This is a genomic window from Pseudophaeobacter sp. TrK17, from assembly GCF_042192375.1.
Taxonomy (GTDB): Bacteria; Pseudomonadota; Alphaproteobacteria; order Rhodobacterales; family Rhodobacteraceae; genus Pseudophaeobacter.
This window is the reverse complement of sequence record NZ_CP071700.1, coordinates 2,850,345-2,905,869: the sequence shown is the minus strand read 5'-3', so window position 1 is coordinate 2,905,869 and position 55,525 is coordinate 2,850,345. Positions and strand designations below refer to the sequence as shown.

At 58.7% G+C, this 55,525-nt stretch carries 53 protein-coding genes and 2 pseudogenes (1 of these 55 running past the window's edge); 30 read left to right on the top strand and 25 right to left on the bottom strand.

Annotated features, from left to right (window positions below):
• Positions 1–146: the beginning of an Lrp/AsnC family transcriptional regulator gene (locus JZI28_RS13735; RefSeq protein WP_297340932.1), read on the bottom strand. 316 nt of this gene lie to the left of the window's left edge; the window shows 146 of its 462 coding nt (coding positions 1–146); the start codon lies at positions 144–146; the stop codon falls past the left edge of the window.
• A gap of 107 nt (positions 147–253) precedes the next feature.
• Here JZI28_RS13735 and JZI28_RS13730 point away from each other — a divergent pair, with 107 nt between their 5' ends.
• The 5 genes from JZI28_RS13730 (at position 254) to JZI28_RS13710 (ending at position 6,577) form a co-directional block, all read left to right on the top strand.
• A complete protein-coding gene (locus JZI28_RS13730; RefSeq protein ID WP_375697955.1) occupies positions 254–1,696 on the top strand; it encodes an aminotransferase class V-fold PLP-dependent enzyme in 1,443 nt (480 codons plus the stop codon).
• A 95-nt stretch (positions 1,697–1,791) separates the two neighbouring features.
• Positions 1,792–3,441 carry a peptidoglycan-binding protein gene (locus JZI28_RS13725; RefSeq protein WP_353397149.1) on the top strand — a complete coding sequence of 550 codons (1,650 nt, stop codon included), beginning with the start codon at positions 1,792–1,794 and terminating at the stop codon, positions 3,439–3,441.
• Between the two features lie 156 nt (positions 3,442–3,597).
• Complete coding sequence (gene hisC, locus JZI28_RS13720; RefSeq protein ID WP_375697954.1) at positions 3,598–4,689, top strand: histidinol-phosphate transaminase; 1,092 nt, start codon at positions 3,598–3,600, stop codon at positions 4,687–4,689.
• A complete protein-coding gene (locus tag JZI28_RS13715; RefSeq protein ID WP_348157602.1) occupies positions 4,686–5,606 on the top strand; it encodes a prephenate/arogenate dehydrogenase family protein in 921 nt (306 codons plus the stop codon). Before hisC ends, JZI28_RS13715 begins: the two co-directional genes overlap by 4 nt.
• A gap of 62 nt (positions 5,607–5,668) precedes the next feature.
• Complete coding sequence (locus JZI28_RS13710; RefSeq protein WP_375697953.1) at positions 5,669–6,577, top strand: extensin family protein; 909 nt, start codon at positions 5,669–5,671, stop codon at positions 6,575–6,577.
• Between the two features lie 286 nt (positions 6,578–6,863).
• Here the strand turns inward: JZI28_RS13710 and JZI28_RS13705 are convergent, their stop codons facing one another.
• Positions 6,864–7,874, bottom strand: coding sequence for a DUF2125 domain-containing protein (locus tag JZI28_RS13705; protein WP_375697952.1), 1,011 nt, complete (start codon positions 7,872–7,874; stop codon positions 6,864–6,866).
• Positions 7,875–7,945: 71 nt separating this feature from the next.
• Here JZI28_RS13705 and JZI28_RS13700 point away from each other — a divergent pair, with 71 nt between their 5' ends.
• The 3 genes from JZI28_RS13700 (at position 7,946) to JZI28_RS13690 (ending at position 12,147) form a co-directional block, all read left to right on the top strand.
• Entirely contained in the window at positions 7,946–8,476 is a 531-nt protein-coding gene (locus JZI28_RS13700) for a gamma-glutamylcyclotransferase (protein ID WP_375697951.1), read from the top strand.
• Positions 8,477–8,553: 77 nt separating this feature from the next.
• Positions 8,554–9,768, top strand: coding sequence for a biopolymer transporter ExbB (locus JZI28_RS13695; protein ID WP_348157595.1), 1,215 nt, complete (start codon positions 8,554–8,556; stop codon positions 9,766–9,768).
• Positions 9,769–9,771: 3 nt separating this feature from the next.
• Positions 9,772–12,147 (top strand): peptidoglycan -binding protein, encoded by a 2,376-nt coding sequence (locus tag JZI28_RS13690; protein WP_375697950.1) that lies wholly within the window; start codon positions 9,772–9,774, stop codon positions 12,145–12,147.
• Between the two features lie 77 nt (positions 12,148–12,224).
• On the opposite strand, the gene JZI28_RS13685 is transcribed toward JZI28_RS13690, so the two are convergent.
• The 3 genes from JZI28_RS13685 to gloB form a co-directional block, all read right to left on the bottom strand.
• Positions 12,225–13,232, bottom strand: coding sequence for a M23 family metallopeptidase (locus tag JZI28_RS13685; RefSeq protein ID WP_375697949.1), 1,008 nt, complete (start codon positions 13,230–13,232; stop codon positions 12,225–12,227).
• 2 nt (positions 13,233–13,234) lie between these two features.
• Entirely contained in the window at positions 13,235–15,565 is a 2,331-nt protein-coding gene (gene clpA, locus JZI28_RS13680; RefSeq protein WP_297340487.1) for an ATP-dependent Clp protease ATP-binding subunit ClpA, read from the bottom strand.
• A gap of 201 nt (positions 15,566–15,766) precedes the next feature.
• Complete coding sequence (gloB, locus tag JZI28_RS13675; RefSeq protein WP_375697948.1) at positions 15,767–16,534, bottom strand: hydroxyacylglutathione hydrolase; 768 nt, start codon at positions 16,532–16,534, stop codon at positions 15,767–15,769.
• A gap of 61 nt (positions 16,535–16,595) precedes the next feature.
• Between gloB and JZI28_RS13670 the strand changes: the two genes are divergently transcribed.
• From JZI28_RS13670 to JZI28_RS13635, 8 genes are all read left to right on the top strand, one after another.
• Positions 16,596–17,342: a methyltransferase domain-containing protein gene (locus JZI28_RS13670; protein WP_295451588.1), complete on the top strand. Its 747-nt coding sequence runs from the start codon at positions 16,596–16,598 to the stop codon at positions 17,340–17,342.
• A gap of 478 nt (positions 17,343–17,820) precedes the next feature.
• Entirely contained in the window at positions 17,821–18,381 is a 561-nt protein-coding gene (locus tag JZI28_RS13665; protein WP_295451585.1) for a F0F1 ATP synthase subunit delta, read from the top strand.
• Positions 18,382–19,920 (top strand): F0F1 ATP synthase subunit alpha, encoded by a 1,539-nt coding sequence (gene atpA / locus JZI28_RS13660; RefSeq protein ID WP_295451583.1) that lies wholly within the window; start codon positions 18,382–18,384, stop codon positions 19,918–19,920. It abuts the gene before it with no gap.
• A 12-nt stretch (positions 19,921–19,932) separates the two neighbouring features.
• A complete protein-coding gene (locus tag JZI28_RS13655) occupies positions 19,933–20,811 on the top strand; it encodes a F0F1 ATP synthase subunit gamma (protein WP_295451581.1) in 879 nt (292 codons plus the stop codon).
• A gap of 21 nt (positions 20,812–20,832) precedes the next feature.
• The gene (gene atpD / locus JZI28_RS13650) at positions 20,833–22,257 is read left to right on the top strand and encodes a F0F1 ATP synthase subunit beta (protein ID WP_375697947.1); all 1,425 of its coding nucleotides are present in this window, start codon (positions 20,833–20,835) and stop codon (positions 22,255–22,257) included.
• 11 nt (positions 22,258–22,268) lie between these two features.
• Positions 22,269–22,682 (top strand): F0F1 ATP synthase subunit epsilon, encoded by a 414-nt coding sequence (locus JZI28_RS13645; protein ID WP_295451576.1) that lies wholly within the window; start codon positions 22,269–22,271, stop codon positions 22,680–22,682.
• Between the two features lie 155 nt (positions 22,683–22,837).
• Positions 22,838–23,191, top strand: coding sequence for an H-type lectin domain-containing protein (locus JZI28_RS13640; RefSeq protein ID WP_375697946.1), 354 nt, complete (start codon positions 22,838–22,840; stop codon positions 23,189–23,191).
• Positions 23,192–23,295: 104 nt separating this feature from the next.
• Positions 23,296–24,456 carry an IS30 family transposase gene (locus tag JZI28_RS13635; protein ID WP_375697945.1) on the top strand — a complete coding sequence of 387 codons (1,161 nt, stop codon included), beginning with the start codon at positions 23,296–23,298 and terminating at the stop codon, positions 24,454–24,456.
• Positions 24,457–24,636: 180 nt separating this feature from the next.
• On the opposite strand, the gene JZI28_RS13630 is transcribed toward JZI28_RS13635, so the two are convergent.
• The 4 genes from JZI28_RS13630 to JZI28_RS13615 all read right to left on the bottom strand — a co-directional run bounded on the left by JZI28_RS13630 (position 24,637) and on the right by JZI28_RS13615 (position 30,406).
• Positions 24,637–26,052 (bottom strand): L-serine ammonia-lyase, encoded by a 1,416-nt coding sequence (locus JZI28_RS13630; RefSeq protein ID WP_375697944.1) that lies wholly within the window; start codon positions 26,050–26,052, stop codon positions 24,637–24,639.
• Positions 26,053–26,129: 77 nt separating this feature from the next.
• On the bottom strand, positions 26,130–27,440 hold the full coding sequence (locus JZI28_RS13625) for a purine-cytosine permease family protein (protein WP_375697943.1): 1,311 nt from the start codon (positions 27,438–27,440) through the stop codon (positions 26,130–26,132).
• A complete protein-coding gene (locus JZI28_RS13620) occupies positions 27,437–28,648 on the bottom strand; it encodes a DUF917 domain-containing protein (RefSeq protein WP_375697942.1) in 1,212 nt (403 codons plus the stop codon). The genes JZI28_RS13625 and JZI28_RS13620 overlap by 4 nt, the downstream gene beginning before the upstream one ends.
• Positions 28,649–28,756: 108 nt before the next feature.
• Positions 28,757–30,406 (bottom strand): LuxR C-terminal-related transcriptional regulator, encoded by a 1,650-nt coding sequence (locus JZI28_RS13615; RefSeq protein ID WP_375697941.1) that lies wholly within the window; start codon positions 30,404–30,406, stop codon positions 28,757–28,759.
• A gap of 566 nt (positions 30,407–30,972) precedes the next feature.
• Here JZI28_RS13615 and JZI28_RS13610 point away from each other — a divergent pair.
• The 3 genes and pseudogenes from JZI28_RS13610 to JZI28_RS13600 form a co-directional block, all read left to right on the top strand.
• Positions 30,973–31,464, top strand: a pseudogene (locus JZI28_RS13610) (transposase); the annotation flags it as partial.
• A 102-nt stretch (positions 31,465–31,566) separates the two neighbouring features.
• Positions 31,567–32,654, top strand: a protein-coding gene (locus JZI28_RS13605; RefSeq protein ID WP_375697739.1) for an IS3 family transposase whose coding sequence is annotated in 2 segments (ribosomal slippage) — positions 31,567–31,828 and positions 31,828–32,654 — 1,089 coding nt in all. Because the reading frame shifts where the segments join, the coding sequence is not laid out codon by codon here.
• 42 nt (positions 32,655–32,696) lie between these two features.
• Positions 32,697–33,356: pseudogene (locus JZI28_RS13600) on the top strand (transposase); the annotation flags it as partial.
• Between the two features lie 247 nt (positions 33,357–33,603).
• Here JZI28_RS13600 and JZI28_RS13595 read toward each other — a convergent pair.
• The 3 genes from JZI28_RS13595 to JZI28_RS13585 form a co-directional block, all read right to left on the bottom strand.
• Complete coding sequence (locus tag JZI28_RS13595) at positions 33,604–34,308, bottom strand: helix-turn-helix transcriptional regulator (protein WP_375697940.1); 705 nt, start codon at positions 34,306–34,308, stop codon at positions 33,604–33,606.
• A 9-nt stretch (positions 34,309–34,317) separates the two neighbouring features.
• A complete protein-coding gene (locus tag JZI28_RS13590; RefSeq protein WP_349376719.1) occupies positions 34,318–34,623 on the bottom strand; it encodes an antibiotic biosynthesis monooxygenase in 306 nt (101 codons plus the stop codon).
• A gap of 272 nt (positions 34,624–34,895) precedes the next feature.
• On the bottom strand, positions 34,896–35,918 hold the full coding sequence (locus JZI28_RS13585) for a ribose-phosphate pyrophosphokinase (RefSeq protein WP_375697939.1): 1,023 nt from the start codon (positions 35,916–35,918) through the stop codon (positions 34,896–34,898).
• Positions 35,919–36,024: 106 nt separating this feature from the next.
• Between JZI28_RS13585 and JZI28_RS13580 the strand changes: the two genes are divergently transcribed.
• Both JZI28_RS13580 and JZI28_RS13575 read left to right on the top strand, forming a co-directional pair.
• A complete protein-coding gene (locus JZI28_RS13580) occupies positions 36,025–36,618 on the top strand; it encodes a 2-hydroxychromene-2-carboxylate isomerase (protein ID WP_375697938.1) in 594 nt (197 codons plus the stop codon).
• A gap of 106 nt (positions 36,619–36,724) precedes the next feature.
• On the top strand, positions 36,725–37,525 hold the full coding sequence (locus JZI28_RS13575; RefSeq protein ID WP_375697937.1) for an alpha/beta fold hydrolase: 801 nt from the start codon (positions 36,725–36,727) through the stop codon (positions 37,523–37,525).
• Positions 37,526–37,586: 61 nt separating this feature from the next.
• Here JZI28_RS13575 and JZI28_RS13570 read toward each other — a convergent pair whose 3' ends face one another.
• The 10 genes from JZI28_RS13570 to JZI28_RS13525 all read right to left on the bottom strand — a co-directional run bounded on the left by JZI28_RS13570 (position 37,587) and on the right by JZI28_RS13525 (position 45,649).
• Positions 37,587–38,645: a threonine aldolase family protein gene (locus tag JZI28_RS13570; protein ID WP_375697936.1), complete on the bottom strand. Its 1,059-nt coding sequence runs from the start codon at positions 38,643–38,645 to the stop codon at positions 37,587–37,589.
• Entirely contained in the window at positions 38,645–39,115 is a 471-nt protein-coding gene (locus JZI28_RS13565) for a YcgN family cysteine cluster protein (RefSeq protein WP_297341763.1), read from the bottom strand. Before JZI28_RS13565 ends, JZI28_RS13570 begins: the two co-directional genes overlap by 1 nt.
• Positions 39,112–40,059: a bifunctional riboflavin kinase/FAD synthetase gene (locus JZI28_RS13560; protein WP_375697935.1), complete on the bottom strand. Its 948-nt coding sequence runs from the start codon at positions 40,057–40,059 to the stop codon at positions 39,112–39,114. Before JZI28_RS13560 ends, JZI28_RS13565 begins: the two co-directional genes overlap by 4 nt.
• Before the next feature lie 97 nt (positions 40,060–40,156).
• Positions 40,157–40,600 carry a MaoC family dehydratase gene (locus tag JZI28_RS13555; RefSeq protein WP_375700103.1) on the bottom strand — a complete coding sequence of 148 codons (444 nt, stop codon included), beginning with the start codon at positions 40,598–40,600 and terminating at the stop codon, positions 40,157–40,159.
• A 235-nt stretch (positions 40,601–40,835) separates the two neighbouring features.
• Positions 40,836–41,711: a TIGR01459 family HAD-type hydrolase gene (locus tag JZI28_RS13550; protein ID WP_375697934.1), complete on the bottom strand. Its 876-nt coding sequence runs from the start codon at positions 41,709–41,711 to the stop codon at positions 40,836–40,838.
• A gap of 231 nt (positions 41,712–41,942) precedes the next feature.
• On the bottom strand, positions 41,943–42,077 hold the full coding sequence (locus JZI28_RS13545; protein ID WP_278923058.1) for a hypothetical protein: 135 nt from the start codon (positions 42,075–42,077) through the stop codon (positions 41,943–41,945).
• A 16-nt stretch (positions 42,078–42,093) separates the two neighbouring features.
• Complete coding sequence (locus JZI28_RS13540) at positions 42,094–42,279, bottom strand: hypothetical protein (protein ID WP_295451556.1); 186 nt, start codon at positions 42,277–42,279, stop codon at positions 42,094–42,096.
• A gap of 216 nt (positions 42,280–42,495) precedes the next feature.
• Positions 42,496–43,416, bottom strand: a complete 921-nt coding sequence (locus tag JZI28_RS13535; RefSeq protein WP_375697933.1) for a manganese-dependent inorganic pyrophosphatase — start codon at positions 43,414–43,416, stop codon at positions 42,496–42,498.
• A 181-nt stretch (positions 43,417–43,597) separates the two neighbouring features.
• The gene (locus tag JZI28_RS13530; protein WP_375697932.1) at positions 43,598–44,590 is read right to left on the bottom strand and encodes a TraB/GumN family protein; all 993 of its coding nucleotides are present in this window, start codon (positions 44,588–44,590) and stop codon (positions 43,598–43,600) included.
• A gap of 69 nt (positions 44,591–44,659) precedes the next feature.
• A complete protein-coding gene (locus JZI28_RS13525; RefSeq protein WP_375697931.1) occupies positions 44,660–45,649 on the bottom strand; it encodes a TraB/GumN family protein in 990 nt (329 codons plus the stop codon).
• Positions 45,650–45,799: 150 nt separating this feature from the next.
• On the opposite strand from JZI28_RS13525, the gene JZI28_RS13520 reads away from it, so the two are divergent.
• The 7 genes from JZI28_RS13520 to JZI28_RS13490 all read left to right on the top strand — a co-directional run bounded on the left by JZI28_RS13520 (position 45,800) and on the right by JZI28_RS13490 (position 52,429).
• Positions 45,800–46,522: a DUF2161 domain-containing phosphodiesterase gene (locus JZI28_RS13520; protein ID WP_375697930.1), complete on the top strand. Its 723-nt coding sequence runs from the start codon at positions 45,800–45,802 to the stop codon at positions 46,520–46,522.
• A gap of 192 nt (positions 46,523–46,714) precedes the next feature.
• Positions 46,715–47,002, top strand: coding sequence for a co-chaperone GroES (groES, locus tag JZI28_RS13515; protein WP_295451546.1), 288 nt, complete (start codon positions 46,715–46,717; stop codon positions 47,000–47,002).
• A gap of 66 nt (positions 47,003–47,068) precedes the next feature.
• Complete coding sequence (groL, locus tag JZI28_RS13510) at positions 47,069–48,721, top strand: chaperonin GroEL (RefSeq protein ID WP_295451544.1); 1,653 nt, start codon at positions 47,069–47,071, stop codon at positions 48,719–48,721.
• Positions 48,722–48,855: 134 nt separating this feature from the next.
• Complete coding sequence (locus tag JZI28_RS13505) at positions 48,856–49,437, top strand: GNAT family N-acetyltransferase (protein WP_375697929.1); 582 nt, start codon at positions 48,856–48,858, stop codon at positions 49,435–49,437.
• 116 nt (positions 49,438–49,553) lie between these two features.
• Positions 49,554–50,408 (top strand): DMT family transporter, encoded by an 855-nt coding sequence (locus tag JZI28_RS13500; RefSeq protein WP_375697928.1) that lies wholly within the window; start codon positions 49,554–49,556, stop codon positions 50,406–50,408.
• Between the two features lie 57 nt (positions 50,409–50,465).
• A complete protein-coding gene (locus JZI28_RS13495; RefSeq protein WP_375697927.1) occupies positions 50,466–51,257 on the top strand; it encodes an esterase/lipase family protein in 792 nt (263 codons plus the stop codon).
• Between the two features lie 20 nt (positions 51,258–51,277).
• A complete protein-coding gene (locus tag JZI28_RS13490) occupies positions 51,278–52,429 on the top strand; it encodes an alpha-D-ribose 1-methylphosphonate 5-triphosphate diphosphatase (protein ID WP_375697926.1) in 1,152 nt (383 codons plus the stop codon).
• An 86-nt stretch (positions 52,430–52,515) separates the two neighbouring features.
• Here JZI28_RS13490 and JZI28_RS13485 read toward each other — a convergent pair whose 3' ends face one another.
• The 3 genes from JZI28_RS13485 to JZI28_RS13475 form a co-directional block, all read right to left on the bottom strand.
• Positions 52,516–53,592, bottom strand: a complete 1,077-nt coding sequence (locus tag JZI28_RS13485) for a 5-(carboxyamino)imidazole ribonucleotide synthase (RefSeq protein WP_297340248.1) — start codon at positions 53,590–53,592, stop codon at positions 52,516–52,518.
• Positions 53,585–54,085: a 5-(carboxyamino)imidazole ribonucleotide mutase gene (purE, locus tag JZI28_RS13480; RefSeq protein WP_375697925.1), complete on the bottom strand. Its 501-nt coding sequence runs from the start codon at positions 54,083–54,085 to the stop codon at positions 53,585–53,587. Before purE ends, JZI28_RS13485 begins: the two co-directional genes overlap by 8 nt.
• Before the next feature lie 369 nt (positions 54,086–54,454).
• Positions 54,455–54,679 carry a YdcH family protein gene (locus JZI28_RS13475; RefSeq protein WP_295451530.1) on the bottom strand — a complete coding sequence of 75 codons (225 nt, stop codon included), beginning with the start codon at positions 54,677–54,679 and terminating at the stop codon, positions 54,455–54,457.
• A gap of 178 nt (positions 54,680–54,857) precedes the next feature.
• Between JZI28_RS13475 and JZI28_RS13470 the strand changes: the two genes are divergently transcribed.
• Together JZI28_RS13470 and JZI28_RS13465 are read left to right on the top strand one after the other, a co-directional pair.
• Positions 54,858–55,271: an Hsp20 family protein gene (locus tag JZI28_RS13470; protein ID WP_297341321.1), complete on the top strand. Its 414-nt coding sequence runs from the start codon at positions 54,858–54,860 to the stop codon at positions 55,269–55,271.
• Positions 55,272–55,276: 5 nt separating this feature from the next.
• Positions 55,277–55,510, top strand: a complete 234-nt coding sequence (locus JZI28_RS13465; RefSeq protein WP_295446998.1) for a DUF1150 family protein — start codon at positions 55,277–55,279, stop codon at positions 55,508–55,510.
• Positions 55,511–55,525 lie beyond the last annotated feature (15 nt).

Genomic DNA, 55,525 nt, shown 5'->3' with positions numbered 1-55,525 from the left:
TTCCTGTCATTCAGGCTCTTCAATCGCCGCCAGCAGGCATTTTGCGACAGCCCGACCTCGTCGGCCAGTTCCCGTTGTGACAGACTGGCGTCGCGTTGCAACGCGCGCAGAATGTGGAGGTCCATATGATCTATAGAATTAGCCATTCTCCGATCATATGACACATAATTTCGGGAAATCAATCAGGCATTGGTGGTGATTCTGCGTGTTTTACATAGGAGATTAAACAAAATCCCCTTTAGGAGACGCGTCTATGACCTCGGCAGTAGTGACCCCCCTGGAAAGTTTCAAAGAAGACCTGGCTCAGGCCGCCAGTGGCGCAACGCTGGCACAGGGGTTGATTGGCGAAGGAATGATGATCCCAGGCCCGGACGGCGATGTGCCGCTGGTCTATGCTGACTACGTGGCCTCGGGGCGGGGCCTGCATCAGGTGGAGGATTTCATTGCCAGGCATGTCCTGCCGTACTATGCAAATTCTCACACCGAGGCGTCCTTTTGCGGGGCCTATGTCACCCGAATGCGCCGCGCCGCGCGGCAAGAAATAGCGCGGGTGACCCAATGTGGTGCGCAGGATGCGGTGATCTTTGCCGGCGCCGGCGCCACCGCCGGGCTCAACCGGCTTGTCAGTCTTTTTGGGGTCAATGAGGCGCGCAATCCGGTGGTCTTTATCGGCCCCTATGAACATCACTCCAACATTCTGCCCTGGCGCGAAAGCAAGGCAAAGGTTGTCGAGATCCCGGAGGCGGCAGAGGGCGGAATTGATCTGGAAGCCTTGCAACAGGCCCTGGTGCAGCACGCCAGCTCTGATTTGATGATTGGCAGCTTTTCGGCGGCCTCCAATGTCACAGGGATCCTCACTGATCCTGATCCGGTCAGCCGTTTGCTGCATGCTGCGGGCGGGCTGGTGATCTGGGATTACGCAGGCGGCGGCCCCTATTTGCCAATCTCGATGGCCGGGGACCATGGCGCCCATAAGGATGCGGTGGTTGTCTCCCCCCATAAATTCCCAGGGGGCCCAGCGGCCTCCGGGGTGCTGCTGGTCAACAGGCTGGCGGTTCAGCGCCGCTGCCCGTCCTGGCCCGGCGGTGGAACCGTCAGCTTTGTGTCTCCCTGGGGGCACGAATACAGCGAAGACCTGGTCGCGCGGGAAGAGGCGGGAACGCCCAATGTGATTGGTGATATCCGCGCCGCCCTGGCGTTTTTGGTCAAAGAAGCGGTGGGCGAGGCAGAGATTGCAGCCAAAGAGGCGCAGTTTGCCAAAATGGCGCGGGCGGGCTGGGCGGATAATCCGCAGCTAACGCTGTTGGGGCACGCGCAGGCGCATCGCTTGCCGATTTTCTCTTTCACGGTCAGGGGGAACTCGGGGGCACCTGTGCATCAGCAGCTGTTTACCCGTATGCTGAGCGATCACTATGGTATCCAGGCCCGTGGCGGCTGTGCCTGCGCCGGGCCCTATGCCCATCGCTTGCTGGGGATTGAACAGGCCGAGTCCGAGGCCTTGTTTGCGGCGCTTCAGTCGGGACAAGAGCTGCAAAAACCGGGCTGGGTCAGGCTCAATTTTTCCTATCTGATGACAGATGAGACAGTGCAATACATCATCGACAGCGTGAACGAGCTGACACTGCGCGCCGAAGATCTGGCCCAAAGCTATCTGGCGGATCCCAAAACCGCGCGGTTCCAGCCCCGCGCGGCCTGACGGGGAAAGCACCGGTCAAAACCCCCATGACAGGGGCAAGGGCTTTATGGCAGGATCACAGCGTTGATTATTTTGTTATTGGTCGGAGCCTTGTTATGGCACTTAATCTATCTGCCCCTGTGGGGGACAAGAACCGTATTACCAAACCTGACGCCAAATCTGGCGAGGGAAAGTTTAAGCCCGTAAAAAATGCCCCCGCAGATGTGGAGCTGGTGCGTTTGATGCTGAAGGCAAATGGGTTTGCCAATATTGCGATCTCCAAAAAATGCGACGCGGGCCTGATTAAGGATATCCGTAGCTTCCAGAAAAACGCGCTCGGGTTCAAAAAGCCGGATGGTATTGTGGATCCGGGAATGCGGACCTGGAAGGCGGGGCTGGCGAAACTGCAGGCGATGATTGCCAATGACCAAAAGGTCGCGGTCTATGAGGTCAAGGAAGAGGGCAAGACCAAGCAGGTCGAAGTGCGCGAGTTCGAGGCCAAAGAAAAGGCGCTCAAGCATGAGATCCTGTCCAAGGCCAACATGATGCTGGGGCAGGCGGAAACCTGGGTGGATTTCTGCAATGACGTGGAGAAAACCCGCCAGGCCGAGGATGGCATGATGATGGCGATTGCCGAATTCACCATGTCGACGCTGAACGATGACACCGACCCGCCCTGGACCCCGATTTTGAACGCCCGCTCCGAAGCCGGCAGCCTAAAAGCTCTGGTGAACCGCTCCAAACCGGATTGGGCTAAGATACAAAAGCAGGATGCCAAGGCCACGCGGGTCTATAACACCGGGCAAAAGGCCTTTGACAAATTTATCAAGGCCCGCATTGGCACGGCGAGCAAGGCGGTTTTCACCCTGGAGGTCGTGCGCGAAACCTCCTTTACGGTGATCGAGGTCTACGCCACGGCGCGGTTGGTGGCCACCAAAGGCATGAACCCGGTCAAGGCCCATGCGATCGCAGCTGCCGGCACCGAGGCGATGAAATCCAGCGCTGGCCAGTACGGGGAATACCTTGCCGGCAATAAGGTCACCTGGGAGGGCGCAGCCAAGAAAGTTGCCCTGGATACGATGTTTGCAGGGGCGGCCGGTGCCGCCGGGGGTAAGCTGGGGGGCGCTTTCCTGAAAGGTGTTGCCGGCAAGGTCGCCGCGCAACTGCCGGGCAAGATGTTCCAGACCTTCTCACAAAAGTCGCTGACCGTGTTTATGGAGAAGGTGTTCACCACCACTATTGGGCAGGAAATGATCAAAAATGCCGCCAAAGAGGCGATCATGCTGTTCAAGCCACTGGTTGAAAAGGGCCGCGCGCCGAACCAGAAAGAGTTCACAGACGCGGTGGTCAAGATCCTGTCAGGGGGCATCATGGCCTCGGGACCGATGAAGTCGGTTTCGCAATTTGGCTCTAACTATGTGGCAAATTCCCAGGGCTTTTTGGCCCAGAAACTAATCCCCCGGGCAATGGATTCGGTCTGGAAAGGGGATTTGGTCAAAAAATATGGCGCTGATGCGGTGGAGGAATTTGCCAAAAAGCACGGGCCAAAGATCTATGCCGATATCGCCGAGGGGCTTCAGGACAAGGTCTTTGTCGCCTACGCCAATAAAGCTCTTGAAAGCTCAGACGGGACGCAATCTGCCAAGGTTTTGCAAAAAACCATGGAGGAGGCCATGCGCAAGGATGCAAAACTGCGCAAAGAGCTGACCGACATGGTGGAAAAACAGGCCGAAGCCAAGTTGAAAAAGCTGGAAAAAGCCAAGTGATCAGCCGGGGGCGCGGGGAGCTGTGCAATAGGCGGCTCTTTCGCGCCTTCTCCCGGCGGCTGGATCTGACGCAGCTGGATTTGAGAGGGGGCATCTTGCGGCTTTCCCATTGGCTTGCGCCTCGCTATTACGGGGGGGAACCAAGGAGCCCGAAGTATGACCCAGATTACGCCGCAGCCCGGTATTATGGATATCGCTCTCTATCAGAGCGGCGCGGCCCATGTGGCGGGGGTGAGCAACACCGTAAAGCTCTCCTCCAATGAAAACCCACTGGGGCCAAGCCCGCTTGCGATTATAGCCATGCAAGAGGCGGCGGCAAATATGCATCGCTATCCCAGCTCGGACCATCAGGCCCTGCGTCAGGCCATTGGTGAAGTCGAGGGACTGAACCCGGAGCAGATCATCTGTGGTGCGGGCAGCGATGAGATCATCGCCTTTTTGTGCCAGTGTTTTGCAGGTCCCGGTGATGAAGTGCTCTATACCGAACATGGGTTTGCCATGTATCGCATCAGTGCCCTGGCCGCTGGTGCCACTCCGGTCGAGGTCAAGGAGCGTGAGCGGGTGACCGATGTGGACGCCCTGCTGGCGGGATGTTCGGAACATACCAAGCTGGTGTTTATCGCCAATCCCAACAATCCCACCGGCACGATGATTTCTGCCGCTGAGGTTGCTCGTCTCGCCGATGGGCTGCCCAAAGGCGTGATGTTGGTATTGGATGGTGCCTACGCGGAATATGTCGAAGGCTTTGACGCTGGCGCGGATCTGATTGCGACCCGGGACAACATCTTTATGACGCGGACCTTTTCCAAGATCTACGGATTGGGCGGCGCGCGGGTTGGCTGGGGCTATGGCCCAGCAGCCATTATTGATGTGCTGAACCGGGTGCGCGGGCCTTTTAATGTCTCTGCCACAGCCCTGGCCGGGGCAGAGGCCGCAGTGCGTGATCGCGCCTATATCGACCATTGCCGCAATGAAAACGCCAAATGGCGCAGCTGGCTGGCGGCGGCGCTGGCAGAGCTGGGGGTGGCGTCGGATACCTCCTGCACCAATTTCATTCTGGCGCGGTTTGCCAGCCAGGCCGAGGCTGAGGCCTGTGACACTTACCTGCAAACCCAGGGGCTGATTGTGCGCCGGGTGGGCGGCTATAACCTGCCCGCCGCATTGCGCATCACTATTGGTGACGAGGCGGCCTGCCACCGGCTGATTAAGGCCATTTCTGAGTTCAAAACACAGCAGGGTGCCGCATGAGTGAGGTTGTCTACAACCGGGTGGCGCTGATTGGTCTGGGCCTGATTGCCTCATCGATGTTCTGGGCGATGAAACGGCGCGGCTTGGCGGGCGAGGTCACGGGCTATGCCCGCAGCGCCGAAACTCGCGAGACCGCCCGGCGCATCGGGCTGTGTGATCGCGTCTGCGACAGCGCCGCCGAGGCCGTCGCGGATGCTGATCTGGTGGTGCTCTGTGTGCCCGTTGGGGTCATGGGGCCAGTCATGGCCGAAATTGGACCGCTGCTGAAACCCGGTGCAACTGTGTCAGATGTGGGGTCGGTCAAGGGCCATGTGATCGAAGCTGTGGCGCCGCATATCCCCGATGGCGTTCATTTTGTCCCGGCGCATCCCCTGGCCGGCACCGAACATTCCGGTCCTGAAGCGGGCTTTGCCGAGCTGTTTGATAACCGCTGGAGCCTGCTGGTTCCGGTTGAAGGCAGTGACGAAGAGGCGGTTGCGCGCATGCGTGCGCTTTGGGAAGGGATGGGCGCCAATGTTGATGAAATGGATGCCGATCACCATGATCTGGTGCTGGCCGTGACCAGTCATGCGCCGCACCTTATTGCCTATACCATGGTTGGGGTGGCGGACGATCTGCGCCGGGTGACCGATAGCGAAGTGATCAAATATTCGGCGGCGGGCTTTCGTGATTTTACCCGGATTGCCGCTTCGGATCCGACCATGTGGCGCGATGTCTTTTTGACCAACAAAGAGGCGACGCTGGAAATCCTTGGCCGCTTCACCGAAGAGCTCTTTGCGCTGCAACGGGCCATCCGTACCGGTGACGGGGATCACCTGCATGATTACTTTACCCGCACCCGTGCCATCCGTCGCGGCATTATCGAAGCCGGGCAGGACACTGCTGCGGCTGACTTTGGCAGGGCGCATAAACCATGATCGGGCGGGGGCGTTTTCAGGCGGCAGTTGTGCGGGTCAGGGTCTGGGCTCGCGACTGTGGTATGAACGGGGCCAGGACCGGGGCCAGTTCCGGGGGCAGGAACGCGACTTTGGCTGCTGGGCTGCTCTGTGTTGCGGGTCTGGCCCCGCTGCACGCTTCGGCGCCAGAGGTCTCGCTGCGCCCGATTGATCGCCCCTTGTCCGGGAGTGCAGCCTCGGCGGCGGAGCTGCCGCAGTCCTCGGTTGCTGCCCTGGCGGATCTGGAACAGGGTGGCCCAGCCTTGGGGGGCGGCCTGCGCCCTGTTGAGCGTCCGGTTTCAGCCCAAATTCTGGCCGCTGCCGATTTATCTGCGGATCTGGTGCCGCCGGTGTTGGATCAGTCCCTGGTGCCTTTAGTGCGTCCGGATACCATCGTTGAACAGGCTTTGTTCAAACGGCGCCGGCTGCGCAAAGGCTCTGTCTGTGGCGACATTGAAATCCAGGGTAAGGCGGTTGGCGAAGTGGCGGCAGCCCTGCCGGGCTGTGGTGCGCGGGATGCGGTGCGCGTGACCTCTGTCGCGGGGGTCAGGCTGAGCCAGGCCTCGGTGATGACTTGCGAGATGGCCAAAGCCTTGAAACGCTGGGTGTCCAAGGATGTTGAAACCGCCTTTGGCCGCCGCAACAAGGTTGTTAGCCTGCGCGTCGCGGCGCATTACGCCTGCCGTCCCCGCAACAATCGCCCCGGGGCGCGGATCTCGGAACATGGGCGGGGCAAGGCGATTGATATTTCCGGCTTCAAGCTGGAGGATGGCACACTGGTAACAGTGCTTCAGGGATGGGGCGCGCGTGAAACCCGCAAACCGTTGACGCGGATCTGGAAGGCGGCCTGTGGCCCCTTTGGCACTGTGCTCGGCCCCGAAGCAGACCGCCATCACCGCGACCATTTCCATCTGGATGTTGCCAGTTACCGCAGCGGTTCCTATTGCCGCTAAGCAGAACGGGCGGCACCTGCGCCCTGGGTTGCATCACGGCCAATGATTTGATTTCTATGAATTTTTAGCCACGGGCGGTGCCGCGCCGCGCCATAGGCGCGGCGCCCGGCCCAACTGAGACGTGGCATTCTGCAAGAATACCGCCAATCAGGCGGGAGCCCGCCGCTGTTTTGTGGATTTGTTCAATTTTGCCCTGTGTTTTGGTGTTTCTGGCCCGCCACTTTCCAGTTAGCCAGTTAGCCAGTTAGCCAGTCGGGCGGCTACAGACAGTCCGGCTGTTTTGCTCTCAGCGAAGCACCAAAAGCGGTGCCGTGCCAAGTGGCAGCGGGCCAGCCCAGACCTGTCCCTGCTTAAAGCGCAAAGAGATGTCAATCTTTGCGGCGCGCCCGGTTCCGGTCGAAAACAGCGCCAGAACTTTCTCCACCGCTCTGCGACTGCTTGGTGGCAGCAGGCTCAGGCGCTCAGCCATGTCCAGAATGGCCGGCCAGTTTTCCGCGCGCAGATCCAGCGCTCCGCTCAGACGGCCTGTCTCATCCACCTCCAGCGCTCCAGTTGCCCGGAACAGCATATCTCCCCAATGAGCCTCGGCCAGAGCCAGGTTGATCTGGCGCAACTGTGGGCGTCGCAATTCGATGGCGCGCCGATCCCAGGGGGTATCAAACCCCAGATCTGCGCGCAGGCGCAGAGCATCAAACCGCGGCGGCAGATCCTCCCTTGTCGGGCTTAAACCGCTAAAACCTGTGCGCAATAGCCCCCGGGGAGCAAAATGCGTCGCCACGGCAGTGAGGTGGTATTGTTCGGCCTGCGCCAGCTGTCGCATTTCCAGCAACAGGTCCTGCGCTTGCCAGATGACGCCAGAGCCATCGCTGATCTGCCAATCCTGGCTGGTCAGCGACAGCTTTTCCAGTTCCAGCGCCAGCCCGGGGGCCAGTTGCAGATCCGCGCGCATTTGCTCTGCCGTCACACTGCGGGTCTGGTCAAAAAAGGAATAGTGTTGCGGCGTTGCGGGAAACCGCAGGCTTTGTGCACCGGGCCAGAGGGCCGGGCTGTCAAATTCGATCCAATCACCGCTCCAGGCGGCGCCGGTGCCGGGGTCGGCAAGCAGCGGTTGGCTCAGACGAGTGACATGGCGCATGGGGAACCCGCGGGTGGTCATTGGCTCATAAGAGACCTGCCAGCCCTGTCGTTGCTGTTCGTCAAACCAGGCCTCAAAGCCCGCGCGCAGGCCCCAGGCCGCCAGCCCCCAGTACACTATCCAGACAGCCGCCCCAAGGCTGAGCCATTTCAGCAGTCGCATTCTGCAAAGACCCTCTTTTTCTAGCCTGCATTTTGCTGTTTATAGGCGGCGGATAAAAAGGGCCATAGATCATGACAATGTGGGTATTCGGATATGGATCGCTGCTGTGGAACCCGGGATTTCCGGTGGCGCGCCGCGAGGTAGCAACCCTGCAGGGCTATGCGCGTTCTTTTTGCATGACTTCGATTCACCACCGGGGCAGCGAAGAGGCACCAGGACTGGTGCTTGCCCTGGATGAGGTCAAAGGATCACAATGCCACGGGCTGGCGCTGGCGGTTGCCGCCGGTAAAGAGGACCAAACCCTGGCCTATCTGCGCGAACGTGAACTGGTTTCCTCGGCCTATCTGGAACGTGATCTGACGGTTGCCTTGCACACAGGTGAAGAGGTTGAGGCCGTGACCTATGTCATCGATCCGCATCACGTGCAGTATTGCGGGGGGATGGCGCTGGAAAACCAGGCGCAGATCATCGCCACTGCGGTGGGCGGGCGTGGTCCCAATACCGAATATCTGTACAATACGGCTGAACATCTCAGCGAGATTGGCCTGGGCGACGCCGAACTGGAGTGGTTGATGATGCGTGTGCGGGAAATTACGGCATAAAGCCTTGTTGCTTTTGTCTCTTTGCCTTTAAGCTCCGAAGGGAATTGAGCTGAAAACCTGACAGGATCACACCGAATATGGCCCATACCGAACGCAAGACCAGGCCGCAGTTCTCGCAACCCGTTCGGCAAATCATCCTGATGCTGATCGCCCTTGGCCTTGCAGGCTTTGGCATCTTTGTCGCCCTGCCCAAGGTGCTGCCGGTGTTCCAGGCCAATCCCTGGCTCAACGGCTTTATTGTCATTGTGTTTGTCATCGGCGTTCTCTCCTGTTTCTGGCAGGTGCTGCAGCTGATTGGCTCGGTGCGCTGGATCGAAAGCTTTGCCTCTGGTGGCAGCCGCGGGGAGAACCGTGCGCCGTCGCTGCTGGCGCCCCTGGCGGCGCTGCTGCGCTCGCGGGCGGCCCGGATGCAGTTGGGCTCGTCTTCGACACGTTCCATCCTGGATTCCGTGGCGCAGCGGGTGGATGAAGAGCGCGAGATCACGCGATACATCGTCAACCTGTTGATTTTTCTTGGCCTTTTGGGGACATTTTACGGTCTTGCGACCACGGTGCCTGCGGTGGTGGATACCATACGCAGCCTGGCCCCGCAGGAGGGCGAAGAAAGCATTGCGGTGTTTAACCGTCTGATGACCGGGCTTGAGGCCCAGCTGGGCGGCATGGGGGTTGCCTTTGCCTCGTCTCTCTTGGGGCTGGCGGGATCGCTGATTGTTGGCCTGCTGGAGCTGTTTGCCGGCCACGGTCAAAACCGGTTTTACCGCGAGCTAGAGGAGTGGCTGTCTTCCTTCACCCGGGTCAGCTTTTCCTCAGGCGAGGAGGGCGGTGGTGGCGAAACCGGCGTGGTCTCTGAGGTGCTGGACACCATGGCGGAGCAGATGGATGCGCTGCAGGCGATGTTTGCCCAGAACGCCTCTAGTCGGGCAGAGATCGACAACAAGCTGTCCCAGCTGGTGGATGCGATAACCGATATGAACGCCCGTCAGGACCAGGCGGCGAGCATTTCCAGCGCGCTGGACCGGGTTGCGGTGGGCCAGGAGACCCTGACCGAGATCATGCGCGCCCATGGCGATGTTGGCATGGATGCCGAAAGTCGCATGAGGTTGCGCTCAATCGACGTGCAGATGCTGCGCATCCTGGAAGAGATTTCCGCCGGTCGCCAGGAAAGCCTGGCAGAGTTACGCAAGGACATCGACCTCATGGTCAAGGCCTTTGCGGTGCCCCGTGGGCGCGAGCGCCAGGCGCCAGAGCCCGAGCAGAGCGCCGGCTCCACCTTTCTGCAGGGCGAGGACTAGACCATGGCCCTGTCGCGGCGCAGCGGGCAGCGATTTCAGAGTTCCATCTGGCCCGGTTTTGTCGACGCCATGACGGGCCTGTTGTTGGTCCTGATGTTCTTGCTGACCATCTTTATGGTGGTGCAATTTGTGCTGCGCGAGACCATCAGCGGCCAGGAAAGCGAGCTGGATGATCTGTCATCCGAGGTGCAGGCGCTGGCCAATGCGCTGGGGCTGGAAGAACGCGACAACAGCCGCCTGAATGCGCGGCTCGGGGCGCTCAGCTCGACGCTTTCCACCACACAAAGCGATCTGGCGCAGGCGCAAAACGCCCTGGACCAGCAGCGCGCGGTGATTGCCGGGCTGACGGCTGAACGGGATCAGCAACGGGCGGATCTGGCGCAGGCACAAAGCCAGATCACCGCCTTTGAGGCGCAGGTAGCGAGTTTTATTGCCGGGCGGGATGCTGCTGAGGCGCGGATTGCGGAGCTGACTGAAAACCGGGACGCCCTTGAGCTGGAGCGCAGCACCTTGCTGAGTGAAGCGGAGGCGATGAATATCGCCCTGGCCCAGGCGCGTGAAGAGATCGACGCAGGTGTTGAAAACGCCCGCCTGGCGGCGGCTAAACGCGAAGCCCTGGAGGCGCTGATCACCGACCTTGAGGCGCAGGGCGCGCAGCAGGAAAGCACGGTATCGGCCTTGACTGCGCAGCTGAGCGCCGAAGAAGAAGCCCGCCTGGTCGAAGCTGCCGCCGCCGAAGCCCTGCGGGCGCGTCTTGAAACTGCGGATGCAGAATTGACGGCGATGACCCTGTCGCTGGAACGTCAGCGGCAGGAGGCGGAGGATACGCTGACGCTGTTGGCGGCGGCTGAACAGGCCAAGGAACAGTTGAACAGCGATCTGGAACAGGCCCTGACAACCCTGGAGACTGCCAAGGCACAGGGGCAGCAGCGGGATGAGCTGGCCGAACGTCTGACACGAGTGCTGGCGCAGATGCAGGTCTCACAATCCGCCGCCGAAGGCCGTGTCGCAGCGCTTGAAATCGAGCTGAACCGGCTGCGTCAGGACAGCAACGCCACACAAGAGCGTCTGAATGCTGAGCTGGACGGCGCCCGCCGCTTGGCCGCTGAAAACAAGGCTGCACTAGAGGCAGAGTTGGCGCGGCAACGCACCGCCAATGTGGAGACTGAAACCCAGTATCAAAGCGAGCTGGCCAACCTGCAGCGGCAGCAGGCCGAAACGGTCTTGCAGTTGGAGCAGCAACTGGCGGCACAACGGGCTGAGGCAGAAGAGGCCCAGCTTGAGATTGAGACGCAACTGGCCCGTTTGCAGGCCGATACGGCCTCGGTGATGTCCGGGCTAGAGGCAGAGCTGCTGCAGGCGCAGAACGAACTGGCAGCTGCCCGCCGCGCTGCCAGTTCAACCGCTGAGGAACGTGCCTCGGTTGAGCTGCGCCTGCTGGAAGCGTTGGATGCTTTGGAAAATGCCCAGGCGGCGGCCAGCGATCAGGCGGTTTTGCAGCAACGGCTTCTGGCGGCATTAAATGCCCAGCAAGAGGCCGAAAGCAGCGCCAAAACGGATCGCAGCCTGGCGCAGGACCGGGCGGCTCTTTTGGCCCAGGCCCAGGCTGCCTTGGCAGATCAGAAAACCGTCTCAGCCGAAGCGCAGCGCGAGACTGCACTGTTGAACCAACAGGTTGCTGCCCTGCGCGAGCAATTGGGTGGGCTGCAGGCCATTTTGGACGACTACCAAGCGCGCGATGCGGCGCAGCAGGTGCAGTTGCAAAACCTTGGCCAGGACTTGAACTCGGCCCTGGCGCGGGCCGCCTCAGAAGAGCGCCGCCGTCGCCTGCTGGAAGAAAGCGAACGTAAGCGGCTGGAGGTTGAGGCAGCAGAATTGGCCAGCAAGGCAGAAAGCCTGGAAACCAAGGCTGAGGAGTTGGAACGCTACCGCTCAGAGTTCTTTGGGCGCCTGCGCAATGTTCTGGGCAGTCAGGAGGGTGTTCGGATCGAGGGCGACCGCTTTGTCTTTGCCTCTGAGGTGCTGTTTGCCTCGGGCAGTGCAGATTTGTCCAGCGCGGGCAAGGGCGAGATTACCAAGGTGGCGAAGATCTTGCAGAGCGTCGCCGCCGAGATCCCACCAGAGCTGAACTGGATCATCCGGGTGGATGGTCACACCGACAATACGGCCATGGCGGGCAGCGAAAAATACAGCGATAACTGGGAACTCAGCCAGGGCAGGGCGCTGTCGGTGGTGCGCTTTATGATCGAAAACCTAGGCATTGCGCCGGATCGCCTGGCGGCCAATGGTTTTGGCGAGTTCCAACCAGTGAATACCGATGATACCCCGGAAGCGCGGGCTCAAAACCGCCGGATCGAGCTGAAGTTCACTGAGCGCTGACCGGGGCAACGGCCCAGGCGCTTCAGTCAATTCGCTCCAGCCAAGCTCCAGCAGTCAGGTTTTCCCGGGCAGGGCGCTCAGCGAAGGTCGACAACCTCTTCTATCCGGTCAATTTCTTCTTCATCGCGCAGCAGCACCGCCAGTGCCGTGTAGCGCCCATAATCCCAAGCTTCGCTGCGCAACCGTTTGCCAGAGGCCCGGAAAAACTGCGCCTGATCGCGTTCAAGCGTGATTTCGTGAACGGAAAAGACGCCTTTGGGCCCGGAAATGGTCAGGCGCACACGGTCGCCCTTTTGGCCACCAAAGGCATAGGCCCAAAACACCAGTGCCGGCGATTGTGTGGTCAACCGCTCACGCGTCGCCGCGCCGGATTTGATTTCTATGAACTCTGGAACATGGGTAGAGAACCCGGCCCCCAGAAAGCCCCCTGGCTGATAGGGCAGCGGCTCGGCCCATAGGCTAGTGGCGGGGGTAGCCTCTGATAGGCTAGTGGCGGGGGTAGCCTCTGTATCCAGATCACAGGATGGGCGCCCTTCCGGGGCAAAGGGGTCTACAACCGCGCCGTTTAGGCGGAGTGACAGGTGTAGATGGGGGAACTGGGTCTTGCCAGAAAGCCCGACTTCGCCCAGGGCGGTTCCAGCTGCTATCTGCTGGCCCTTTTGCACCCGGACAGAGCCCTGTTTCATGTGGCAATACTGGGTTTCCCAGCCGCCTTCATGGCGTAGGACAACGCCGTTTCCACATTCGCGCCCCTTCAGAAGCTCGGCGTTTTCCTGGGTGGAATAGGTATCCGGCATGGTGTTGCGCACCCCCTGGACAACTCCTGGTGCTGCGGCCCGGACTGCGACTCCGGCCTGCATGTCGCTCAGATAGGGCAGGGCGATATCAGTGCCTTTATGCCCCGAGTAGCTTAGCCCCTGGCATTTGTAATCCTGGGTCGCCGGGCCGGGGAGATGGTCGACATATTGTTGGATGTGACAGGTTTCTCCCAGGCGACAATCCAGCGGCCATTGCAAGGTGAAATCGCTCGCCACGGCAGGTGCCGTGACGAGCGAAAGGAGAAACGCTCCGAGAGATAGCCGCATGATCAGTCAGCAGTCAGCAATGGCGGTTTGTCGCCAGAGATCCGTGGCTTGGTTGGCCCTTCGATCCGCAGATCCAGCTTGCCATCCTTGATGCCAACCTTGACCAGCCCACCTTTTGCCAGCTTGCCAAAGAGCAGTTCTTCGGCAAGCGGTTTCTTGATGTGCTCCTGGATGACCCGGCCAAGAGGCCGTGCGCCCATGCGATCGTCATAGCCCCGTTCCGCCAGCCATTCCGCAGCCTTGCGGGTCAGCTCAATCGAGACATTGCGGTCCATCAACTGGGCTTCCAGTTGCAGCACGAATTTCTCGACCACTTGCAGGATGACCTCTTTGGGCAGTGGCGCAAAGGCGATCACAGCGTCCAGACGGTTGCGGAATTCCGGCGTAAAGGTGCGCTCAATCGCCGCGGTGTCTTCACCCTCGCGGCGATCACGACCAAAGCCGATCGCAGCCTTTGCCATATCCGAGGCACCGGCGTTGGAGGTCATGATCAGCACCACGTTGCGGAAGTTCACCGCGCGGCCGTTGTGATCGGTGAGCTGACCGTTATCCATCACCTGCAGCAGGATGTTGAAAACATCCGGGTGCGCCTTTTCGATCTCGTCAAGCAGCAGTACGCAGTGCGGATGCTGATCCACCCCATCGGTAAGCAAGCCACCCTGATCAAAGCCCACATAGCCGGGAGGTGCACCAATCAGACGGGAAACCGCGTGTTTCTCCATGTATTCCGACATGTCAAAGCGCAAGAGCTCCACACCCAGGGTGTCGGCCAGCTGTTTGGCCACCTCGGTTTTGCCGACGCCCGTGGGGCCTGCAAAGAGATAGTTGCCAATGGGTTTTTCGGGTTCACGCAGACCTGCACGGGCCAGTTTGATGGCGCTGGACAGCGCATCAATGGCATCGTCCTGGCCAAAGACAACCCGCTTGAGGCTTTTTTCAAGATCCTTCAGCACCTCGGCATCGTCCTTGGTGACGCTCTTGGGGGGAATGCGGGCGATCTTGGCCACGACGGCCTCGATCTCTTTGACGCCGATGGTTTTGCGGCGTTTGCTTTCCGGCACCAGATGCTGTGCAGCACCGGCCTCATCAATCACGTCGATGGCCTTGTCGGGCAGTTTGCGGTCATTGATGTAGCGTGCGGCCAGCTCGACAGCGGATTTGATCGCATCGGCGGTGAACTTGATGCTGTGGTGCTCCTCAAAATAGGGTTTCAGCCCTTTGAGGATCTCAACCGCATCTTGAACCGAAGGTTCATTGACGTCGATCTTTTGGAAACGACGGGCCAGGGCGCGGTCTTTTTCAAAATGCTGACGGAACTCCTTGTAGGTGGTGGAGCCCATGGTGCGCAGCTTGCCGCCCTGCAACGCAGGTTTCAGCAGGTTAGAGGCATCCATGGCACCGCCAGAGGTGGCACCAGCGCCAATCACCGTGTGGATTTCATCAATGAAGAGCACGCCATCGGGATGGTCTTCCAGTTCTGTCACCACTGCTTTGAGACGCTCCTCAAAGTCGCCGCGATAGCGGGTGCCGGCCAGCAGCGCCCCCATGTCGAGCGAAAAGATAGTGGTTTCAGCCAGAACCTTGGGGACTTCGCCCTGAACGATCTTGCGCGCCAGACCTTCGGCAATGGCGGTTTTGCCAACACCGGGATCCCCCACCAACAGCGGGTTGTTCTTGCGGCGGCGGCACAGCACTTGGATGCAGCGCTCCACCTCATGGCTGCGGCCAATCAGCGGATCAATGTCGCCTTCGCGGGATTTGGCGTTGAGATCGACGCAGTATTTATCCAGCGCGCTTTCTTTTTTGTCGCCTTCGCCGGGCGGGGGGGAGCCCATGGCCTCTTCTTCGCTTTCGGGGGCGCCAGTGACCGGGCGGGATTCGCCAAAGGCGGGATCCTTGGCCACGCCATGGGCAATGAAATTCACTGCGTCATAGCGGGTCATATCCTGATCCTGCAGGAAGTAGGCCGCGTCGCTCTCGCGTTCTGCAAAGATCGCGACCAAAACGTTGGCCCCGGTGACTTCGGTGCGGCCAGAGCTTTGCACGTGGATGGCGGCGCGCTGAATAACCCGCTGGAAGGCTGCTGTCGGGACCGCTTCGGATCCATCAACATCCGTCACCAGATTGGCGAGATCTTCGTCAACAAATTCAATTAGCGAAGCGCGCAGCTGACCCAGCTCAACACCACAGGCGCGCATGACGCGGGCGGCTTCTGGTTCTTCGATCAAAGCCAGCAGCAGGTGTTCCAGCGTGGCAAACTCATGGCGCCGCTCATTCGCCAGCGCGAGCGCGGCGTGAATGGCTTGTTCTAGTGTGCTCGAGAATGAAGGCACGGGCGTGCTCCTCTGTTCTTGGGTTGACCGGGGCATCGGCTTTCTGCCTCTTCCCCGTGCATCAACCATGTCCTCATAGTATTAGAGTTTGGTTGATAGAGCGGCAGCTTCAAGGACTTTCTTTCAAATTTGGGTCACATTTCTTTTTAAAGCGGTTGAATTGCACCCGGCCCTTGAAGGCTCAAACCGTGGTCGCGGGTGCTAGAACGTGTTCTTCCTGTGACGAATTTCTGCAAAAACCTCTGCGTTTTCAGCGCCTTCCATGCCAATGGCTGATTTGACTTTATCCAGATGAGCCCGCAAAAACGGATTTGTGTCCAGTTCCAGCTGCAATCGCGACGGAACAGTGGCTTCGCCTTTGGCGCGTTTTTTTGTGATTTCATCAACGCGCACCTGCAAGGCGGCATTGTCAGGCTCAATTGTAACCGCAAAACGGGCGTTGGATTGGGTGTATTCATGGCCAGAGTAAACCATGGTCTGCGGCGGCAGTGCCATCAGACGGTTGAGACTGTCCCACATCATGTCTGGCGTGCCTTCAAACAGGCGACCACAGCCAAGCGCCATCAGGCTGTCTGCGGTAAAGACAGCCTGGCTCTCGGGCAGGAAAAAGGCGATGTGCCCAATGGTGTGGCCCGAGACATCCAGCACCTGGACCTCTTCGCCAAACAATTCAAAGCGGGCGCCATAGTCCAGCGCATGGTCCAGCGGTGGCAGGCGGTGGGTGTCGGGTTTGGCGCCATAGACCTTGGCGCCATAGCTGCGGCGCAGCTCGTCCACGCCGTCGATGTGATCATAGTGGTGGTGGGTCAGCAGGATCGCATCCAAGCCCCAGCCACGGGTGCTCAGCGCTGATTTCACCGCAGCTGCTTCCGGCGCATCCACCAAAGCGGTCTGACCGCTCTTGGCATCGTGCAGCAGATAGGCATAGTTGTCCGAGAGACAGGGCAGGGTAATGATTTCCAGGGGCATGGTTTTTCGCCTCACCATTGTTACACTGCGCATAGATTGGCCCAAGCAGCAGGCACCCGCAATGCATCTTGATGTTCAGGATCTTAGGAATTTTTATTACCGCAGTACTCTGGGCCGTGCGGCGCAGGCCTCGGTGCGGAACCGATTGTTGGAGCTCTGGCCAGAAGCCGCAGGGCAGACCGTGGCGGGATTTGGCTTTGCCGCCCCCTTGATGCGGCCCTATCTGGCTGAGGCGCGCCGGGTCATTGCCTTGATGCCAGGGCCCCAAGGGGTGATGCAGTGGCCTGCAGGCATGCCCAATGTGTCGGTCCTGTGTGAAGAGACCAGCTGGCCGATCGAAACGGGGCGGGTGGATCGCCTGGTGGTGATGCATGGGCTGGAGACCTCGGAGCGGCCCTCCCAGTTGCTGGAGGAATGTCGCCGGGTTCTGGGGCCAGGGGGGCGGGCCATCTTTGTGGTGCCCAACCGGGCCGGGTTCTGGGCGCGGTCTGACAAGACTCCCTTTGGCTATGGACGCCCCTATACGCTTATCCAGCTTGAAAACCAGCTGCGCCTGCATGAGTTCACCATCGAACGCCATGCCGCTGCGCTATATCGGATGCCAAGCCAGAAACGGTTCTGGCTCAAGTCGGGTGCCCTGTTTGAGCGGGTCGGGCGGCGGTTACCAACGATGTTGGCGGGGGGCGTGTTTATGGTCGAGGTCAGCAAACAGACCCACCCGCAACATGGGCATATGACCAAGGTCAAGCGCGCCAACCCGATCCGGGTTCTTGAGGGATTGTCGAATCCCCTGCCAGACCCCGCCTGAGCCGACCATCTGTATTAGCCGGCCCGCCTGAAATCCTGCGCCCGGCGAATAATGGCCCACCCAATCCGGGGCAGGCTTGCGCCGGTCGAGGGGCGATTGCCGCGGGAGGGAGAGCGGTGCGAAGATGATTCTGTGTGTAACTTTTTGTAACGGAGGCTTGAATGCTGGCAGCATCCGGCAGGACTATCGGGGGTAATAGTGTCGTTTTTACGCAGTCAGGAATCGTAAATTGCTGCCGTAACGTAGATAAAAATGCTTTTGTTTAGAGGGGCAAACAGCCGCAGTTTGGCTAACTGATTGAAAACATTGAAGTCACGGAATTCACCCTAGGGGCTATAGACAGTTGATAGGTTGCTAAGGCTCTGTTACATCCACGCTGATTTTAACGCCCTGCCGCTTTTGGTGGGGCTTGCTCACGCCCCCGGACGCCGTCTGCTCGCAGACATGCCAACCGGGGCCAAATGTCGGAAGGGTGGACGTGTCCGAACCAGCTTCGATTTCAGCAGGCATTGCTGCGCGCTATGCCACTGCGGTCTTTGAGATCGCCGAAGAAAGCAAGGCGCTCGATAGCCTTGAAACCAGCATCAATGATCTGGCAGCTGCCCTGGCTGACAGTGACGACCTGCAAAACCTGATCAGCTCTCCGCTGATTTCTCGGGATGAGCAGGGTGCCGCGATTGCGGCAGTTGCGGATAAAATGGGCCTGGCGCCCGTTCTGCGCAATACTCTGGCTCTGATGGCGCAAAAGCGCCGTCTGTTTGTGGTTCCAGCGCTGATCTCCGCTCTGCGGGATCGTCTGGCTGAGGCCCGCGGTGAAGTGACCGCCGAGGTCGTTTCTGCCAAGGCGCTGACCAAGACCCAGAGCGAAAAGCTGGCCAAGACTTTGGCAGAGCGCGTAGGCAAAAAGATTACCATCAATGCAACCGTCGATGATAGCATCATTGGCGGTCTCGTCGTTAAAGTGGGCTCAAAGATGATCGATAGCTCGATCCGCTCCAAGCTCAACTCCCTACAGAATGCAATGAAAGAGGTCGGATAAATGGGTATCCAAGCAGCAGAAATTTCTGCGATCCTAAAAGACCAGATCAATAATTTTGGTCAGGAAGCCGAGGTGGCTGAAATTGGTCGCGTGCTGAGCGTTGGCGATGGTATCGCCCGCGTCTACGGTCTCGACAATGTTCAGGCTGGTGAAATGGTCGAATTCCCTGGCGGAATTATGGGCATGGCGCTGAACCTGGAGGCCGATAACGTTGGTATCGTTATCTTTGGCTCCGACCGCGACATCAAAGAAGGTGACACTGTTAAGCGCACCAACTCGATCGTGGACGTTCCCGTTGGCCCCGAACTGCTGGGTCGCGTTGTTGACGGTCTGGGTAACCCCCTGGACGGCAAAGGCCCGATCAACGCTGCAAAGCGTGGCGTTGCCGATGTCAAAGCACCAGGCATTATCCCACGTAAATCGGTTCACGAGCCGATGGCGACAGGCCTGAAATCTGTTGATGCGATGATCCCCGTTGGCCGTGGCCAGCGTGAGCTGATCATTGGTGACCGTCAGACTGGTAAAACAGCCATCGCGCTGGACACCATGCTGAACCAGAAATCCTACAACGATGCAGCAGGCGACGATGAGTCGAAGAAACTGTACTGCGTTTACGTCGCGATTGGTCAAAAGCGTTCGACTGTTGCTCAGCTGGTGAAAAAGCTGGAAGAAGCCGGCGCGATGGAATATTCGATCGTGGTTGCTGCAACCGCGTCCGATCCTGCGCCTCTGCAGTTCCTGGCCCCCTATGCGGCCACCGCGATGGCGGAATACTTCCGTGACAGCGGTAAGCACGGTCTGATCATCTATGATGACCTTTCCAAGCAGGCTGTTGCCTATCGTCAGATGTCGCTGCTGCTGCGTCGTCCGCCCGGACGTGAAGCCTATCCTGGTGACGTTTTCTATTTGCACTCCCGCCTGCTGGAACGTTCGGCCAAACTGAACGAAGACTTCGGCGCTGGCTCCCTGACGGCTCTGCCCGTTATTGAGACCCAGGGTGGTGACGTTTCCGCCTTTATTCCAACCAACGTGATTTCGATCACCGATGGCCAGATCTTCCTGGAAACCGAACTGTTCTACCAGGGCATCCGTCCTGCTGTGAACACCGGTCTGTCGGTTTCGCGTGTTGGCTCCTCGGCCCAGACAAACTCGATGAAGTCTGTTGCGGGTCCGGTGAAACTGGAACTGGCTCAGTACCGCGAAATGGCGGCCTTTGCGCAGTTTGGGTCTGACCTTGACGCCGCCACTCAGCAGCTGCTGAACCGTGGTGCCCGTCTGACCGAGCTGATGAAGCAGGCGCAGTATTCGCCGCTGACCAACGCAGAAATCGTTTGCGTGATCTTCGCCGGCACCCAAGGCTACCTCGACAAGATCGACGTAAAGTCCGTGGGCCGCTATGAAGAAGGCATGCTGGCGCATCTGCGTGGCAAGCACGCTGATCTGCTCGAGTGGATTTCGACCGAAGATCCAAAGATCAAGGGCGATGCCGCCGACAAAATCAAAGCAGCGCTGGACGAATTCGCCGCAGATTTCGCTTAAGGGGATAAGGCAATGCCAAATCTCAAGGACCTGAAAAACAGGATCGCGAGTGTCAAAAGCACTCGTAAGATCACAAAAGCCATGCAAATGGTGGCCGCGGCGAAACTTCGCCGCGCCCAGGAAGCTGCTGAAGATTCACGTCCCTACACCAAGCGGTTCAACGCCGTTATGGCGGGGCTTGCCTCTTCTGTTGGTGGCAGCGATAGCGCGCCAAAACTGCTGCGCGGCACCGGTAGCGATCAGGTTCAACTGCTTGTTGTCCTGACCGCTGAGCGGGGCCTGTGTGGTGGCTTTAACGCCAATATCGCCAAACTGGCGCGCCAAAAGGCGCAGGAGCTGAAAGCGGCTGGCAAAACGGTCAAGATCCTGACCGTTGGTAAAAAGGGCCGCGACGCGCTGCGTCGCGATCTGGCTGATGATTTTATCGGCCACGTGGACCTGAGCGAAGTCAAGCGCATCGGCTATGCCAACGCGCAGGACATCGCAAAGGATATCCTGACCCGCTTTGACGCTGGTGAATTTGATGTTGCGACCCTGTTCTTTGCAGAGTTCGTCAATGTCGTGACCCAGGTGCCAACAGCGCAGCAGATCATTCCGGCCTCTTACGAGGGCGGTGCCGCTGAAGAGACATCCGCGGCCGTTTACGACTACGAGCCCAGCGAAGAGGCGATCCTCGCCGACCTGCTGCCCCGTGGCGTATCGACCCAGATCTTTTCGGCGCTGCTGGAAAATGGTGCATCCGAACAGGGTGCCCGGATGAGTGCGATGGATAACGCCACACGTAACGCTGGCGAGATGATCGACAAGCTGACCATCGAGTTCAACCGCTCGCGTCAGGCCGTCATCACCAACGAGCTGATTGAAATCATTTCGGGCGCTGAGGCGCTCTAAGAGACAACCGGAGACAAACACATGGCAAACGCAAAAGGCAAAATCACGCAGGTGATTGGCGCCGTTGTGGACGTGCAGTTCGAGGATGCCCTGCCGGAAATCCTCAACGCTGTGACCACCGACAACAACGGTAAGAACCTGGTTCTCGAGGTTGCTCAGCACCTGGGTGAGAACACAGTCCGTACCATCGCTATGGACGCAACCGAAGGTCTGGTGCGCGGTCAGGAAGTGACCGACACTGGCGCGCCTATCTCGGTTCCAGTGGGCAACGCCACACTGGGTCGTATCCTGAACGTCATCGGCGAGCCCGTTGATGAAAAGGGTCCCGTAGAATCCACTGAAACACGTGGCATCCACGGCGACGCGCCTTCCTTCGCTGATCAGTCCACCGCAACCGAGATCCTGACCACAGGTATCAAGGTTATCGACCTTCTGGCCCCCTACACCAAGGGTGGTAAAATTGGTCTGTTCGGCGGTGCCGGCGTTGGTAAAACCGTTCTGATCATGGAACTGATCAACAACATCGCGAAGGTGCACTCTGGTGTATCCGTGTTCGCCGGTGTTGGTGAGCGGACCCGTGAGGGCAACGATCTGTACCACGAAATGATCGAATCCGGTGTTATCGTTCCCGACAACCTGGTCGATTCTAAAATTGCCCTGGTCTACGGCCAGATGAACGAACCTCCCGGTGCGCGTATGCGGGTTGCTCTGTCGGGTCTGACCCTGGCGGAACAGTTCCGTGATGACAGTGGCTCGGACGTTCTGTTCTTTGTGGACAACATCTTCCGCTTCACACAGGCGGGTTCCGAGGTGTCTGCTCTGCTGGGTCGTATTCCTTCGGCGGTGGGCTACCAGCCAACACTGGCCACCGACATGGGTGCGATGCAGGAACGGATCTCTTCGACCAAAAACGGTTCGATTACCTCCGTTCAGGCCGTCTACGTTCCTGCGGATGACCTTACTGACCCTGCGCCTGCGACCTCGTTTGCGCACCTGGATGCGACAACCGTTCTGGATCGTGCGATCTCGGAAAAAGGTATCTATCCTGCGGTTGACCCGCTTGGTTCGACCTCGCGTCTGCTGGATCCACTGATCATTGGTGACGAGCACTATAAAGTTGCCACCGACGTTCAGCAGATCCTTCAGCGTTATAAATCGCTGCAGGACATCATCGCCATTCTCGGCATGGACGAGCTTTCTGAAGACGACAAACTGGCCGTGGCCCGTGCGCGTAAGATCGAACGCTTCCTGTCTCAGCCGTTTGACGTTGCAAAAATCTTCACCGGTGCCGACGGTAAACAGGTTCCGCTGGAAGACACCATTGCATCGTTCAAGGCCGTTGTGGCTGGCGAATACGACCACCTGCCCGAAGGCGCCTTCTACATGGTTGGCGGCATCGACGAAGTGATCGCAAAAGCCGAAAAAATGGCTGCTGACGCGGCCTAAGGAGGGCCCTGATGGCTGATACCATGCAATTTGACCTCGTAAGCCCGGAGCGCAGCCTAGCGTCGCTCCAGGTGAACGCGGTGCAGATCCCCGGCGCGGAGGGTGACATGACGGCTATGCCGATGCATGCACCCACCATCACCACCCTGCGTCCGGGTGTCCTGCGGGTTGAAAGCTCGCAAGGCACTTCGGAATTTGTGGTCACTGGCGGTTTTGCCGAAATCAGCGCTGAGGCCCTTTCGGTCCTCGCTGAGAAGGCAATCCCAATGGATGAGATGACCCGCGCCCATCTGGACGAGCTGATCGAAGAGGCTCGTAACATGTATAAAACCGCGCAGGAAGCGGAGCAGCCCCACGACATCGTCGAGGAAGCCGCTAAGCTGCTGTCGGACATGGAGGCCCTGGGCACACATATGAGCCTGTAACGGCCCATGGATGCACGCCCAGTGTGTTCTCGAGACTTAGAAACCGGCCCGTCTGAGTGATGGGCCGGTTTTGTTTTTTGAATCTTAGAATTTTTTGGTTTTTAATGGCCGAACCGTGATTTCGCGCGGATAGACTGAAGCTGGAACGATAAGACATGCAACGACTACACAATCCACGGATTGGAATTGACCAGGGCGAACTGGTGTTGTTTTCCGAATTCGACAGCGGCGGCAGCATGTGGACCGGAGAGGGCGCCCGCGAGCGGCGCAAGCTGGTGACATTCCAGGAAGCCTATCGCCGCCCACCTGCGGTGCAGGTCTCGATCTCGCTCTGGGATATGGACACCAGCGCCGCCATCCGTGCCGAGCTGGTAACGGAGAATATCACCACCACGGATTTTGAAGTGGTGTTCCGCACCTGGGCCGACAGCCGCATCGCCCGCCTGCGCACCGCCTGGATCGCCATGGGCGAGCTTCCCTTCGAAGACGACTGGGATGACGTGGATTGAGGGTTGCGGGGTGGGCTTGTGTTATCGCAAAGGTCAGCACTGCGGGGTGGTTTCAACGGGTGAGCGCAACACTTTAATCTTTTTGGAAAGATGGAGTGTGAGAGATGAAGTATCGAACGCGGACGTTTTACACGTATAAACAGAAATCCGAGATGTGGGATCGGTGGCAGCGCGGAGCGTCGATGAGTTCGATTGGTCGGCACTTCAATCGTGCATCGTCTTCAATCTTCCCGCATTTCGCGCAGTTCGGCGGTATCCGCCCACCAGTTCGAAAGCGGTCCCGATTTGCTTTGAGCTTATCGGAGAGAGAAGAGATATCTCGCGGCTTGGTCGCAAATCAGTCATTGCGCTCAATTGCCAATAGCCTGAACCGGTCGCCTTCGACGATCAGTCGAGAGGTCCGCAGAAATGGCGGGCGTCTGACCTATCGCGCGGCGTGCTCAGATCAGCGCGCCTGGGACTGCGCGACGCGGCCCAAATCATGTAAACTCTCTTTCAACGACCCGTTGTGCCAACTGATTACACGCAAGTTGCGCCGGAAATGGTCACCACAGCAGATCGCTGGTTGGCTTAAGCGCAAGCATCCAGACGAGGAGCAGTACCGCGTGTCCCACGAAACGATCTACCGCAGCCTTTATGTAGAGGCCCGTGGGGTCTTGAAGAAGGAATTGCAAGAGTGTTTACGCAGCCCGCGTGCCATTCGACGATCACGACACGCGACCCAGAAAGGGTTGAAACTGCGCAAGATCAAGGATGCGACCCCGATCAGTGAACGCCCTCCTGAGATCGAAGATCGCGCTGTTCCGGGGCACTGGGAAGGTGATTTGATCGTTGGCTCGAACAACAGCTACATCGCCACGCTGGTGGAGCGCCATTCCCGGTTTGTGATGTTGGCCAAAGTCGAAAACAAGGACACCCAAAGTGTTATCACGGCCCTGATCAAGCAGGCCCGCAAGCTGCCTAAAGAGCTGTATCGGTCACTGACATGGGACCGAGGATCCGAGATGGCAGGGCATGCGAAGTTCACCATGGCCACAAAGATCGACGTCTTCTTTTGCGATCCACAGTCACCTTGGCAACGCGGTAGCAATGAAAACACCAACCGGCTACTTCGCCAATACTTTCCCAAAGGCACTGACATATCGGGCTTTAGCCAAGCCAAACTCAGCGCCGTTGCACGCCAGCTGAACGAGCGGCCCCGAAAAACCTTGCAATACCAAACCCCAGCAGAGAAATTTGAGGCATGTGTTGCGGCGATCAGTTGAAACCGCAGGACAAAGTGAGCGTTCGCTGCGACTGCGCCAATGACAGCTGTTGGGTGTTGCGAAGCATGAATAAGTTGATTCAGACTATGCGCAGGGGCCTTGAAATCCCATTGGGCCGTACAACGAATAGCGGTCAATAGCCGGGTCAAAGCTGTTTTTGGCCATACGACCCGAAGAGCTTCAGCATTCCGGAAGATTTACGGCGATGCCGCCCGTAGACGTTTCCTTGTATTTTGTGCTCATGTCTTTTCCGGTCTGTCGCATGACCTCTATGCAATTGTCGAGCGGCATAAAATGGTTACCATCGCCGCGCAGGGCCAGAGCCGCAGCTGAAACAGCCTTGATCGCACCAAGCGCGTTTCGCTCTATACAGGGCACTTGCACCAACCCTGCGGCCGGATCGCAAGTCATGCCCAAGTGATGCTCCAGAGCGATTTCGGCGGCGTTTTCAATTTGCGCATTGGTTCCGCCTAGGACCGCGCAGAGACCGGCAGCTGCCATGGAAGACGCGCTGCCCACCTCGCCTTGACAACCGACTTCGGCGCCCGAGATCGAGGCATTGTCTTTGATAATCCCAGCGAGAGCGGCTGCGGTCAGCAAGAAATCCCGCCGCGCGGCGTCTGACATGCCGCCTCCGTGCGCTTGCCAATAGCGCATAACCGCTGGCACAGTTCCTGCGGCTCCGTTAGTCGGCGCGGTGATGAGCCGCCCGCCAGCGGCGTTCTCTTCGTTGACCGCCATGGCGTAGACGCTAATCCACTCGGTGGCGATATGTGGGCTCTGCCGGTTGCTGACGTGCTCGGTTTCCAGCGCGTCGTGAATAGCCTTGGCGCGGCGTTTAACTTGCAACCCACCGGGGAGAATGCCTTCCGCGCTGAGTCCGCGGTCGATGCACGCGTTCATCGAGTCGGCCAACCGGTCCAGCTCGGAGTCGAGGGCGTCGTGGCCGGCAGCCTCCTCATTGGCACGCTTCATACAGGCGATGCTCAGGCCAGAGTCCTTGCCCATTTCCAGCATCTCGTGGGCTGTGCCGAACGGGTACGGTTGGCGGTGCTCGGCTTTCAAACCGTGCAAGGGCGCGCCAACTTCCTTGGAGTTGCGCTCGGCCAGAAATTCTGCTTCCGTCATCACGAAACCGCCGCCAACTGAATAGTAGATCTGGGATAGAAGCGGGTTCCCATACGCGTCAAAAGAGCGGAACATCATTCCGTTGGCGTGATGCTGCAAGGCCGGGCCATAGTCGAAAATCAAGTCCGTTTCCGGATCGAAATTTAGCTGTGGCAGGCCCGGCGGGCAGATTGCACGCGACAGCCTCAACTTGTCGATCAAGCCATCCGCGCGATCCGGGTCCATCGTCTCCGGCGTCTCGCCTAGAAGGCCAAGGAATACCGAGCGATCAGTGGCGTGGCCCCTGCCCGTAAAAGCCAGTGAACCGTGTAAAGAAACGCGGAGAGATGCGGGCTGACCAGCTCCATTGGTTGGAGCACAGGCACGTAGCTCGTCAAGAAAGCGCGCTGAGGCCACCATGGGCCCCATAGTATGTGAGGATGACGGGCCGATGCCGCGTTTGAAAATGTCGAAGACAGAAATGAACATAAGGTTTCTCATATTTGCGACGCGCCCGGGGACGAACCCGCGGGCGCGTCATTGCCAGCAAAACCGTCTAAAGTTTGTCAGCCGTCCCCGTGAAGGGTTTCGGAACCGACATAGGGGCTGATATTCAGTTTGGCGAAGACAGTCATCGCCGCCGCATAGATCGCAGCACCGAGGACGAAGGAATTGAACGCACCAACGCCGAACTGGATTTGGCTGGAGATGAGACCGGCCACAACCACCGTGCCAATCGCTACCAGATTCCACTGACGATATTGGGTCGTCGGGCCGAACGTATAGGCCTCACGCTTGCCGAGGAGGTAATAGTCGACAGCGATGATACCGCCGATCGGTGGCACGAAGATACCGAGGAAGACGAGGAACGGAACAAAGAACCCCGTGACACCGAAATAGGCGATCAGCGTGGCGACTACGCCGAGAAAGATCGCGACCTTCCATTTCGGGATATCGCAGATATTCGTCACTCCGAGAGAAGCCGAGTAGAGGTTGTTATCGTTGCTTGTCCATTGGGCAAGGATAACGATGAACAAAGGCATGACGCCAAGACCAAGGCCGACCATTGCCTCCATGATTGTTTCAGTTCCGGCCGCCTTGACCATGACCATGCCCGAGAACAGTGCGATGGCGAATACGACCATTGCAAGCGCGCAGGCGATCCAGTTCGCCCGTCGGTTGGTGACATAGCGGGACACATCCGGCTGCATGATTGCGCCTACGATCCAGCCGCCGATCACGATGGTGATGCCGAGCCCGATCGAGGCAGGTTCGGCGGGTACTGAAGAAACCGCCTCGAAACCACCTATTACAAGCGCTTTGTACGCGCCCCAAAGACACACGAACAGAATAATTGGTGCTGCGATCGTACTTAGCACCGCTAGCGCCTTAAAGCCGACGATGGCCGTCGTCATCATCAACAACCCGCCCCAGACTGTTGCGACAGAAACCTGGGTCAGGGCCCCGTCAGGAAAGATTATGCTGATCGTCTGCCCAAAGAAGCCCGATTGGTACGCATACCAGCCGGTCAGGGTAATCGCCCAGATCAATCCGACGATCTTCGAGCCTGATCGCCCGAAAGCATGCCGTGCGAGCACCGAGAACGTGACGCCGCGATCCGCACCGATGCCGCCCATGACGCCTGCCATGACCAACAGAAACAGGCTGCCGCAGATGATCGCAATGATTGCGTCCTGAAATGTCAGTAGAGTTGCCAGAGTCGCCCCGGTGTACAGGGTCGACATCGCGATCGCGAGCCCGGCTGTCACGAAGGATAGGCTGAGCCAGCCACGGCGGTCCTCGGGTGGTACCGGCTCGGTCGGGTAGTCGTAGAGTAGGTCTTCGGGTGGGTTTGTATTTGGAACTGAGTCAGTCATGATACTACGCTTCTGTTTTTGACAAGGGTTTCGAGAGGGCTATGGTCTATGTCGAAGCCAAAGTAACGGGGGCCGAGCACGTCGATCCCCTTCGGCGTCCGGAAATGCTGTGGCGAAGGTGTCGCGATGACTGCAACGTCCTGCCCCTTCTCGACAAGCGGATTCGGGATCGGTTCGCCCGTCTGCCGATCAACCAGCGAGATCAGATCCGGACTGGTTACGAAGGGTACGTCGTTCAGCCAGGAAACATGGTTTTCGTTCTTGAACCAAACCTTGAGCCTATCGCCCCCGGAGGCAGCGACCGTAAAGTCACCCCAGTAATATCCGAGACGATCGTCCTCGTTCTTTTTGGTGACCGTGCCCTCAAGCAACACCGCTCCGCCAAGCCTTTCAGCAATGGCAGTTGCCATATTATCGGAACCGGTCTCACGCGTCTCACGGATGAAGCGTCCGAGATCGTGGCTCGCGCTCAGGGTGCCTTGGACAACGAGCGCCTTCGCCTCGCGGGCCTTCATCAGAAAGCCGGCCTGTCCGGCCAGTCCGTAGCCCGTCGCGCTGATAAGCTTGCCAAGCCGTTCGATCACCCGGTAATTGGTTCCGGCCTTGATCAAGGCGACATTTCCCCATTCGTCAACAGAGCTGATCGGCAGGATTGGCTTGTTGTGTAGATAAGGCGTGGTCTGATGAATTTCAGGAATCGCCCGACCGGTGAAGTCACCGTCGAACACAGCAATACCAAGCGCCGAGGCCGCCGCAACGGCGGCTGATGTATTAGCCCCTGCAAGCTCAATCGGGATGATGGCCCCGATCTGGACACCCGCATATTCTTCCAGCTCTTCGAGAGCCTTTCGCATCCTGTCTTTTTCCGAATTAACGGTCTCGATAAAGCCGAACCCTTCCATCTCGCGAAGAGTTTCAGGAGAATGCGGCGCGATCGAGCCCATCAGAAAAGGGCAGGCAACCATCGTCTCGTCGTCTATGTCTTCGGGCGCGACCCATCCGATCTGGCGGCCAGCGCCAAGTTCGCTTGCGAGCGAGGCGATCCCGTTCTTCGGCAGCCCGCCGCCGCCGGTCGCGAAGAAAGTACAGCCGCGGACGAAGTCCTCGATCGCAGTCTGATCGCTGAGGTAATGGCCGATGCCTGTAGACTGTCCTAGATCTGAGAGCCCGGACATCCGGTGCGTCTCTTTTGGAATAGGTTTCGTCATCTCTTCTCCTCACCAGCGCGGGTATTCGCGCCTTAAAATTGGTTTGGAAGAGAGATTGCGGCAAAATCTGCCCGAAAAAACACTACCCTTTCGGGTAGTTTGGCGTCATTATTGGGTCGAAGCTGGTCCCGAGGCCAATGGCCCGGGGCCGATTTCTATGAGGCCCAATTCGCTTGCTTGCAGGATCGCCTGTGTGCGACTGCTAACTTTAAGCTGCCGATAGATTCCCTTGAGATGATATTTCACCGTGTCCACCGATACGCCCATTGTGCGACCGATCTCTTTGTTGGAGAGCCCAAGCGCAAGAAGCTCAAGGTATCGCAGGCGGTCAGGGTCCGTCATCCGCGCGGTGCGGCGATCGGAACGGGGCGCATCGTCCGTGACCCAGTAATGAACAAGCTCTGACAGGCGTCTACGCTGCTCGGTCGTTGGCCTGGAGGCGACATGATCGCCGTCGAGCGCGGCTTGACAGATCGTTCTGGTCTCGGCGCCCTCTTCGAGAATAAAGCGCACGAAGGGCTGTCCCCAAAGGAGGCGAACGGCACTCAGAAGGGCGCTAGTGGCCTCTATGCGGGCGTTCAGCCGCCAATAGGCAGTGGCGCGGATGACCCTCAAGCACGCCAGGGAAAGAAGCTGACCGCCCCGGATCGCCAAATCCTCCGCCGGGTCGAGGAGTTCGAGCGCCTGGCGTGAACGCCGTGCGCGAACGAGCCAGCGTGCGACTGCGACGAAGGTTGTTCCCTGCCAAAGAGCCCAATCCTCCGTTTCGTCCCAATTGATATTGTCACGGTCAATCCCAATACGCCGCATTTCAGCCGCGGCACCGTCGATCTCGTCCGACAAGGAAAGAGCCCGCACGCGCTCAATTCCCATCAGATACGCAAGCCTCGGCATTCGCCTCTCCTCCGCCACCGCCTCGGCCCTTGCAAGAGCGGTGAGCGCAGCGGGGAGGCCCCCCCTGGCATAGGCAAGCCTGGTACGAACGCGGTGGGCGGTAGCGAGAATCTCGAACCAGCCATCCCCCTGTTCAACCCGGTCAATGCTCTGCTCCAATAGCTTTTCGGCAAGTGGTAGATCGTTCATCTGATAGGCAGCCTCAGAGCGCAGGACCTGGCCCACTGCGATGAGAGAAGAGGTCCCGTCCCCCAATCGCGAAAGTATGGATTCCATCTGTTTGTACTGGTCCGAGGCCCCCATGAGATCGCCCCGCACGAGCCTGATTTGGCCAAGATGTGCGTGCAAGTGCAGAGAGCCATAATCGGCCCGCGCGCTGCGAAATATTTCGGCCGCCCGGTCGGCGTGGCGCTGCGCCCCGTCGAAATCGCCATAATTCATCGCCGCCGTGGCGAGAAGATTGCAGCCAAGCGCGCGCGCCATGTCGTCCGTATCGGGCGACGCATTGGCGATTGCCGCCAGCTTGACAATTTCACCTTCAAGCAGCGGCGTACCTTCATAGATGCAGAGATGTGCGTTGACCAGGGTGACATCCGTCCCGATCTCGTCGTCGGTTTTCGCTGCCGGCAACTCGATCAAAAGACGATCCATCAACCAGCGTGCTTCGGCAACTTTTCCGAGTTTGGCAAGCGCGAATGCCCGGCCTAGCGTAGCAGTGGGGAACCGTGACAGGTGCTCGGATTCAGGGCCGGGTTGCGTAAGTTTGGATGCGTCCGGGTGGTGGTGCATGAAGAAGCGCCAGCCGCCGCGCCGAGTGAGGAGAGCATCGTCGAAAAGATTGTTCTCGGTGCTCTCGGAGGTCAAGACTTTCATCCGTCTATTGGTTCGCCGGTGCGTGCCGTCGTTTTTGAAACCTACCACCGAGATCCACGCGCGTCGAGCAAAGCATCGCATCACAGTCTGGCCCATTGCGGCATCGCGCTCAGGTATCGTCGAGTGACAGATCGTTATGTACACAATCTTTCAGCAGCAATCTCTATTTCGAACGTCTGCTTGCAGTCTATCTGAACAACTGCGCCGCTCTTGCTCGCATGACACCCTCTGCGGATCAGCGGCCAATAGACATGAGGCCGGGAACTATTGGCGGCTTGGTGCATGGGCCCAAAACGAGGATCTTTTTTGATTTTTGAGCAACCCATGAGAATTTGAAACCTCGACTCACCGACGCCGTTCCAACGTGTTGTATTGTGCTGCTGTTGACCTGAACATCGAACGGCAAGCAAGTTTTGTCAGAAACACCGAGTTTCCGAAAACAGTCATACGCACAGCGCGCAGCATCGGTCACTCTGGGCTTATTTTGTTGAAAAACTCTTCCTTGATCGAGAGCTGAACTGCTGCTTCAATTCCTGTAATTGAGGGGAGGATTGGCGATGATGGGACCGAGGCAGGAAGCGCAACCGGCGCTGTTCTACGAGTTCTCGCTGGAGGATCACATCCCCACGGATCACCTGCTTCGATCCATCGACCGGTTCGTCGAGCTGAGCAGTATCCGCGCCCATCTTGCCGATTTCTACAGTCACACAGGCCGCCCGTCAGTTGATCCTGAGCTACTGATCCGCATGTTGCTGGTCGGATATTGCTTCGGCATCCGGTCTGAGCGGCGGCTCTGCGAGGAGGTGCATCTGAACCTCGCGTGTCGCTGGTTTTGCCGCCTCGACCTGACCGACAGGATCCCGGATCATTCAACGTTTTCCAAGAACCGGCATGGGCGTTTTCGCGACAGCGAACTTCTGCGACACCTGTTCGAGACGACCGTCGCCCGCTGTATCGAGGAAGGTCTCGCCAGCGGTCAGCGCATGGCAGTCGATGCCAGTCTGATCGAAGCCGATGCGAACAAGCAAAACTCAACACCGAAGGAAGAATGGGATGCGTCGTCCATCGATGCCGTAGATGGGTAATCCCCCCTAAAAATAGTGGTGTTCCAAAGTAGAATTTTCTCGGCAAGATATCTGAGGAGATTTATGATGAAGAATGGACGATTTAGCGACGCGCAAATCATGGCAGTGTTGAAGCAGGCGGAGGGCGGTGTGCCGGTCTCTGAGCTTTGCCGCGAGCACGGAATGAGCAGCGCGAGTTTTTACAAATGGCGGGCCAAGTTTGGCGGCATGGACGCGTCCTTGATTTCCGAGATGAAGGATATGGCGGAAGAGAACCGTCGTCTGAAGCGCATGTATGCCGAGATGAGCATGCAAAACGACCTGCTGAAAGAAGCGCTTGGAAAAAAGCGTTAAGGCCGTCTCATCGGCGAGAGATGGCCATGAATGCAGTTGCGCAATATGGGGTCAGCATAGCTCTGGCCTGCCGTGCGTTCGAGATCAGCGAGACCTGCTATAGATACAGCCCTGTGCTGAGCGATGACAACGAAGAGATCGCAGATTGGCTTGAACGCTTGACGGCTAACAAGCGGACCTGGGGCTTCGGCCTGTGCTTTTTGTATCTGCGCAACGTGCAGGGCTATGGCTGGAACCATAAACGTGTCTACCGGGTCTACTGTGAGCTGGCGTTGAACCTGCGTATCAAGCCGAAGAAACGCTTGAAGCGGGACAAGCCGGAACCACTGGCTGTGCCTGAAAGACCAAATGAAACTTGGTCCATGGACTTCATGGCGGATCAGCTGGCGGATGGCCGGTCGATCAGGGCATTAAACGTCTTGGATGACTTCAATCGCGAAGGACTGGCTATTGAGGTCGACTTCTCGCTGCCTGCTGAACGTGTCGTGCGTGCGCTGAACCAGATCATTGAGTGGCGCGGAAAGCCCCAAGCTATTCGTGTGGACAACGGCCCAGAATACGTCAGCGGGAAGCTCATGGAATGGGCTGAGAAACGCAATGTGCGGCTCGAATATATCCAGCCCGGTAAGCCCCAACAGAATGCCTATATCGAGCGCTACAACCGCACCGTTCGTGGCGAATGGCTGGGGCAATACATCTTCGAAACCATCGAGGAGGCACAGGACCAGGCAACACAATGGCTCTGGACTTACAACAACGAGCGACCCAACATGGGCATCGGCGGCATGACACCCGCCATGAAACTGAAAACGGCTGCGTGAATTCTACGGCTGGACCCAATTAAAAATGGGGGGATTACCGATGCACCCCGCGCAGTCCGAGAGTATCTCGAGACGCTCGACGAGGCCGCGTTTGGAGCGGCGAGCGATGTCCAACCCAAGTTCACCTCGCATTCCGATCCCGCCAGTCAGTGGACAGCAGCCCGCAAAGGCCCTGCATTCTTTAGCTATTCCGACAATTATCTCATCGACACGGATCACGGTGTCATCTTGGATGTGGAACCCACACGCTCCATCCGGCAAGCCGAGGTCGGATCGACAAAAACCATGCTGACGCGGGTGAAAGAAAAGTTCGGCTTGGTCCCTGACTGGATGATCGCCGACACAGCCTATGGTTCAGGCCCAATGCTCGGCTGGCTCGTGGAGCGCAAGATCGATCCTTACATCCCTGTGATTGACAAGGCCGGACGCCCCGATGGGACATGGACACGCACAGATTTCGATTGGGATGCAGAGAATAATCAATACATCTGCCCCGAGGGTCGCGCGCTCAAGCAGTTCCGCCGGAATTACTCTGATCCGAACCGGGGACCGACGGGCAAGGGCACAGCCCGCTATCGCGCCTTGAAAGAAGTCTGCCAGGTCTGCCCGTCCAAGCAAAAATGCTGCCCTAACGCTGATGCTCGCAAGATCACCCGCGAAGAGCACGAAGATGCGCGTCAGGTCGCCAGGGATCTGGCCAAGATCTTTCCTGCACCGCAGCAAACACGAAAAGCCTGACAAGAAAGGCGCTTGCGCCGAATTCAGAACGGATACTTCTGCGCGCGCAAACGATAGTTTTTCCACAAAATCGGCTCTCTGCCGCCGTTCTCCGCACCAGCACAGCAAACCGGTGCTGAGGCAGGAGGTCAAGGTCGGCAGAGCTGCGGGACAAAGCGCCATTTTGCTGCGGATGCGCCAATGACCGGTTTCGAACCAAGCGCTGGACGGCTCAAGGCCGCCTTTGGGGCAATTGCGCCAAGTCAACATTCACTGTGTCGAGGTATCTCGCAAAGAGCTTGCCACCCTCATCATCGAAGTAACGGCCAGTGCGATGGCAATCGCTGATGCGATCAATCCTGAACGATCTGAAGTCGTCCCGACGTTCACACCAGCACGTCATGGTCCAGACGCGGCCCCAATACGCGTTTTGCAGGGGCCAAACCACCCGGGTCGTGGATTGATGGCCCAAGGACTGATAAGCGATTTCCAGCTTTTCTTTGCTACGGATCGCCGAGCGGATGCGTGGCATATGCTCAAATCCGATTTTTGCCTGCGCGAATGGATAGACCCCGAAGCCCCAATTTTTCGGAACTGTGCCGTTTGCTGTGGCCACTTTGTTGATTTTCGAAGTGAGAGACGCCGCTGCTGTCTGCAGCTCGGTGTCCGCCGCTTCTGACACAATTACCATGCCCAGATGCAGCGCCTCCAATTCCGTCAAGGAAAGGTTCATCGGCGGGAGGAACACAGGCTCGCGCAGCATATATCCCACACCACGTTCACCTTCTATTGGGATGCCCGAGGCGACAAGCGTGTCGAAATCCCGATAGATCGTACGCACCGAGACTTCCAATCGGTCAGCAATGTCACGGGCAAGGTGCAAGCGACCATCTTGAACGATCTCTATGATCTCCGAAAGACGGTCACTGCGACGCATTTTGCCTCCTTAGTTCACGCTGATCTCAAGGGTGGTATGATGCAAGACAACGCTTGGCCCGTCGATGGCTTTCATACAAGTCGCAAGGGTTGGCTCCTTACCAATCTGTGCGGCCGCCGCTTTGGCCGCGTCAAGCGTTTCCCATTCGACATGCTCGATCCAAAGCCCATCATCGCCGCACGACAAGCGACGCGAGACAAATCCCGCCTGCTCGCGGGCGAAGTCGGTTATAGCTTCGGCATCCTTGGCAAAGTCTTCGCGGCTGATGCCGTCGACCAGTTTGAAAGTGACTGTTTCGATTGTGTGTTTGGTCATGTCTCATCTCCTCGATTTTGGTGACGAGACCGACCTAACTCAACCCAACTGCCAATTGTTGTCAGTTGGGTTATGCCCTTGAACCGTTGCAGCAGTGATGTAGTCATTTCTTTCGAGAGAGGACATTCGCTGCGGCGCAGAAAATTGGTAGACTGGGCTCATTGCTGACATTGAAATGGAAGCTGTGCTCTTGCAGCATTACCACTTACACTTAATAAAAAAGACCCCGGCAGAGTGCTGCGCGGGGCCTTTGTGATGGGGGTGGTGCGGGCTTAGACGCCGTTGGAATACAGCGACTCGTAGATCGGAATCAGGGTCTTGTCTTCAAACAGCGAGGACACCGAGGTGCCGTGCCAGATATTCAGGATCGCCTGGGTGAACAGCGGCGCTGTGGGCAGGATGCGGATGTTGGGCGCATTGCTTACGGCTTCGGTGGGCTGGATGGAATCGGTTAGCACCAGTGACTTCATCACCGAATTGGTGACGCGTTCCACCGCAGGGCCGCTCATTACGCCGTGGGTGATATAGGCGTGGACCTCTTTGGCGCCATTGTCCAGCAGCACCTGCGCAGCCTTACACAGAGTGCCAGCGGTGTCGCACATGTCGTCAATGATCAGGCAGATCTTGTCCTGCACATTGCCGATGACGGTCATCTCGGCCACTTCGCCGGCCTTTTCGCGGCGTTTGTCGACGATCGACAGCGGCGCGTTGATGCGTTTGGCCAACTCGCGGGCGCGGGCAACGCCGCCCACATCGGGAGAAACCACCATGAGCTCGTCCATGCTGTCCTTGAACTGGTTTTTCACATCCAGCGCAAAGATCGGTGACGCATAAAGGTTGTCCACCGGAATATCAAAGAAGCCCTGGATCTGCGCGGCATGCAGATCCATGGTCAGAACCCGCTCGATACCCGCGCCGGTCAGCATGTTGGCGACCAGTTTGGCCGAGATCGGCGTGCGGGCCTTGGTGCGGCGGTCCTGACGGGCGTAGCCGAAATAGGGGATCACAGCGGTAATACGTTGCGCAGATGAGCGGCGCAGGGCATCCGAAATGATCAAAAGCTCCATCAGGTTGTCGTTGGCCGGATTGGAGGTCGGCTGAATGATGAACATATCTTCGCCGCGCACGTTCTCGTAGACCTCAACAAAGATCTCACCGTCGTTAAAGCGTTCAACGCGGGCATCGACCAGGCCTTGGTCGACACCGCGGTGCATGCTCATACGGCGGGTAATGGAAGTGGCGAGCGGGAGGTTGGCGTTCCCAGCGATGAGCTTGGGTTCGTGCAAAGTCGGCATTGGCTGATATCCCCGGCAGCAATGGCTATGTGACAGATTCGTGATCTTGCTCACCGCTTAACATGTGCGTAGCGTCCAGCCTAGTTCTAAGCGGGAGAAAACCACCATGACGACCATTGATTATTATTTCTCGACATTGTCACCCTATGCATATCTGGCTGGTACACGGTTGGAGGCGGCAGCGGCGCGACAGAATGCCCAGATCAATTACAAACCGATGGATATTGTGGCGCTCTATGGCAGCACCGGTGGCACACCGCCCAAGGAACGTCACGTCTCGCGGCAGGAGTACCGGTTGATCGAGCTGCAGCGGCAGGCGAAAAAGAACGGGCTGACAATCAATCTGCAGCCAGCACATTGGCCGACCAATGCTGCGCCTTCGTCTTATGCGATCATCGCGGCGCAATCGGCGGGGGGCGGTGATCTGGGCGCATTGGTACATGGGCTGATGCATGCGGTCTGGGTAGAGGAGCGCGATATTGCCCAGGATGAGGTGATCAAATCCTGCCTGACAAGCGCCGGCTTTGACCCCGCGCTGGCGGATAGCGGGCTCTTGGCCGGCGCGGAGAGATATGCGCGAAACCTCGAGGAGGCTCTCAAGGCGGGGGTCTTTGGTGCCCCCTTCTATATTACTGAGGACGGGGCGCGGTTCTGGGGCCAGGATCGGATCGAGGATCTGGAACAGCATCTGGCGGGGTAATGCCACCCATACAGAGACATCGACCCTGGCCCCCATACTGGCCTGGGCAAACTGGCGCGGCAAAAGAGCGGAACAAGTGAGAGAGCAAGTGATGAAGGATGGCAGGGTGAGCGACGTATATTGCCGCAGTTTTGGAGCGGGAGCGCGCCGGGTTTTGGCGGTGCATTGCTCGCTGGCGCATTCCGGGGCTTGGCGCGGGCTGGCGGAGCTGATGAAGGATGAGATCACGCTCACGGCCTTTGACATGTTCTCTCATGGCCGCAGCCCGGATTGGGATGAAACTGTGGATTTTCAAACTGCCAATCTGACGGCTGGTTTGGCTTTTCTGGACAGGGAGCCAGGGCAGGTTGACCTGATTGGTCACTCTTTTGGGGCAACCGTGGCCCTGCGTATGGCCCAGGCCCGCCCGGAGCAGATCAGTAGCCTGGTGCTGATCGAGCCGGTGCTTTTTGCAGTTGCCCGACAAGAGGCACCAGAGCTGCAGGCGGCGCTGGAGGCAAAAGAGGCGCCGTTTAATGCGCTTTTTGAGGCCGGTGAGATAGAGCAGGCGACACGCCTGTTTAATCGCATGTGGGGCACCGGGAAGCCAAAATGGGAAGAGCTGTCCGAGCAGGCACGGGCAGCCATGGTGCGGGCGATGCGTGCGGTTCCCACAAGCTATGAAACGCTTTATCTGGACGACAAGGGGGTCTTGGAACCCGGCGCCCTGGACCCGGTTCAGATGCCGGTTCTTTTGCTCAGCGGCGGTGCCAGCCAGCCGGTGATGCCAATGATCAATGAAGGTTTGGCGCAACGGTTGCCGCAGGCCCGTTGCGAAGTGGTTGCGCAGGCTGGCCATATGTTGCCCATCACCCATGCCGCAGTGACAGCGGGTCTGCTGCGACAGTTCTGGACTGGCATGGCCTGAGGACCATGGAGGGGGCGCGGCCCCCGGAATGTTTTTACAAAGATGAAAGTGGGGCGGCTGGTTATTCTGGTTGGGTTATCAGGGCCAGGAACTGATCAATCTGCTGCTTTTCAATTGCCCAGTCGCAGACAAAGCGGGCGGCAACCTGCTCTTGGGGATCGCCGTCGAGGGGGCCATCCCAAAGGTGGTATGCGGCACCTGCATCAAACAGGCGCTGGTGGGTTGCGCGGGGCAGCGCGGCAAAGATCATATTGGCCTGTGGCTCATGCAGAAAGGGGGCCTTTGCGCGGCGCAGCCCCTGGGCCAGATAGGCGCAGTTGTCATTGGCTTTGACCGCGTTGTCGCGCCACAGATCATCAGTGAGATAGGCCAGCATCTGGGCCGAAAGATAGCGGTGCTTGGAAAACAGATGACCACCGCGTTTGCGCCGCAGCTCAAACTCCCAGGCGTGTTTAGGATCAAAGAAGATCACCGCCTCGACCCCAAGAAGGCCGTTTTTGGTACCACCAAAGGAGACAGCATCCACGCCAACCTTCCAGGTCATGTCAGCCGGGGTGCAATCCAGGGCCACCATGGCATTGGCAAAGCGGGCGCCATCCATATGCAGGGGCAGGTTGAACTCTTTGGTCACGGCGGCGAGCGCCTGTAGTTCGGTCAGAGAGTAGATCGTGCCGCGTTCGCTCACCTGGGTGAGAGAGACCGGCCCGCGCTGTGGCCCGTGAACGCCGCGTGTTTCTTCCTTGGCGATGGTGGCGCGCAGAGCCTCTGGCGTCATCTTGTCGTCAAACCCGGGCGCACCGGGCACCAGGGTCAGTTTGGCGCCACCGCTGTAGAATTCGGGCGCGTTGCACTCGTCTTCGTGGATATGGGCGGTGGGGGTGCAAAAGATGGTCTCAAAAGGCTGGCAAAGCGTCGAAAGCGCCAGGGCATTGGCGGCGGTGCCAGTGGCCACCAAAAAGACCGCAGCCTCGGGGGCTTCCAAGATCTCGCGGATCCGGGCGGTGACCTCTGCCATCTCTGCATCGGCGCCATAGCCCATGGCGTAGCCGGAATTTGCCTCTGCCAGCGCGGTCAGAACCTGTGGTGGCACCGGGCCGGAATTGTCAGAGGCAAAAAACATCAGATAGGCTCCTCGATGATATGGTCTTCCCAGTCTTCTTCCGGGGTGTCGAATTCGGAAACGGTCCAGCCGCGCACGGTGACGCCTGCGGCGTGAGGGCTATTGGGGTCGCCGGTCAGCAGAGGGTGCCATTGCGGTAGGGGCTTGCCCTCCCAGAGCAGACGATAGGCGCAGGTCTGCGGCATCCAATAGGCATGGCTGTCCAGATTATCGGGCCGGAGCACGATACATTCTGGGATGAACTGGTGGCGGTTTTCATAATGGGCACATTGGCAGCTGTTGTCGTCGAGCAACCGGCAGGCCACACGGGTCAGGGCGATCTCGCCGCTGTCTTCGTCCTCAAGTTTGTTGAGGCAGCATTTGCCGCAGCCATCGCAAAGGGCTTCCCATTCCTGCTGGTTGAGCAGCTCCAGCGGCGTGGTTTCCCAGAACCGTGCTTTCAGACCTTTGCGGTCAATACCTTCGTTCATGTTGGGGCCTGCATTTCGGCGTCCAGAATATCACGGGCACGGGCGCAATCTGCATCCATCTGGTCGATCAGCGCTTGCAGCCCGTCAAATTTCATCTCCGGGCGCAGGTAGTCCACCAGGGCGACCGAGAGGGTCGCGCCATATAGGTTGCCGGTGAAATCAAACAGGAAGGTTTCGATATTGGGGTGGGCACCGTCAAACATTGGCCGCACCCCAACAGAGGCCGCGCCCTGATAGCTACCCTGATGCGGGCCATTCAACACATCCACCAGCACCGCATAGACGCCAAAGGCAGGCGGGTGCAGCCCGTCTATGGACATATTGGCAGTGGGAAAGCCAAGGTCACGACCGCGCTGCTCGCCGCCGATGACTTCGCCCTCGATCCGGTGCCAGTGGCTGAGCATGGCGGCGGCATCGCGGGGGCGGCCTTCGCTGAGGGCGGTGCGAATGGCGGTGGAGGAGACGGTATTGTCCGCATGGTTCATCAAGGGCGCGATGGTGACGCCAAAGCCCATCTCGGCGCCAAAGCGCTGCAGGTCGGCAGCGGTACCACTGCGGCCCTTGCCAAAGCAGAAATCAGCGCCAACCACCACATGGGCAAGGCCCAGCCCCTCGGCAATGACCTTGCGGGCAAAGTCTTCTGGGGGCAGGCTGGAGAGGGCGGCGTTGAAGTTCAGCTGATACAGCCGCTCGACCCCGAGTTTTTCCAAGCGCGAGGCGCGGGCTTCGGGGGACATCAGGCGGAAGGGCGGGGCGTCCGGCGCAAAGAAGGCGCGCGGGTGGGGCTCAAAGGTCATCACCCCCAGCGGGGCCTCCGGCGCGGCGGCGCGAGCCAGATCAATAACAGATTGATGGCCCCGGTGGACGCCGTCAAAATTGCCGATCGCGACGCTGGCGCCACGGTCTTGTTGCTCTACAAATTGATAGTCTCGGATGATGCGCATATCGCCTGCCTAGCGCTCTGCAAAGAGGCTTGCAAGTGGCGGCGTTGCGGAAGTTTGCAAGAGGCTGTGTTCACCTCTTGCTGGGTGTGGGGAGAACCTAGTCGAACTTGCGCGAAGGGGCCATGACCATGGCTTCGCCAACCAGGACCTTTTTGCCGTCAACCATGCAGCGGCAATCCAGTTTGATCCGGCGTTTGTCGATGACAATATCCGTTACCTCAACCTCGGCCAGCACCAGATCGCCGGGGCGCACCGGGGCCAGGAACCGCAGCGATTGGCTCATGTAGATGGTGCCATGGCCAGGCAGCTGTTCGCCAATGACCGCAGAAATCAGACCGGCGGTGAGCATACCGTGGGCGATGCGTCCCTGAAAGATGGTGTCCTGAGCGTAATCGTCATCCAGATGCACCGGGTTGCGATCAGTAGAGACCTGGCTGAACATTTCGATGTCTTCATCGGTGATCACTTTGCGGACAAAGCGCGTCATACCCATTTCGATGTCTTCGATGCAGATGGTTCCGCGCGGCATGTTGTCCAACATTTGATCCTCCATGAGATCTCCCCTTTTGAGGGGCTCTTGAAATTTTAAAGCGCCAGATGGAGCCTGTTGGCAACTTTATTACTTTGCAGGTGCAGAAAATCAAGAGGTTTTTGACGGCGTCTGTCTGCTCAGAATTCTAAATTAGGCATGGCCGAGCACAGCTGAACCGGCGCCAATAGCGATGGTGCTGCGGATCGAAAGTATGCTAGATACATGAAAAATAGGTATAATTTATCTACCTGAGGAAGCCGATGCTAAAGGTTGGCGCTGATTTTTCCTGCACGAGATAGGCTGTTAGCGCTGCAGCATCGGGCTGGGTGGTGGTTTTTGTTTCACGGGCTGCCAGGCCGCCAGTGATAAAGAGGGAATCGATCCCCTCTCCCATGGCGCCAGCGATATCCGTATGGGGGCCGTCACCAATTGCCAGAATATCGCCATCGGCGATGTCGGTGCCCAGCTCGGCCAGGCGGCGGCGGGCAAGATCATAAATCGGCGGATGGGGTTTGCCAAAATAGAGGCTTTCGCCGCCCATCTCGGTATAGAGCCGTGCCAGCGCCCCGGCGCACCATTCCCGTTTTTCACCGCGATCCACGACGATATCGGGGTTGGCACAGAGCAGTTTCAGGCCCTTTTGCTTGGCCAGCAGGAAATCAGCACGGTTTACATCGGGGTCGGCCATGGTGTCGAAGGGACCGCAGCACACGATGCCCTCAGCCTCAGCCAGGGGGGCGCGGGTGATCTCAACCGGATCGTGAATGACATTTAGCGGTTCAAAGAAGCCTTCGTCACGCTGCCATTCCCCCATGAAATAGACCTTGCTGCCCACGGCGCCCGTAAACATCGCCGAGCGGGCAGAATCGCCAGAGGTGGCAATGGTGTCATAGGCGTCTTCTGGGACACCAAATTCAGCCAGCTGCCCGGCCACCCCGGCACGGGGCTTTGGCGAATTGGTCACCAGCACCACAATGCCGCCGCGGGCGCGGTAGGCCTGTAGCGCGGCGACGGCTTCGGGAAAGGCGGTAACCCCATTGTGGACGCAGCCCCATAGGTCGACAAACAAAGCGCTGTAGTGGTCGGAGACCTCTGCGAGTGATTGAATGATGCGGGTCATATATGCGCCTTTCCTGTCTGCGCCGCGCCGTCTGGTTTTGACGGGCTGGGCTGTGCGAGGCTAGATATGACCGAGTTCCCCGGCTGATGCCACCGCGAAACGCGCAGGCCGCACTGGCGCAGGGGGAAATCGCCGGCAAACCGTTACATGGGAAAAGAAAGCGGTATCACAGGTTCAGGCATGTGGACCGGCGGCACCGAAGTGCCGCTGGCCAGAGGTAACAAGCAGCGCTTAGGCGGCTTTCTTCAGCGCTTTTTTAGCGGCTTTCAGTTTTTCTTCCTGGCGGGCTACTTTGGCTGCGCGCAGTTTGACTTCTTTTTTCAGGTCTTTGATTTTTGCTTTTTTGGCGTCGGCTTTTTTGCTCATGACGTTTGTCCTTGTCTCAAGTTTCAGAATTAGTGTTGTCGTGCTCACGCAGGAACCCACGGATGAAGCGGCGAATTTCACGGGCGGCGCTGGTGTCCAGCCCGTCGCAAAGTTCCACAAAATCATCCCGCTCTTCTTTCGATATCCGAATGATAAGCTGGGCATCCTTGCGGGCCTTTTTGGTCTTTTCGGCTTTGGCCATCTGTGTTGGCTCCTTGGTAAGCGTAACTTTGTTACTACAATGAATATCGTTTGTATATACAAAAAGAACCCGGTGGGTGATTTTTATCCGCTGTAAATCTGGCGGGGGGGGCATGTCAGCGTGACAGGGCAGATCAAACTTAGGCGGGCACAAAAAGGGCGCCCCATTGGGACGCCCTAAAACAGTCAGCGGTCAGATGCTGTGGGGACCGCCTGCTCAGACTTTCAGGTTTGGAATGATCTGTTTTTTGCGGCTCATCACGCCGGGCAACACAACCGAGTCGCCTGAAACAGAGACACCAAAGCTTTTCTCGGCAACGGTTTTCACCAGATCGTTGGGCACCATCAGGGTGGCTTCTTCGTTGAGGATATCCACCACAAACAGCAAAACCTGATCCACACCGTCTTCGCTGGCGACGGTGGTCATTGTCTCCATCAGGCTGGCCTGACGGTCCAGCACTACGGCAGGGGCGGTGGTTTCCAGAACTGAGACGCGGAACTTGGTGCCTTCAACCGCGTATTCCTTGCTGTCCATGCGCAGCAATTCGGCGTCCGAGAAGGACGACACATCGGATTTGGCAGCAAACATATCAGCGGCATAGGCGGCGATATCGATGCCCAGATCAGCGGCCAGCTTTTCGGCTACGGAACGGTCGTGGTCGGTGGTGGTGGGGGAGCGGAATTCCAGCGTGTCCGACAGAATGCAGGTCAGCGCCGCGCCTTTGATGGCGTCGGGCATCTTGGCCATGTCGTCACCGATCAGATCATACATGATGGTGGCGGTGCAGGCGAGCGGGCGGATGGTGATGTCGATGGGGCCTTTGGTCTCTAGGCCGCCAACCAGTTTGTGGTGGTCGATGATGGCCTGCACATCGGCGCCATTGATATTGGCGGGCAGCTCGGCCGGGTTGTTGGTGTCGACGATGACAACCGGCTGATCGTCCGCCACATCGGCGATGATTTCAGGTTTGTCCAGGTTCCAGCGCTGCAGCATGAAGGCGGCTTCGGTATTGGGTTCGCCCAGCAGTTTGGCTTCGGCGGCAACACCTTTGATCTCGTTCAGGTACCAGGCCCAGATGATTGGGGAGCCGGTGGAATCGGTGTCAGGGGATTTGTGGCCAAAAACTTGGACGGTCATGATGCTATCCTGTGAACAAAAAGGGGAGAATTTGAGCGCCTTATAACAGGGTGAAATCACTTGTCACCCCACCAGGGGTGCAATGCGGCAATGTGGTTCACGCAGTGCCGCATTTGCTGGCTTTTGATCTCTGATCAGGCTGATCCGGGCGAAGCGCGCCGTCTCGGGGGCATATGCAGGGTCAAAACGCGGCGCGCGTCAGGCTGTATCCCTGCTGTTGTAGCAGGTTCAATATGCCGGTTTCTCCTGGCAGGTGCAGGGCGCCAACAGCCACCACCAGCGTGGTCCCCTGGGTGGCTTCGATCACTGGGATCCAGGCTGCGTTGCGGTGCACCAGCATCAGGTCCATGGCCTCATCCCACAGCTGTCTGGCCTCGTCTTCTTCAAAGGTAGAGCTTTGGTAGAACCGGCGCTCCACCATGGCGAGGTAGCGCCAGCTGGTCTGTTCAAAATAGCTGTGGGTCAATGTGACGAATTCGTCTGCGCCCTGTCCCATCAGGCTGAGGGAGAGCTGCATCTGGCGCAGCTGTTCGTCCAGCGTTTCCGCATTCATCGCCTGTAAAATCGTTATCGGATCTTCGAGGGACAGCATCGGAATATCGGTGCCTTTGGCCTGTTTCTGCAGCCGCTTGTCGAGGCCCAGCTTGCTGGACTTGGCACCCCTGAGGCAGGGCGGAACGGACATCGACATGGCCAGAAACCAAGGCCGCATTTTTGCCGCCATCCAGCCGGGGATGCCGTGTTTTTGCGCAATGCCGGACAGGGTGGCCCAGTCTTCGGCGGACAAACGGTCAATCAAAGATGGGCCTTGGGTAATGAACATCAGCTCAGGAGTTTTACCCAAACGCGCTTGTAACTTTGCTTCGTCCTCTGGGGTTATCTCCAACAGCAGCGTGTCGGCAGCGGCAAGAACCGGTTCCAGGCGGGCAGTGATGGCCTCAAGGCGGGGATCATTCAAATGCAGGGTCCCGATGACATGGATCCTGCGCTCCCCGCGCTGGGCGATCCAGTGATTGCCCTCAGCAAAGGGGGCATCGGCAATCCTGGTGTCAATCCAGCTCTGATCCTGGGGAGACAGCGTCGTGCGCAGATCGGTGCCGGTGCAGGCGGCCAGCGCCCAGGCCGGTAGCAGGGCAGGCAGCAACAGGAATAGAATGGAAATAATCAGTCGCATCGTTGCTCCAGGAAAATGGGTAGGGGGTGGCCGCCCGCACCCTGGCGCGCGCCGTTTGAAGGGGGGATCTTAATAAAAGGCGGCGCGTTCCAAACTGTAGCCGCGCTGTTTGAGCAGGTTCAGAATGCCCTCTTTGCCCGGCAGATGCGCTGCCCCCACCGCGATCACCACTTGCTCACCTTTGATCTGCTGAATGGTCTTGATCCAGAGCTTGTTCCGCCACCCCAGCATATTTCTATAAAATGCACGGTCCAATCGGGTGAGCTCTTTTGCCGAAACGCCGATATACTGGCTGGCAATGCGGGGCTCCAGAAGGAAGGCCTGCCAGACGCTTTCGTCAAAGTAGGCCTCGACGGCTGTCGCGTTTTCGGGAGCGTCAGAGAGCAGGAATGCCACCTCGTTTTCGAGCATGCGGACCTGATCGCGCAGGGACAGGCGGGCCAGGGCGGAAAATCCGGTGCCTGCGGTCTCCAATCCGCCAACGGGGATGCCTTTGCGGGCTGCAAAACGCTCAATCCGGTCATCCAATCCTCGTTTTAGACCAAATCCGAAGGGGCGGCAGCCACCTGGGATCAGAAACAGGCTCAGGGCCCAGGGCTGCATTCTTTGAATGGTTTCCATGTCCGCATTGGACATCGCGGTAAAAAGCTCAAACTGTTCCCAGCTTTTGGGGCTCATCAGCTGTTGCAACCGGCTCCCGGGCGGCAGTAGGAAGGCTTCTGGCCGTATTTTCATCTGATCCTTGACCAATTTCATTTCCGCGCGGGTGACTTCAAAATACACCGCGTCGGCCTGGGCAATGATGGGGCGTAGGCGTCGCATCACCCGGGCCATGCGGCTGTCACCACTGTGCATGGTGCCAATAACATGCAGCGACTGACCGTCTTTGCGGGCAACCCAGTGGTTGCCGGTGGAATAGGGCGTTGCGGCCATCTGGCGCGCCAGCCATGCTGTTTCGCTGGGCGGCAGGTGATCGCGAAAATCTACACCGCGGCAGGCTGCGTGGGCAGACTGAACAGCCAGCAAAGCCGCAAAAAGAAATGCAAATATTCGGATCATGGGCTCAGTCTCATTAGATTCGCTGTCAAAAAGCTAGAAGTGGGAGGCGCCAAATAGCAAGTCGATAACACAGCTCTGGCGCGAAGTGGGCCCTGGTGTCACCCGGCAGCGCCGCTTGAACTGTGCGCAACAACCTGCCAAGCATCCCCCATGGACCGCGAAGATCAACTCTACCCTCCCGTAAAGGCGCTGCTGCAGGCCCAAGGCTATGAGGTCAAGGGCGAGGTGGGGGCCGCTGATGTGATGGCGCGGCGCGGCGGTGAGGAACCAGTGATTGTTGAGCTGAAGCTGCGGTTTTCGCTGTCTTTGTTTCATCAGGCGATTGCCCGCCAGTCGGTCACGGATCTGGTCTATATCGCGGTGCCCCGTCCCAAGGGGCGTCAGGCCAAACGGATGCTCAAGGATAATCTGGCCCTGTGCCGCCGGTTGTCGCTGGGGCTGATCACGGTGCTGCCGGATGGGCGCTGCGAGGTGCATTGCGATCCCGGCCCCTACGCGCCGCGCAAATCCAAAAAGCGCCAGCAGCGGCTGTTGCGTGAGTTTGAAAAACTGCAGGGAGATCCCAATGCAGGCGGCGCGACCCGACATGGCATCGTGACCGCCTATCGCCAGGATGCGCTGCGTTGCGCCGCGCATTTGGCCGAGGCCGGCGCGACCAAGGGCTCAGCGGTGGCCAAGGCAACCGGGGTAGGCCGGGCCACTGGGCTGATGTCTGCCAATCACTATGGCTGGTTCGAGCGGGTTTCGACCGGTATTTACCAACTTACCGAAGCAGGCCGTGACGGGCTGAAACAATGGGCCTATAGCTGGGAGCCAGAGGCGGATTGTGGGGTGTCAGAGGCAGGGCAGGTCGCAGATAAACGCCCTGAGTGAGCAGCTCCGTTTGCTGTTCGGATCTGCGCTCATACGATTGCTAAAATTTTCTTTCCCATTTTGGTTGACTCATGCGCCGCTGCTGCCTAGCTATTCGTTCGTTAGCACTCGCTACCTGTGAGTGATAACGCCCTCTGCGGGGAGCAGGGGGATAGAGATAACAACCTTTGAGCCTTATAAGGAGCTGCAAAGATGGCATTGAAACCACTCCACGATCGCGTACTGGTTCGTCGTACCGAAAGCGAAGAAAAAACTGCTGGTGGTCTGATCATTCCAGAATCCGCCAAGGAAAAGCCCAGCGAGGGCCAGGTCGTCGCAACCGGCGAAGGCGCGCGCAAGGACAATGGTGAGCTGATCGCAATGGCTGTTACAGCTGGCGACACCATCCTGTTCGGCAAATGGTCCGGCACCGAAGTCACCGTCGACGGCGAAGAGCTGCTGATGATGAAGGAAAGCGACATCATGGGTATCATCGAGTAAGCCTTCAGGCTTCTCTGATCCCATATCACGCTGAAATAAGAAGACTTTTCTCGAGGAGAATAAAACATGTCTGCTAAGGACGTCAAATTCGACACCGATGCCCGCAACCGCATGTTGGCCGGCGTAAACGTACTGGCTGATGCTGTCAAAGTGACCCTGGGCCCCAAAGGCCGCAATGTCATTCTGGACAAATCTTTTGGTGCGCCACGCATCACCAAAGATGGTGTTTCCGTTGCCAAAGAGATCGAACTGGAAGACAAGTTCGAAAACATGGGCGCCCAGATGGTCAAGGAAGTTGCTTCCCGCACCAATGACGAAGCAGGCGACGGCACCACCACTGCCACCGTTCTGGCCCAGGCCATCGTCAAAGAAGGCCTGAAGCAGGTTGCAGCTGGTCTGAACCCAATGGACCTGAAGCGCGGTATCGACCTGGCAACTGCCACTGTCGTTCAGGGCATCCGTGACATGGCACGCGAAGTCAAAGACTCCGCTGAAGTTGCACAGGTTGGCACCATCTCCGCCAACGGTGAAGCCGCCATCGGTCAGCAGATCGCAGACGCGATGCAAAAAGTTGGCAACGAAGGTGTGATCACCGTCGAAGAAAACAAAGGCCTGGAAACAGAGACCGATGTTGTTGAAGGCATGCAGTTCGACCGTGGCTACCTGTCGCCTTACTTCGTGACCAACGCTGACAAGATGATTGCAGATCTCGACGACTGCATGATCCTGCTGCACGAGAAAAAACTGTCTTCGCTGCAGTCCATGGTTCCGCTGCTCGAGCAGGTGATCCAGTCGCAGAAGCCTCTGCTGATCATTGCTGAGGACGTTGAAGGCGAAGCGCTGGCAACTCTGGTTGTCAACAAACTGCGCGGCGGCCTGAAAATTGCTGCTGTCAAAGCACCTGGTTTCGGCGATCGCCGTAAAGCCATGCTGCAGGATCTGGCCATTCTGACCGGTGGTCAGGTGATTTCTGAAGATCTGGGCATGAAGCTTGAGTCCGTCACCATGGACATGCTGGGTACCGCCAAGAAGGTCGAAATCACCAAAGACGAAACCACCATCGTTGACGGTGCCGGCTCCAAGGCCGAAATCGAAGCCCGTGTTGGTCAAATCCGCGCTCAGATCGAAGAAACCACTTCCGATTATGACCGTGAAAAACTGCAAGAGCGCGTTGCCAAACTGGCCGGCGGTGTTGCTGTTATCCGCGTTGGCGGCATGACCGAAGTTGAAGTGAAAGAGCGCAAAGACCGCGTTGACGATGCCCTGAACGCAACCCGTGCGGCTGTGCAAGAAGGCGTCATCGTTGGTGGTGGTGTTGCTCTGGTTCAGGCCGGCAAAGCACTCTACGGCATGGAAGGTGCAAACACCGACCAAACCGCAGGTATCGTGATCGTGCGTAAAGCAATCGAAGCGCCTCTGCGTCAGATCGCTGAAAACGCTGGTGTTGACGGTGCTGTGGTTGCTGGCAAAGTGCGCGAAAGCGAAGACAAGAACTTTGGCTTCAACGCTCAGACCGAAGAATATGGCGACATGTTTGCCTTTGGTGTGATCGATCCTGCCAAAGTGGCACGGACCGCTCTGGAAGACGCGGCCTCGATTGCGGGTCTGCTGATCACCACCGAAGCCATGGTTGCGGACAAACCGTCGAAAGACGGCGGCGCAGCTGGCGGCGGCATGCCCGACATGGGCGGCATGGGCGGCATGGGCGGCATGATGTAATCATTGCCATCCTACCGGATGATTTTGGGGTCGCCTTTGGGCGGCCCCTTTTCTTTTGATACAGAGGTATGGATTGCTTTGCGGCGTTGCCTCCGGCGGAGGTATTTAAGGAAAGATGAAAGGGAGGGCACCCGGTGGTTGTCGGTCCGGATTCTTCGACGAAGGTCGTTGAAACCCAGCAGGATGAGGTTGAAGGGCTGCTCAATGCGGCTTTTCCCACCGACGCCGAGGCGCGGCTGGTGCGGCAACTGCGGGCCGATGGCGATATGCTGTTTGAGGTTCAAAAGCCCTGGGAGGGCAGGATCGGTGGCTATTTTGCGCTCAGCCGGATGCGAACCCCCAAGGGCTGGGCCTGTCTGGCGCCGATGGCTGTGCGCCCAGAGTGGCAGGGCGGCAGGCTGGCCGAAAATACCCCGAACATGGAGGTTGGTGCGGAGCAGGAGCAGGCCTATCGCAGACCCTGGCGTTTTGGTGGCCGTATGCTTCGGGAGTTGGCTGGGCTTATCAATGGCGTAACGGGAGATCTGCAACCGCGTCTGCCAGAGGTAATTGTCGTGCTTGGAAAGCCCTCATTTTATGGGCGGTGTGGTTTTAACCTGGCGCGGGCGCAAAAGCTGCAGAGCCCCTATCCATTATCGCACACCCTGATCTTGAAGCGTGGTGTGGATGTACCAGAAGAAAGGCTGATCTATCCGCTTGCCTTCTCAAAATTGTGACGTTGAAGTTCTGCAAAGCGGGGCTGGGGATGGTTGCTCTGCAGCGGAGCTTGCGGTAGCGGTCGCAGTGAAACTCCACTCTGCGCCGGGACTGTCGGCCTGACCGAGGCCTGGTGATGCAGCTTGTCGTATTTGTTCTTCTTGTATTGATCGCTTTTGCTGCCAATTCGGTTTTGGGCCGGATGGCGATCAGTTGGGGCTATATGGATGCGCTGGGCTTTGGGCTTTTGCGGCTGGCCTCGGGGGCGGCCATGTTGGGGCTTCTCTGTGCCTTGCGGGGGCGGAGCCTGCGCCAACCGCTGCTGCCCAGTGTAAAAGGTGGCGCGGCGCTGACACTCTATATGGTCGGCTTTTGTTTGGCCTATCAAGGGCTTGATGCCGGGATTGGTGCTCTTATCCTGTTTGGTGTGGTGCAGATTGCCATGTTTGGCTGGGGGGCTGTGCGGGGCAGTGATCCCAGTATCGGGCAGATGGTTGGCGCCGGCGTGGCCTTTGCTGGGCTGGCCTATGTGGTCTGGCCGGACCAGAGCCTACAGGTCACGCTGTGGGATGCGGTACTCATGGGGCTCAGCGGGTTGGGCTGGGCCGCCTATAGTCTGCTTGGGCGCGGGGTGCGCGATCCCTTGGCCGCGAGCGCAGTGAACTTCATCTGGGCCACGTCGATGATACTGCCCTTTGTCTGGGCCGCGTGGGGTAGCGGTCTGATCACCGGGCTTATTACCGGACCGGGTATTGTTCTGGCTGTCCTTTCTGGCGCGGTGACCTCGGGGCTTGGCTATGCGCTGTGGTACCGGGTGTTGCCGCAGTTGCAACCAGCGGTCGCTGCAACCATCCAATTGAGCGTGCCGGTGCTGGCGATCCTGGGCGGTGTGCTCTTCCTTGCGGAACCTGTAGGAGCGCGGTTGATCCTGGGCACGCTGGTGGTTCTGGCAGGCATTGCCCTGGTGATCTGGACCCCAAAACGCCGGTAAACAAGGCGCCAGTAAAAAGGGGTTTTCTCGCGCTGCCGCAAACCCTATCTCAGGGGAATGAAAAACCTGATCAAACCTCTCATTCTGACCGCTTTGGCCGTGATCCCAGGCCAGGCCCTGGCCGACTGCGTGGTGCTGCTGCATGGGCTGGCGCGATCAGAGAGCTCATTTGTGGTGATGGAGCAGGTTTTTGAAGCTCGCGGCTATCAGGTGGTGCGACCGGGATATGAGTCGACGACCTTTCCTGTCGCTGCGCTTGCCGAGCAGACCCTGCCTGCTGCAATTGCTGAGTGTCGTGCGAATGCGCCCATCCATTTTGTGACCCACTCCATGGGGGGGATCTTGTTGCGGCAGTATTTTCAGGTTGCGGCGCATCAGCCGCCAAACCTGGGAGCTACGGTCATGCTGGGGCCACCCAATCAGGGCAGCGAAGTGGTGGATGAGCTGGGGGATTGGGCAGTTTTTGACCTGATCAACGGCCCCGCAGGCGAGAGCCTAGGCACTGGGGCAGAAAGCCTGCCCAAGAAGTTGCCGCCAGTGGATTTTTTACTGGGCGTTATTGCGGGCGATCAATCCATCAGCCCGGTGTTTTCGGCGATTATTCCGGGCGCGGATGACGGGAAGGTCTCTGTCGCAAGCACCCGGGTTGAGGGGATGCAGGATCACATAGTCCTGCCCGTCACCCATACCTTTATGATGAATGACCCGCTGGTCATTGCCCAGGTGATCGCCTTTCTGCAACAGGGGCGGTTTGATCCGGATATCACTTGGCTGGATGCCCTGAATGATGTGATCGCAGGCACCTGTATTGGGGCGGACTGCGGCTATGGTTTGACGCCAATTAAGTAGGAGCCCCCGGGCCAATGCCAATGACGATGCTAGAATTGACCCTTCAGGGGGCGGATGTGCTGACACCAGCTGGGCTGGACCAGGCGGGGGAGATTTCGCTCTCAGGCGGAGAAATCACCGCGATGTCCTGCGGGCGTCGGGTGGATCTGACCGGGTATCTGGTGCTGCCGGGTATAATTGATCCCCATGGAGATGGGTTTGAACGGCATCTGGCGCCCCGGCGCGGGGCGATGAAACAAATGGCCGAGGGGGTGGTCGCCACCGAAGCCGAGTTGGCTGCCAATGGCATCACCACCGCCGTGTTGGCGCAGTTTTACAGCTGGGAGGGGGGCTTGCGCGGCCCGGACTATGCCGACCAGGTTTTTGAAGCCGTGGCTGAGGTGCGCGCAGATCTGGTGACGGATTTGCTGCCGCAGCTCAGGTTTGAAACCCATATGTTGGACGACTACGCCGCGCTGCCAGAGTTGATCGCAAAATGGGGCCTGTCTTATATCGTCTTTAACGACCATCTGCCCCATGACCGTCTGGCCCAGGGCAAAAAGCCGCCCCGGCTGACCGGGCAGGCGCTCAAGGCCGGGCGCAATCCCGACAGGCATTTTGAAATGCTGCTGGATATGCATGGCCGCAGCGCCGAAGTGCCAGCTGCGCTTGATGCACTTTGCACGCAGCTGCGCGGCGCGGGGCTGCGCATTGGCAGCCATGACGATCAAACAGCAACTGATCGCGCCACTTGGCGGGCGCGCGGGGCAGAGATCAGCGAATTCCCCGAAACGCTGGAGGCCGCAGAGGCGGCGCGGGCAGGGGGGGATCACATTATTCTGGGTGCGCCCAATGTGGTGCGGGGCGGCTCGCACAAGGGCAATGCCTCGGCGCTGGATCTGATTGCCATGGGTCTGTGTGATGCGCTGGCCTCGGATTATCACTACCCCAGCCCGCGCCGCGCTGCGCTGATGCTGGCACGCGCGGGCCTGTTGGATCTGTCTGCGGCCTGGGGGCTGGTATCTTCTGGTCCGGCTGGTCTGTTGGGGCTGGTGGATCGCGGCGATTTCACACCTGGTAAACGCGCCGATATGGTGATCCTCGACAAGGCGAGCGAACGGGTTGCTGCCACCCTGTCCGGCGGGCGGGTGAGCTATATGTCCGGCGAAATTGCCACCCGGTTCATGGGGTGAAGGGGGAGGAAAGCCCTGGAGAAGGTAACAAAAGTGCCCGCTCTTAGATCAGGGCGGACACTTGAGGTTTGTGCTGTGTATTCAGATTATTTCTGTGGCCGGGTAATCCGGTTTACATGGGCCATCTTACGGCCGGGCTTGGCTTCGGCCTTGCCATAAAGATGCAGGGCGCAGTCGCGCTCTTTGGCCAGCTCGGGCAGGCGGTCCATATCGTCGCCGATGAGGTTTTCCATCACCACGTCCGAATGGCGCTGTCCATCGCCCAGGGGCCAGCCTGCTACCGCGCGGATGTGCTGTTCAAACTGGTCAACGGCGCAGCCATTTTGAGTCCAGTGGCCTGAGTTGTGGACGCGTGGGGCGATCTCATTCACCACCAGCCCCTGCGGGGTGACAAACAGCTCAACCCCAAGAACGCCAACATAATCAAGCGCGTTCAGCACTTTGGCCGCCAACAGAACCGCATCCATGCGCTGGCTGGCGCTGAGGCGGGCCGGCACTGTGGTGGTGTGCAAAATGCCGTCGCGGTGGACGTTTTCACCGGGGTCATAGCAGGCAACCTCGCCGGTGATGCCACGGGCCGCAATAACTGACACTTCATGGCTGAAATTGACAAAGCCCTCCAGCACCGACGGCGCACCTGCCATGGCGTTGAGGGCCTCATCGGCCTGATCTGGCGACATGATGCGGGCCTGGCCCTTGCCATCATAGCCAAAACGCCGGGTTTTCAGGATCGCAGGGGTGCCAATCTCGGCAAGGGCAGCCTCTAGGCTGGCGGCATCGGTGATATCGGCGAAGGGGGCGATGTGCAGGTCGAGGCTTTGCAGGAAGGTCTTTTCGGTCAGGCGGTCCTGTGAAATCCGCAGGGCCTCGCGGCCGGGGCGAATGGGGCCATGGGACTCGATAATGTCCAGGGCCGCGGTGGGGATGTTTTCAAACTCATAGGTGATCACATCCACCGCATTGGCAAAGGCCAGTAGGGCGGCGCTGTCCTCATAGCCGGCGGTGGTGACCTGGTCTGCCACCTGGCCAGCGGGGGGATTGGCGCCGGGGTCAAAGATATGGGTCTTAAAGCCCAGGCGGGAGGCCGCAACCGACAGCATGCGGCCCAGTTGCCCGCCGCCCAGGATGCCGATGGTGGCACCGGGTTTCAGTGCATCAGTCATCGATGGGCTCCTCAGGGATCGAGGCTGACAGCGCCGCGCGCCAGGCGTCCAGACGTTCGGCGAGGGCGGGGTCCTGCAGGGCCAGGATACCGGCGGCCATGAGCCCGGCATTGGCAGCCCCGGCGGCGCCAATGGCCATGGTGGCAACGGGGAAGCCCTTGGGCATCTGGACGATGGAATAAAGCGAGTCGACACCGGACAGCGCCCGGGTCTGAACCGGCACGCCCACAACCGGCACCCGTGTTTTGGAAGCCACCATACCCGGCAGATGCGCAGCACCACCAGCACCAGCGATGATCACCTGCAAGCCGCGCTCCGCTGCCGATTTGCCGTAGGACCACAGCCGGTCAGGGGTGCGGTGGGCCGAGACGATCTTGGCTTCATAGGGAACGGCGAGCTCATCCAGGAGCGTGGCGGCTTCTTTCATTGTCGGCCAATCAGATTGGCTGCCCATGATGATGCCCACTTTGATGTCGCTGGGGGTGTTTGGCATGTGATCTGTCCTGTCATGCCGCAGTCTCCACGGTGGAGAGCTGCTGGGGTGGAAGGAAGCCGCACTATAGTCAAACTTGCCTGTGGTGCAATGCGACAATGCTACGAGTGGGGGCTGCGTGTTTCGGGCTTTTGATTAAGGTTCTGATAGTGCGCCAAGGTGGCGCTCCTGCCCAGGGAAGAAGGGGCGCTCCCGTTTGGGCAAGAAACAAGAAAAAGGGGGGGGGGCTCCCGCCCAGGCAAAATGGCAGCAAGCTGCCATGCCCAAGGGGCGTGTGGGGTGGCTTTGCCACCACTGCCGCCGCGCGGGAGAGCTGGCTTGGCGGGGCCAATCAGGCGGGGTGTCGCGATGTCAAAGGGAGGGGGCGGGCTAGGCGATGATGTCAGGGGTCAGCCGGTCTTCGATTTGGGAAATTTTATCCTTCAGCCCCAGCTTTTGCTTTTTCAGCCGCCGTATCGTCAGCTGATCGCTGGTGCCGCGCTCTTGCAGGGCGGTGATTGCCTCGTCCAGATCCCGGTGCTGCCTGCGAAACACTTCCAGCTCCACTTTGAGAACCTCATCGGTTTTCATGGAAATATCGGCTGATTCATTCATTGGCGACTCAAAATACAGAAGGGCTCGGGTAGGGGGCAAGATACTTCTTTAACGTCTTTTCCGCTAGACCTTGTCGCCATAGTCTTGAGAATTCGAGAGAACTTACCATATTCTATGCAAGCAGTTGCCGCCATGGGACTGCTGATTAACGTCGCTTTGAAGCAAAAGGACGATACACGTGTCGAAACTCACTCTGGGGTCTTACCCGCATATGCTGGGGTTTGAGCAGTTGGAACGCCTTCTGGAACGCTCAGCCAAATCCGGTAACGAAGGCTATCCGCCTTACAACATTGAACAAACTTCCGACTTTTCTTATCGCATCACCCTCGCGGTGGCTGGTTTTGCCGAGCAGGACCTGGCCATAACAGTTGAGGATCGCCAGTTGGTGATCCGGGGCCGTCAGGGCGAAGACAGTGACGGGCGGGTCTTCCTGCACCGTGGAATCGCTGCCCGGCAGTTTCAGCGCATGTTTGTGCTGGCCGATGGGGTCGACGTTGGCGAGGCCGTGATGGAAAACGGGCTTTTGCACGTGGATCTTACGCGATCGCGTCCGGAAACCGTGGTTCAGACAATCAATATCAAGAAGGGTTAAGAAACATGCATACTCCTTTTGACAACTCTACTTCCGACGCGTCTGGCGCGCGCATTGTCTATGTAAAAACGGTTGCCGTTGGTGATCTGCCAAAAGACATGCAGGCCAGTGCCGAAGGCCGCGAACAGCTTTATGCGGTGCATGATGCCGAAGGTGAACAGCTCGCCGTGGTGACCGACCGCAAGCTGGCCTTTGTTCTGGCCCGGCAAAACGATTTCTCGCCGGTTGCGGTGCACTAAGGCGCAGATCGCGAC

What these genes read in the sequence shown, in the direction of transcription:
- JZI28_RS13730 (WP_375697955.1), top strand. Translation starts at nt 254, where the DNA reads ATGACCTCGGCAGTAGTGACCCCCCTGGAAAGTTTCAAAGAAGACCTG.
- JZI28_RS13655 (WP_295451581.1), top strand. Translation starts at nt 19,933, where the DNA reads ATGCCAAATCTCAAGGACCTGAAAAACAGGATCGCGAGTGTCAAAAGC.
- JZI28_RS13530 (WP_375697932.1), bottom strand. Translation starts at nt 44,590, where the DNA reads ATGCGACTGATTATTTCCATTCTATTCCTGTTGCTGCCTGCCCTGCTA.
- JZI28_RS13690 (WP_375697950.1), top strand. Translation starts at nt 9,772, where the DNA reads ATGGCCCTGTCGCGGCGCAGCGGGCAGCGATTTCAGAGTTCCATCTGG.
- JZI28_RS13635 (WP_375697945.1), top strand. Translation starts at nt 23,296, where the DNA reads ATGAAGTATCGAACGCGGACGTTTTACACGTATAAACAGAAATCCGAG.
- JZI28_RS13540 (WP_295451556.1), bottom strand. Translation starts at nt 42,279, where the DNA reads ATGGCCAAAGCCGAAAAGACCAAAAAGGCCCGCAAGGATGCCCAGCTT.
- JZI28_RS13565 (WP_297341763.1), bottom strand. Translation starts at nt 39,115, where the DNA reads ATGAACGAAGGTATTGACCGCAAAGGTCTGAAAGCACGGTTCTGGGAA.
- JZI28_RS13560 (WP_375697935.1), bottom strand. Translation starts at nt 40,059, where the DNA reads ATGCGCATCATCCGAGACTATCAATTTGTAGAGCAACAAGACCGTGGC.
- JZI28_RS13500 (WP_375697928.1), top strand. Translation starts at nt 49,554, where the DNA reads ATGCAGCTTGTCGTATTTGTTCTTCTTGTATTGATCGCTTTTGCTGCC.
- atpD (WP_375697947.1), top strand. Translation starts at nt 20,833, where the DNA reads ATGGCAAACGCAAAAGGCAAAATCACGCAGGTGATTGGCGCCGTTGTG.
- JZI28_RS13475 (WP_295451530.1), bottom strand. Translation starts at nt 54,679, where the DNA reads ATGAATGAATCAGCCGATATTTCCATGAAAACCGATGAGGTTCTCAAA.
- JZI28_RS13710 (WP_375697953.1), top strand. Translation starts at nt 5,669, where the DNA reads ATGAACGGGGCCAGGACCGGGGCCAGTTCCGGGGGCAGGAACGCGACT.
- JZI28_RS13485 (WP_297340248.1), bottom strand. Translation starts at nt 53,592, where the DNA reads ATGACTGATGCACTGAAACCCGGTGCCACCATCGGCATCCTGGGCGGC.
- atpA (WP_295451583.1), top strand. Translation starts at nt 18,382, where the DNA reads ATGGGTATCCAAGCAGCAGAAATTTCTGCGATCCTAAAAGACCAGATC.
- JZI28_RS13490 (WP_375697926.1), top strand. Translation starts at nt 51,278, where the DNA reads ATGACGATGCTAGAATTGACCCTTCAGGGGGCGGATGTGCTGACACCA.
- JZI28_RS13535 (WP_375697933.1), bottom strand. Translation starts at nt 43,416, where the DNA reads ATGACCGTCCAAGTTTTTGGCCACAAATCCCCTGACACCGATTCCACC.
- JZI28_RS13550 (WP_375697934.1), bottom strand. Translation starts at nt 41,711, where the DNA reads ATGACCCGCATCATTCAATCACTCGCAGAGGTCTCCGACCACTACAGC.
- JZI28_RS13715 (WP_348157602.1), top strand. Translation starts at nt 4,686, where the DNA reads ATGAGTGAGGTTGTCTACAACCGGGTGGCGCTGATTGGTCTGGGCCTG.
- JZI28_RS13525 (WP_375697931.1), bottom strand. Translation starts at nt 45,649, where the DNA reads ATGATCCGAATATTTGCATTTCTTTTTGCGGCTTTGCTGGCTGTTCAG.
- JZI28_RS13545 (WP_278923058.1), bottom strand. Translation starts at nt 42,077, where the DNA reads ATGAGCAAAAAAGCCGACGCCAAAAAAGCAAAAATCAAAGACCTGAAA.
- JZI28_RS13580 (WP_375697938.1), top strand. Translation starts at nt 36,025, where the DNA reads ATGACGACCATTGATTATTATTTCTCGACATTGTCACCCTATGCATAT.
- purE (WP_375697925.1), bottom strand. Translation starts at nt 54,085, where the DNA reads ATGCCAAACACCCCCAGCGACATCAAAGTGGGCATCATCATGGGCAGC.
- JZI28_RS13595 (WP_375697940.1), bottom strand. Translation starts at nt 34,308, where the DNA reads ATGCGTCGCAGTGACCGTCTTTCGGAGATCATAGAGATCGTTCAAGAT.
- JZI28_RS13705 (WP_375697952.1), bottom strand. Translation starts at nt 7,874, where the DNA reads ATGCGACTGCTGAAATGGCTCAGCCTTGGGGCGGCTGTCTGGATAGTG.
- JZI28_RS13725 (WP_353397149.1), top strand. Translation starts at nt 1,792, where the DNA reads ATGGCACTTAATCTATCTGCCCCTGTGGGGGACAAGAACCGTATTACC.
- JZI28_RS13585 (WP_375697939.1), bottom strand. Translation starts at nt 35,918, where the DNA reads ATGCCGACTTTGCACGAACCCAAGCTCATCGCTGGGAACGCCAACCTC.
- JZI28_RS13670 (WP_295451588.1), top strand. Translation starts at nt 16,596, where the DNA reads ATGCATCTTGATGTTCAGGATCTTAGGAATTTTTATTACCGCAGTACT.
- JZI28_RS13630 (WP_375697944.1), bottom strand. Translation starts at nt 26,052, where the DNA reads ATGTTCATTTCTGTCTTCGACATTTTCAAACGCGGCATCGGCCCGTCA.
- groES (WP_295451546.1), top strand. Translation starts at nt 46,715, where the DNA reads ATGGCATTGAAACCACTCCACGATCGCGTACTGGTTCGTCGTACCGAA.
- JZI28_RS13685 (WP_375697949.1), bottom strand. Translation starts at nt 13,232, where the DNA reads ATGCGGCTATCTCTCGGAGCGTTTCTCCTTTCGCTCGTCACGGCACCT.
- JZI28_RS13555 (WP_375700103.1), bottom strand. Translation starts at nt 40,600, where the DNA reads ATGTTGGACAACATGCCGCGCGGAACCATCTGCATCGAAGACATCGAA.
- JZI28_RS13640 (WP_375697946.1), top strand. Translation starts at nt 22,838, where the DNA reads ATGCAACGACTACACAATCCACGGATTGGAATTGACCAGGGCGAACTG.
- JZI28_RS13495 (WP_375697927.1), top strand. Translation starts at nt 50,466, where the DNA reads ATGAAAAACCTGATCAAACCTCTCATTCTGACCGCTTTGGCCGTGATC.
- JZI28_RS13465 (WP_295446998.1), top strand. Translation starts at nt 55,277, where the DNA reads ATGCATACTCCTTTTGACAACTCTACTTCCGACGCGTCTGGCGCGCGC.
- groL (WP_295451544.1), top strand. Translation starts at nt 47,069, where the DNA reads ATGTCTGCTAAGGACGTCAAATTCGACACCGATGCCCGCAACCGCATG.
- JZI28_RS13520 (WP_375697930.1), top strand. Translation starts at nt 45,800, where the DNA reads ATGGACCGCGAAGATCAACTCTACCCTCCCGTAAAGGCGCTGCTGCAG.
- gloB (WP_375697948.1), bottom strand. Translation starts at nt 16,534, where the DNA reads ATGCCCCTGGAAATCATTACCCTGCCCTGTCTCTCGGACAACTATGCC.
- JZI28_RS13645 (WP_295451576.1), top strand. Translation starts at nt 22,269, where the DNA reads ATGGCTGATACCATGCAATTTGACCTCGTAAGCCCGGAGCGCAGCCTA.
- hisC (WP_375697954.1), top strand. Translation starts at nt 3,598, where the DNA reads ATGACCCAGATTACGCCGCAGCCCGGTATTATGGATATCGCTCTCTAT.
- JZI28_RS13570 (WP_375697936.1), bottom strand. Translation starts at nt 38,645, where the DNA reads ATGTTTTTTGCCTCTGACAATTCCGGCCCGGTGCCACCACAGGTTCTG.
- JZI28_RS13625 (WP_375697943.1), bottom strand. Translation starts at nt 27,440, where the DNA reads ATGACTGACTCAGTTCCAAATACAAACCCACCCGAAGACCTACTCTAC.
- JZI28_RS13695 (WP_348157595.1), top strand. Translation starts at nt 8,554, where the DNA reads ATGGCCCATACCGAACGCAAGACCAGGCCGCAGTTCTCGCAACCCGTT.
- JZI28_RS13620 (WP_375697942.1), bottom strand. Translation starts at nt 28,648, where the DNA reads ATGACGAAACCTATTCCAAAAGAGACGCACCGGATGTCCGGGCTCTCA.
- JZI28_RS13700 (WP_375697951.1), top strand. Translation starts at nt 7,946, where the DNA reads ATGACAATGTGGGTATTCGGATATGGATCGCTGCTGTGGAACCCGGGA.
- JZI28_RS13590 (WP_349376719.1), bottom strand. Translation starts at nt 34,623, where the DNA reads ATGACCAAACACACAATCGAAACAGTCACTTTCAAACTGGTCGACGGC.